This window comes from Paenibacillus sp. EB106-05-06-XG162, assembly GCF_058791655.1.
Genome location: NZ_JBYTDT010000013.1, coordinates 57,672 through 115,342, shown reverse-complemented (window position 1 = coordinate 115,342; position 57,671 = coordinate 57,672). Strand labels below are relative to the sequence as shown.

The window sequence follows — 57,671 nt, the reverse complement described above, 5'->3', positions numbered from 1 at the left end:
GAACTATTTTACCGTTAAATACAACATCCCCTGAGATTAGAAACAATCTCAATATTTCGAAATCGGTTTTTGTTCCTTTTACAAGACCACTTCTCGCCCTAACTTTATAAACAGTATTAAATTTATACACTTTGACATTATTAACTCCAAGCTCTCGTATCAAGGTATTAATTGACTTCATAAAGAACAAAAAATTTTCATCTAATGAACAACATTTAAACAAAATTACTCCAGGATCTTTGTTATATTTAACTTCTTTAGGACGTTTCACATTCTCTTTTATGACCAATTTTTCAGGGATATGATGTTCTCCATTAATCCAGAGTTCAACTGGCTCGACTTGAATCACAAACGCATTTCCATAATCCGTACAGATCTCATCAAATAGAATTAACCCATTTGCATAAACTTCAACTGATTTTCCTTGTTCTTTTTTCCGCTTTATCCTTTGAGCATTCTTCTTATAGTGGTTTAATTCATCAATACGAAACATGCGTCGCTTCTGTTTCCCATAGTCTACTAATTCACTATTTATATTCCCTGTCCTGGCTTCATTGTTTAAATGGGATATTGAAACATTTAGCATATGTGCAGCTTCTCTTAAAGGAACCTTATCTCTGTACCATTCTTTAAATCGAGTTACTTCATTGAGTTGAAAAACTATGTCATCATTTTCCGACTTAGAAGGATTTATATACAAATTTTTAATCCATGAGTCAACATCCGACTCGAATACTTGCATTGCTTCCGCAAGTTCTCTCTTCGTATAAGTCCTCTTCATCCTCTGTTTTCAAGCCTCCTTTCCCAAAAAATCTAACAATATTATTCGAAAAGTTAAATGTAAATCCTACTTTATAACTATTTTCCTTAAATTGTAACAAAGAAAACTATTTACCTTCAAGCAATTAAATTTATATCTTCAATATAGTATTGTTTTGAAACAGAATGCTCATCATATCCCTCAACAATAGTGAACTTATATTTTTTATTTGAACCTTCTATTAAATATATATTAATAGTACAATCAAAACGATTTCTCATTTGTTGAGGTAACTTTAGGTCAAAAGACTTTAACTTTGTTGGCTCAAATAATCGAACAAAATTTTGTATGGATTCCTCTGGTGAACCACCCCCACTATCAATAATATCTAACATGTAATTTGGTTCGATAAAATAACTTGCAAATTCTAAATCATTATTATTTATAGCCTCTATAAAATTTGTAATTACTTCTCTAATAGTTTCTGGCCGAGATAATTCCCCTACGAGAGGACCTTCTTCATCAGTTTGAATTGATGAAGAGATTTTTACGTCTTTTGTATCATACATCCTCGGAATTAATATGATTCCCATTATAATTAATATCCATGCAACACTAATGTAAAATAATATTTTTTTCATATTTTATCTTGCCCCCTTCAGATACAGCAGAGGGTCAAATACTTTTGATCCACTTCTTACTTCAAAATGCAAATGTATTCCGGTAGAGTTCCCAGTTGTCCCCATAGTCCCTATAACTTGGCCTTGTTTAACTAAATCACCTTTCTTAAATTTTAAACTTCCTGTACTCATATGTGCATATTGAGAAATCAAACCATTTGAATGTATTATTTGTACTTCGTTCCCATAACCATTATTTGTATTGGAAGATTTCAAGACTTTACCATCGCCTACCGCAAAAATAGAACAACCACTCGTTTTACATTTTGCATCCGAAATATCAATTCCTTTATGCAACTTTGTTCTATTTTTAGTTATAGGATCAATTCTGTAACCATAACGAGATGTAATACGAGTTACACTAGTTGGCCAAATAAATTCTCCATCTGTTGAAGGTGCCCATGGTGATTCTTCTATTGTGTCATCACCTAGTGGTCCGCTATCAATATATCCCTGGATTTCTATCAAACCTTTCTCGTCTGAGGCAATAATATTCGCTACCAGATCTCGATCCCCCTCTGAAAAGTCAAAAAACTCCATACAATCATCAAATTTTGTAAAATCAAGTGTTATTTTAGGTGGATCAGAAACCCATTCTCTTTTTTCTATTGTAATCGAAGTAGAAGATCCATCCCCTCCACCTGCACTGTATGATTCTGTTGAAGTCACAAGATGATAATTATACTCATAAATTTTGTTCCAGGTATGGGCCCAAGTAACTACTTCTTTTCGATTTGTTTCAGTACGGGTATCAGAACTTGTCTCCGACTGTGCACCACCATTCTTAGAAACTATTTTTGTAGTTGTTGTAGTAGTTATAGTAGTATCTTCAAAAACTTTATAAGTAATATCTGGCACTAACATTTTAGCTATTTTTTTAGGTTCTACCTCATCAAATTCTAGTTCATTAATTGTAATTCTTACATTATCAATTGCTTGAATTACAATATTTAAAGGACGATACAATTCTTCTTTTGCAGTTTCAACTACGGCTGCTGTATAGCGTTCCTGTAATTCTTGAGCTGTGACTGGGCTATCGTCTGATAGGAAACCAAACGTAGCACTTAACATAATAAGAGCGCCTCCAACTAAAATAATAGCAAAAAAACTAATTATACCAGTTGTACCTATAAACGAACCAATTACTAGTAACAACTTAATCATGAGCTTTTTAAATATTAATAACAATATCTTTCCTACTTTTAATAGTGCTCTCTTGACCAACTTTTTGGATTGCTTCTTTACTGCTTTTCCTAGTTTTGCCCCTGCACCTTTTAATACGCTGCTTAAATCTCCTTGTGAAAACCCACTCATTGCATACCCTCCACCAAACAATCATAAAAGAGAGCCGCAAAGGACTCTCCTACCACTACTTTTGTATTCTTGTATTAATAGGAGTAGATGGCATATTCTTAACACTCGGGTTATACATGCTTCTACGTCGAATATCTACATGATTGGCTTGACGACCTTTGTCAATAAACTGATAAGGATCTATAGTTTTTCCATGATACTCCACTGCTTTTCCTTCAGATGTATAACTCATTGCCGGCATAGGAACTGAGTATCCTCCCCCTGCTTGCATAACCGGTGATGACATTGGAGCAGAGATAACAGATTGACTCGAACCATGCTCTTGCATTATTGGAGTCGAACTTGAATTAGGAGGAGTAGACTGAGGTCCCATTCCTTGCATTACTGGTCGAAAAGCAAATGGTTGACCATTTTCTTTGCCCACATTAAAAGCTCTAACAACAGTTTGACCAGTTTCTAGTGTTGGGTTACCACGACCTATGTTACCCATGCGTTGATAGCCACCATCAGGTCCTTTCTTTGCAAGAAAACTGCCATTTTTATCTTCAACCGTATATACTTGTTCGCCATGATTAAAATCAGATGTACTGAGTGGTCTTCCTTTGTTTAGATAATTGGCAAATTTTTCACCCATCTCAAAACCTCTGGTACCTCCAATAACTGCACCAATTGCACCGTACGTACTTTCTGTATTAGCTTTTCTGATAGCAGGGTCAAAAGAAGAAGCGACTCCACCTTTCAATCCACGTACTGCAGCTTTTGGAAATGAAACTCCTTGTTGTGCGTTTACTGATTGTCCACTATTTGTAAGGTCAATATCTGCTCCTTCCTTCGCTTGAGAAGGATTCATATGTTCTCTTGTATTTTGTACCCAATTTTTCGCTCCTACTCCGGCACCTGCTGCAAGTGCTCCCGCACGTGAACCCGCCGCTTGTCCGACTCTAGCAGCAGCTTCTCCTCCAAGAACAGATCCAGCTGCTCCTCCAAACCCCATACCGACCAATGAACCACCAAAACGCATCGCATTACTTCCAACATTTCCTCCAATACGTTGGCCTGCTTTGATAACTCCTGCAAGCTTGCTAGTCGCTGATGTAGACCCACTAGCAGTAGAAACACCGCCTCCATATTGCTTTGAATGATTATTTTGTTGTTGATAGTTACTCATATCTGGAGCACCGTTACGTGCAGTTTGAATCATGCGCCCCATATTCAACATTGCGCCTGCTCCAGCTAGCGTGCCAGCCATTGCGAGCTTTCCCCCAGAGTTACTTGTAGCACCGAAAATAAAACGTATGGATTCAGATATCGGAATAAATAGTGACATTAGAACAAGCACTTGGAACCAGGTCATTTGGTTTTGATCAAATAACGAGAAAAATATCCAAAACAGCACCGCATGGATAGCTTGAGCAATGATTTGTGACCATAGTTCAACCATGGCAGTGGTCGTTATCCCTTGCAGTGTGGGATAGAACAACATAGATATCCATAATGGTGCTAAAATCAGTAATATCGTGATCATTACAAATCGTTGTAAATAAAATACTTCCCACCAAATAGATATACCTTTCGTAGCTAAACCAACGATAACTTGGCCAAATCCGCTTTGATCATCTGCAAACTTCTCAAGCTCAATACGCCCGTCTACACCAGGTCTTGAAGTACCAACATTAGGGCTATAATCACTTAGATTAACCGGCGACTTTAAATCTAAATATGTTAAATTTACAAAATAGTCGTTAACTTTAAAGACGCTTCCGACGACAGTAAAAAAGTTCAAAAGCAAAATGGATGCGATAAAGCATTTTACTGTCAAGTCTACTAGATCAACCTTCATCGTTGAAGAAATCCGACTAAATGAAAAGAAAACACCTGATTTCACTACTGCTGTAACAATAAGGGCCATTACTATTAATGAAAAAAGGACATAGCCTCGTTTAATAACTGAACTGAATTGAGTTTGTGAATAAAGTCCGTAGACAGATTTATCGCATTTTTCATCTGAGGAACATGAATTGTAAAAAACATGATCCCCTGGTTCATGAATACCACCGAGTGTATTAATTAATATTTCAAATGGCCAAACAAGGACCTTTTCGTACCATGGCGATGAATTTTTCGGTTTATCTTCTTGTTTATCCGGTTGCTTTTCATTACTCGGTTGGTTAGTCTGAGCCATTTGGACACTATTTGTCTTAGAATTAATGTCAGCAGCTAAGACTTGTTCATAAGGGGACATCACTAGGAACATAAGTATAAAAGCCATTATTCCTAACAATCTGCGCATAATTTTATACTACCTCCTCTACAAAAGCAGGATGAGCTTCTTCAATTTCAGGCATAAGACCATTTTGAATCAAATATTCAGGGTCTGTATCAATGAATTTTCTCATTTCATCAGAAACAGTAACCTTTACATAAGCGGAGCTGCCACCAACCCTAAGTACCCCCTCACCTTTTGATTGGTCTTTTTCACTCTCCGGAGCTCTTCGACAAATGATATCTAACTCACCCTCGGATAAATTAAATATAGATTTTAGCTGCATTTTCTCATCGTATGAAATTTGACCAATCCTTAAAAATAAGGCGGTTGTTGCATTTTTTATCAGCGCAATACCATTAGGGTCATCTAAGAAGGGAGATAAATCTTGAGTAATGATATCGGCTCCACCGTTATATTTCCTGGATCGTCTTGCTAAATCTTCGACAAATTCCATTGCACCTGGTACACGTTTCATCCTCCAGGCTTCCTCTATTTTCAATCTTTTACGGAATTTTCGAAGAGATGGACGCTTAATAAAATATTCCCATCCTAGAGTAGTCAAAACATGCATCACGGTATCGTAAATATCTGAGCCTTCAATTGGTTTAATATTAAAGTTAATCCATCGAACATTATCTAGCATATTATCAACAGGTTTTCCATCGCCGAAATTAGTTTGGCCGTCGATTAATTTCCCATCAGGGTAATCGCGCAAAAATCCACGTAATACCTGTAACACCCTTCCTGCGTATGGATCCGTAAGTGTCTCATATTCATAGGTTTCATGATTATATCCAGTAGTGCTGTTTTTCAAAATTTGAATATAGACATCCGACAAAGTAATCTCGCGCTTCCTTACACGCTTGTACTCAATACTTCCATTTTCTCCGCGAACTGCATATTTTTCATTTTCATATAGAGATTCAGGATCCTTTGTAATATTAAAGAGCATAAACGTATCGTTTAAGGCCTTTTTGATAACTTGTTTTTCCTCGGATGTCATATTCCCAATTAATTTTCCATAGAACTTTAAAAGCTGACCGATTTTCGAACCAAGTGGAACGATAACTCTCGTGACTTTTCTACCATTTGGTTGAGTAATTTCGATTTCTTCTTCTGAAATTGCCAAAGGATTAATACAAATTTCTCCACCCTCTCTTACTTCAATTTCGCGTCCGCCCATTAACCGACAAATAGGTCCGTTCTCTCCATCCGGGTCGATTGAAAATACACGATAACCAAGCAATACTTGTGAGCTTGTAATAAACTTATTAGAAAACGATTTTCCGCTTCCCGATGCCCCTACTATTAGTGAAGAGTAGTTATCTAAATACGGTGCAAATACATTCAAGAACTCCATAGTGTACGTATGTTTATTCACCCCAACTGGAACTCCACCTGTGAATGGAATTCGGGATGAATAAAAAGGACATGCTGCTACTAATGCAGTTCGATCAAAAAAACGTCTATCTCCCCGCTCAGTCAAACGATTATTCCCAATCGGTAAAGTAGACAACCAACCCGCACGCTGTCGATTGTATAATACTCGTAAGTTATGATCATTTCCGATCAGATCATCTTGAAGAATCATTCCAATATGGTCCAATGTTCGTTCATCAGGTGCATATATTGTCGCCACACAAGTTCCTAAGAATCCATCGTTAAATCCATCTGAAATCTCATCTAAAAGTCGATTTGCTGCATTAATGGATTTAGCTGCTTCATTAGCCTCAATATCATTTCCGGATTTAGCCATACTCTGAAGCCTTGCTCCCTCATCGGTTGCTGCATTTTTATATGCCTTAACCGATTGGCTTTTAGTAAGCTTTGTAATATAAAATGTTACATTCACAGCTCCAGCTCGATAAAGAGTATCTAACTGCCCAGTCGTAAGAGTAGTGTTTCCAAATTCTAAAATGAACGTTCTAAAAGGGTACTCGCTAATGGCACCTTCTGATTGGTATCCAATGTCCCTACGATTTAAAGGGATTTCATGTCCATTCAATGCAATTAAATCAAAGTAACTTCGTGAATCAACGCTGTGAACATCGGCTGAATGTTCTACCTTTTTTTTATTGTTTTTATTTGTTTTCTCGACTTTTTTCTTCCTTTTATTCTTAATCCAACTTATCATCTGTCTCTCCTTCTTCCTCCATATGACGGTATGAATTCTTGCTATAATCACTCATAACAAACGGTGAAAGTGCATGTTCAGCTTCGAGAATATTCCTAATTTCTTTCAAATTTCCGTTTTTCTTATGAGTGGCAAAATATAGTGCTTCAATTATCTGTGGTTTCAAACAAACTTCAGCTAATCCACCCATAAAAGAATAATTAGACATAACGTTGGATGACAAACGAGTAAATTCGTTTTTAACTTTTACAATAAGCGTCTCTTCATCAAAGTCAGCAACCATTCGCGGAGAATAATCTATCATTATGAGAATGTAGCGATCATAATCGAATTCCTCGACCGACTTCTGCCAATCTTCCATAAATGGAAAAAATAATGTCTGAGCATAGTGTTGAGCAATATGATCCAATTCAGGAAATGTGTCTTGATAAGGTCTTATCTGATCAATCAATTCAATGGGTCTTGATGTAATATTAGTTGCTATTCGAACCTCACGTCCTGGCCCAAGAGATATGCTAGCGAGCATGCGTTCATAAGCCTTGTCTGTTTCTTCTTGTTCTTGCAACGCACGAAGAGCATAATTGATGGGCTCACATTTTATTGCACCAACAAAGGTTCTGACACCTTGATCATCAGTTTCTAATTCAATAAGATTGGTATGCATTTGTTTAATTCCAAGTTGTCCCTGATATGGACCTGTAATTTCAGCAGTCTTATTTACTCGTTCTCTTTCATTTGTCTTAATTTTCTTCTTATTACCAATTCCAGGGATGATAGGTTTATTTGATATTGCCCGATACATAATAAAACCAATAACCCCCAAGGAAACGTACATAATTATGTCCCACATTCTATTTCCTCCAAACCCCGGATTGTTTTTTATGCTTTAGGTAATACCTTAAATGTCGATCCATATAATGTCCGGTATGACTGTTTTTAATAAATGAAAAAGCAATTCCAGGAATGAGTAGTGGTGTGCACAAAAACCAAAGAACAACATTCACAGCAAAAGAAAAATCGTCTGAATATATCCATTGACAAACCTGTAAAAACACCAATATCGAAACGCAACAATATGCTGCTTGACGCCAAGATATTGTCCAATCCCAGACCTTTACGGGTCTCCTTTCTTTTTCAGTATCAAAAGGCATTAATGTTCTCATTGATATTCCCCCTTAGCAAACACCCCCTACTATGTTTTGTAGGGGGTGTTTGTTATTATTGACCTACAAAATAATTAGCCAGCATAGGTGCTTTCGCAATAGCTACAATAGCAATACATGCACATGCCATTGAAGCTATTCCCATTGCACGACGGGAAGGATTTCCAAGAGATACACCCAGAAGGATTGCACCAAGTACAATACCAAAAACTGCAATCAAAGCACCAATAACTCGAATGTTTGTAATCCAGTCTTTAACAAGATCAGTGACATCACTGATGCTACCAGATCCATTGCCATCTAGTTTAACGCTATCTTTGAAGCTGTCTCCTGTCCCTGTTTTAGCATAAGCTACCATAGTACCCGTTTCAGAGGTGTCAAAGAACATGGTCCCCCCTAAAAGAAGGGTAAAGACAAAAAATACCGAGATTAACCTTTTGATTTGAACTACCATTAATTTCTTTCCTCCCTAACTCAAACAAAAAAAAGACGCAAGAAAACCATATTGGTTTTCTGCGTCTTTCGCTTGAGTTTAATTTAATTTTCGTATTAAGTATATCGAACATTCCATTATATTTCAATATAAGACTAAAAGAATAGGTTACCAAAAAGATAATAGAAAAATATTGAATATTAGTAAATAATTAACTATAATGAATATATATCCTTCAGTGAGGTGACTTCATATGCTAGATTCAATATTCAACTTATTTACCATAAAAAATGGATCAGAGTGGTATTTACTCTACATTGCCATATTCGTCTTTTTACTTTATGAATTAATATGGCATACCCCTCGATTATTCCTGCTATTTGGAATTCAAATATGTTTCATGGGAGTTATGTTCTTACCTCTGTTTTTCTTTGCTCCATATTTCCACGATTGGTTAATGTCTTTAGGCATCATTAGCTACCGTTGGGAATATCATGATTCAAGGTTAATTACATATGGAGTATTTTATATTTCTTTTTTCATTATTCTTATTCTAGGTTTTGCCTATACAGCTATTAAAAGATTATCAAAAGTTGATGATAGCTTCTTTCAATTGCAACAAAGAAAGAATCCTAATCCAATTCACTATAATAAATTGGATAGACAATTAATTGTTCGTTATCGTGAACATACATTTGAAGAGTTTAAAGGTTTGATGAATGTAAATGATTTCAAAAAAGTAATTGATACCATATCTGATGAACGCGCGAGAAGAATGGCAATGGCGTGGATTGTGTCTGGCCTACCTTACGATCGGGCTGTTCATATAGCTAATATGGATAAAGACACACAGTTTGCGCTTTACCGCTTCAATACATATAAAGAAATCGAAGAACGTATGAAAATAACAATACCAAGTTATAACGGTCCTTTAAGTGTATGGAGTGACTCAGAACTTCAATGAATGATCTAAACAGATAGTTTCCGCCACGCCCTCTTGCACCTTCCTTAAGATCTACAGTAGTAGTAAATAATGCTCTTTCGCTTCCAAAATACAGGAAGTCGGAGGAGCTTATTTAGCAAAAACTTTCCCAAACAGCGTGTCAATCGCGCCAAACACGGCGTCTCCGGAAGGACAACCAGGAGCGCGGGAGCTGTTTCCCCGCACAACCGGCCACCGCAGACGCTAGCGTGCCGATCGCACCGAACCGGCGCTTCCGAAAGAATAACCAGAAGCGTGAGAGCTACTGCTTCACCGCGCAGCTGACCACTGCAGATGCTAGCGTGCCGATCGCGCCGAACCGGCACTTCCGAAAGAACAACCAGAAGCGTGAGAGCTGCTGCTTCGCCGCGCAGCTGGCGCCGTCGACGCTAGCGTGCCGATCGCGCCGAACCAGCGCTTCCGAAAAGACAACCAGAAGCGCGGGAGCCGCAGCTTCCACGCTCAGCTGGCCACCGCCGACGCTAGCATGCCGATCGCGCCGAACCGACACTTCCGAAAGAACAACCAGAAGCGTGGGAGCTGCTGCTTCGCCGCGCAGCTGTCGCCGCCGACGCAAGCGTGCCGATCGCGCCGAACCGGCGCTTCCGAAAAGACAACCAGTAGCGCGGGAGCCGCAGTTTCCACGCGCATCTGGCCACCGCCGACGCTAACGTGCCGATCGCACCTAACACGCTGATCCCGGAAGAACAGTCAGGAGCGCGGGAGCTGCGGCTTCCCTGCGCAGCTGATCTATAAGAACGTTTCGGTGACTGTGGCCCAGTTGCAATGCTCTCACAGGATACTTGCTGCGGGATGTTTGGTATAGCGCTCTCAGCATGTTTTGGCGACGATCCCCCTCTGACTGGCCCACTTTACCCTTGCTGGTTAACCTAGGGCCTCCTGCGCCACGATCCCCAGACTTCGGAGACCTTGCACCGTTGCCCAGTTGGCGATTGTCACGAGACGACTAACGAGCATGATTAGCGCGCTTTTGTGGATGCGCTCAGCTGCCCTCTTATAAGTGGAATTAGTTAATACTTATAATATCGTAAATAAAAAAAGACAAGCGCTGTTGTTCAGCACTTGTCTTTTTTTATTTACGTTACTATTATCAAAAATACCTTTCATTTAGCAGGTGCCTTTCGATAATTTAGCAAACCTGGCTCGACCTTTATTCAACAATTCATGCGCTAAGTCTAAAGGAAATCCCTCCGGTAGACCATCCCAACGAGAGCTGCGAATTACTTCGTTTTCTTCAAACTCAATAATAAAATAAACTCCGTCTTCTTTATATTGGCGCATCACTATATCTCGATTACCGAAAAAATGTTCGACCATCGACATCTCTCATCATCCTTTGATAATGAGATTTATTATGGGAATTTTATTGTACCATAAATTCTCAGACAAACGAACTTTTTTTAAAATAACTCACCCTACAAGTCTTATGTTCCTAAGAAGAGTTGCTCCCTTAGCTTCTCTAGATTCTAGTGAAAGTGACACTTTGGCACCGATTTTAAGATTCAGTTGATCGATTGCATCAAGCATCTCACCTACTGCCATAACTTCTGTTTTAACACCATTGTACGAGAATATCATACGATAGTATGGTTGATCATGTTTACCACTTAGTGCTTCGACATCTTCTAAGACAAAAATCGGGGCTTCAGAATTATTACTGACTCGTTGTCTTTCTTTAGATTCTGAATTTTGAGAATCATTCAAATTAGCATTATTTCTACTCAAATAATTCATATCTAACAATTGAAGTACATCACTTTCGAATATTCCTTTCCAACCGCGTTCTTCATAAAAATTGTGGTAACTATCTGGTAAGATACATACACCATGGTTATGAAGGTTCGGATCTAAGTTAGATTTATGAATGATCTTTTTGTATAACTCATTTTGATTCCTCACAGAGATTACCCTTATGAAGTTGTTATAGACATCGCTCGCTACTCCTAATAATGAAGCACATTTTTTTAATGCATCAGATGTAGCCTTCTTATTTGCATCTAATACAGCTTGAGTGCTTGGTTCTGTTTTTCCCTTCTCTATTACCATTGCTGCATCACCAAATTGGTTTCTAGCGATCCATTCACTCTGCTCATCACGGATTGCAATTTCTCCTAATATTGCAACTGCAAATAACTTCATATCTACGTTTTTGTCAATTACTTGGAATTTCCAACCCTCACACCCAAGAACTTCATTTAGTCGGTCAATTGTATACTGCGGACTTACACTAGCATACCCTTGGTAATTAGCTCTGTAAGCCTCATAAGGAAAGGGGTTATTTAATCGTTGAGCAATAGTCATATTATAATCCTCCTAATTTTTTTGCTTATAAATAAAGACACACCCATCCAAGGTAGAATTCTCCTTGATAAGATGTGTCTACAAGCCTGGATTCCTCAAATATCTTCCATCAAAACAAAAAAAGCCCTAGTGGAAGAGTCAGTACAATCTATAAAATAGATTGAATTAACTACTACCCAATAGGGCTAATACTTGACATAAAGTTCATATAAATGAACACAATTAATGATTTGGTTTAATCTTATCATATTTCTAAAATGATGTGAATATAATGAGTAGTAATAATAGCTTAAAGATCATATGATTAAATAACAAAAGATTATAGCATCAAAATATCGATTGAAGTGCTTGATATTAAAGGTATTTTAAAGAATATGTTTATATTTATTCAAGTATAATCTCGCAAATTTGAGATTTTCCTCAGTACTTTTTTGTAGCAATTATACTTAATCAAGTATAATCTAAAAGATTAATCTCCGTATTAATTATACTTGATTTATTCTACAATCACGTAATGAAAAACCATCTACTTTTTATGCGATGGTTTTTTTACTTCTCTTTTAAGTATGTTAGGAGAAAAAAGAACAACACAAATAGCCCATCCATATTGGAACGAATAGGCCTTATGCGAATAAGAAATCGAATAGATCCATCTGATTACTTATTGACGGAATTTTGTTGAGCTTTGGTAGCAGATGTAATTCATCTTGAGCTAACCTTATTATGTTATGTAATCGATCCGGATTATTCGTATAGCTATTAATTATATCTTCTACTAGTAGTTCGAATTCAATGGGATCGGCACCTATAGAATATGCCCTGTCTGCCAATGGTTTTATGTATGGATATAAGTCCTGCAGACTATCCTTAAATCTCGGATCGAGCTGAATACTGGTATAATGTTTTTGATTTATGGGTAATAGGTAGTTACTAAGTAGCGTTGGAAGTAAAGTTAGTTTTTCCTTTAACTTGCTACGTGAAACTCCATTTGTTTCAATCTTTATCCCGAAAGAACGTAGACGTTCAAGTTGATCATAATTTGAATTTATTAATGGATTCGAAATAAAGTATAGCGACCCTGTTTGATTTGCAATTTTTTTGATACCTTCAGCTATTTTATTCTCAATAACACCAACGATATATTGGGTAGAGTTTGTAATGCTAATTCCCTTGTTCAACACTTTTTTTAATTGTTCTAGAGCATATTTAACCAATGCAAGAGGATATTTACGCGAATGCTGGATTAAGGAATTAATAAACAATGAATTGACCTCGATATCAGCATCTAATTCATATTGAAGAATCCATTTTTGGATACGATCCGCTCGACGCTTATAAAATAATGAAAACGGCAAAACCTGTTTGCTATTAACTTGGTCAGTTTTATAGGTGTGGATCCAATCCGGGTGAATCTGAATAACAGCTTTAGATCCGTTTCGCCCCTGGTCTATTTTCACTGATCGGAACAATGAAATACCTTCAAATGTTAATTCTTGTAGGTTAGCGAGAATCTTGCTAATATGGCTCGTTTGAGTGCGGTGTAACAGCGCGTCTAACGAGGAATAGATGTTCTCCCTAATTTTACGACCTGATCCATGATAATTTCTTTCAAAAACCCCACTGGTGTTAGAACCGATTTGAAAATAAACTGTTAGAATCAATTTTTTCATTGGTAAAGGTAAAAAATTAAATTTTTTGGTGAACACAAAAGGCGGAATCATGATGATACGGTCAATCGTATTTTTGTTTTGATAAAAACCATTAATTTGAAGTTCATAGACTCCATTATTGATTTTTTCAGACAATATTCCGTTTTGAATAAATTTATGTAGAGACGTATAGAATTGGCTGTCAGAAATCGGCTTTTCCTGGTCATCGAGAATGACTTCGTATAAATTACGTTTTGATTTCATATCAATAATCCCATTTTCATCACATACACGGAAGATAGAGAATAATAATTGAAAATCAGATGAAGTAATGTGATAAGGATTGAATACCCGGCCATTTTCTCTGATAGAGGTGAAGTTAGATTGTCGGAATGCTGAGTCCATGTCAAAAAAATGGATAAGCGTTCCAGCTGTTATTTTTAATGCAGTTGTCTTTTCTGAACGTAACGCTTTTCTATTTTTTAGTAACAAAGATAACATTTTCGACACTCCCTCCTCCCATTTATCCGACTATCGACAAGATATACCAACTTAAGAGTATTGGCAAGGCTTCCTAATTTCGAAGGAATATCTCAAAAATAGAGGACACGGTTTAGAAAGGACGAAACGGCGGTTTACAGAGGACAATATTACAGTTTACAGAGGACAATGATACTAAAAAATGTAAGTTTGTTAAAAAAGTTATTAAGTACAGTTTACAGAGGACATTAATACGGTTTGCAGAGGACAGATATGCGGTTTACAGAGGACAATTTTACATTTATTGTAATTAACATTATTTTCAAGAATATAATATTTATTTTTGCGGTTTAGAGAGGACAAATACACGGTTCACAGAAGACGTAAATAGGGTTCACAGAGGACAGGAAAACGGTTCATAGAAGACAAAATACCAGTTATATGTTATTAAATGTAAATTAAGTAAATTTGACAGATATTGTTTATATTATGATTTACTCTTCGAAGCGACAATCGATGTGTATTAATGGTCACATGTGGCAGTTCCTTCTTTCTAGATGAATATGTCCGGCCCTCCGGAATGAGGGAATAAGTAGAAATCTGCGCAGCGCTTCCCCCCATCGCGGATGGCTATCGACACACGTACAGAATAGTGTGGGGGCGGCTGAGAGACAGCCGTTTTACCAGCAGCGAAGCGATCATGAGTAATAATTTTTCTTCCGGGTGTGTGCCTGCGTGAACTGATCGTTGACAAGGTGGAACGCCGTTTATGTGGCGATCTTCTATACGAGTTCTTAGATGTTCTGCAGGTATTGTCGTGGGACAACCGTGAGGGGTCGCAGCTGCGGATGGCGCAAGCAGAGCTGCAATCATAAGTGAGATCTTCAGTATGTTCTCTCCTGGAGTTGAATACGGTCCGGTGCCCAGTAACTCAACTATCTCTATAGAACCGGTATTTGTTCATTAAAATGATTGCTATCACTCAGATCGGGGTGATATAAGTGGATTTCATGAGATCCTGCAGCTGCTGGTAGTCCAACACCAGCTGCGCTACCATCTCAATGTACACTCTACTTCAGGTTGCAGCATCGAATGCTATCTGCATGTAGGCGGTGGCCAAACACGCTGATATTTACGGAACGAGTTCTTGGGTCCTCGTCCGAATGCGAGTGTGAAGGCGGCGCTGCAATCATAAGTAATCGTTCTAGACTTTCAATAGAGTGCGGCACCCGCAGTGCGGTAGTCTAAAAAACGAATTTCCGGATCTGGACGTATCCAGAAGAACATCTAACTACCGCTTCCTGTAGAACGGCACAGGTAACGGTAGTTGCTCCCTGCGGGACTGCACTCGCAAAGGTACCTCTCCATACTACAAAATCCAATAAATAACCCAAAAAAAGAAGGGATCGTTTTCTTAATGAAAACGGATCCCTTCTTAAATTGCGATTTCGGGTTGCTTATTAGCTGCCCATTCTTCCAATTCAAATGTAAATGTCGAACTTTTATCTTCTATAATTGAATCAAACTCATAGTATTTTAAGACACCGTACGCTTTGAGCTCTTCTAATGCATCTTTAACCGAATTGAAGTTCTTGATTGCCCTATTACCAGATAAACCTATGTGTTCATATAGTTCATTAAGCACAATAACGCGCTTTCCTTTTTTATCAAGGTTAACCAAGTGCATATATAATAGCTTTGAGGTTTGACCTCCAAGGTCGTTAAATAATGAGAGACTCATTTTTATTACATTACCTTGAGTGAGTGCACGGTGCATGATATCAGAAAATCTAATAGATACAGTTAAATCTTTACGTGAAATTTTTGCATCTGAAATAGGGTTATGATATGCAGTATCGGGAAGCTGATCATCATCATCTAAATATTCGTTAACCACGATGGTTGTCTGAAAAAGGTTGTCTAGACTGGTTGCAAGATTATTATAAGCTCCGCCATCTTTTCTCCCTTGAAGTACATCTTGGAGTTCACTAAACGTGCAATCAAATCCGATTTTTTCCCCTTTAAGCTCCCACATTTTACATAGGCCGACTAAAACCTTCGCATCGAATGGAGTTAAGAAGTAATTATTTTTATTTCTATATTCTATCTCTCGGAATCCATTACGTTTTACAGTTAAACTACCCGTCTTTGAGTTTTCAACGTATTCACTTATTTTTTTATTATTAGGTGTAGAGGCTGATAAGATTGGTCGATCTAATATATACTCAACCATTGAATAGTCCTTTTTCTTTTGCTGCTCTCGTTTTTCGGTTATTGCCGATTCTATTAATAATCCTTTAAAAAATAATAGTCTTTCTTGGACACGTAACTGCGAATCAACATCCTGAGATTGAACTTGAAGATCGAAAATTTCCTTGGATACTTTCAAATGCTCATTACCTATTTGAACTGCAACAAGTCCTAATTCATTCATTTTATTTGTAATTAAATTTTCAGCATATTTTTTTGCTTTGTGATTAATCATTTCAGTAATGATTGATTCTTGATTTCCGGACATCTTTAATTTATTGTAATCGTCAAGCATATAGTAGCTATATTTGTCGATTAGTTTTATTAATGATTGTTGGGAACGCATTAATATGGCCCCTTTCATGCTTTCATTTTATCTTATTATTATAGTACAAATCGGTTATTTAATGGAGAGAATTTTTTTATCTATGGCCTCGCCTGATAGTAATTCTTCTGATGAATTTGTTGGTGCATTTGCCTGAAGAGTCACCTTCAGGCTTTTAAGAATATCATAGTCAAATAAATCCCTTTGATTATTGAAATACTGCAAAGCTGAGCTCATAGTGAAGCTTGTTTTCCTATAGGGGCGAACTTCGAGTAAAGCACAATAAACATCAGCAATAGCTACCAAGCGTGCAATATATGGTATGTTTGATGCATTATTGGGATACCCGCTTCCGTCCATACGTTCATGGTGAGATAGTGCAGCATGTTGTATGTCTTTGTTGAAGTTGTATGCTTTTAATATGATAAAACCAGTATAGGGGAATTGCATTTGTTTTTTTTCATTTTGAGTAAGCAAGCTAGTTCCTTGAAGAATATGATTGTCGATTGTAATCTTTCCTATATCATGTAGTAATGCTGCCAGAAAGATGCGATCGCTATTAGAGTTCTTACGCGTTATTGCTAACTGTTCAGATAAGAACGCGACATTCATTGAGTGCCAAAAAGTACCTGGATCTTTATCATATAGAATATTCATTAAATGCTGTGCTTGCTTCCATTCATGAACCTCTTGAAATTGAAGATATAGGCGAAAAAAACGATGTAATCCTTGGGATTCAAATAGATTTAACAATAAAAGCAACTCCTTATGAAATAAGAAAAAGACGCATGAAATTCTTGTGAGAATTTCATGCGTCTTTCGCTACGTTATTATTATTATTTTGGTTGGTATACATTTGAAAGTTCATAATCTAATATACGATTTTACGTACCTTCATTATACCGATTAGGAAGAATCTCGTCTAGTCATACATCATATCCTTTTAGTCAAGTGTCGCTTCGAAATCTGTTAATACCTTTTCAGGCAGTTCTCTCTTCCAATGATTAGGTAGATGTTCAAAACAATAAATCAGACTGAGTTTTGGAAGCTGCTTAAGTAAATTAATTTCTGAATCGGATAGATATTTCTTACATTTCATGCATTGTCGAGGAGATTTTGAACTGGAGCTCAATGCTTCAGTTCCGATCATTGGCGGTGGTTCACCCTCAAGCAGATGTTGAAGTGCTGGATTTCCTCCCCAGTCTTTTAATTTATATGGTGCAAGATCCTTCCAACCCATTTGATAACTATCTATAGCAGTTATAAATGCTTCATTAACAGCATGGTCTACGGCGCTTGTTATCTTGTTTGGCACTAAAGATGGATCTCCATCGATAGTTGAAAATCCGTAACCATCGCGAAAATGAGCATCGATATGAACCCTTACAATAGCTTTGACATATCTGAAAGGAGCATTGACATCGAGTTCTTTGATTTCTAAACTCCACCGGCTATTCGTTACTCTTTCTAATCGATCGGTATAGACCTGGTTAGGTATATAAGGCCGATTAGTATCTAAACTGAATTTAACCGTTCCCTGTGGGAAATGCTCCTTTAGATCGGCCACTACCTTTAAATAATCTAAATCCATATGATAATATCCTCCTTTACTATTTTTTGTAATTTCTCATGGTTTTCTGAAATAACTTGTATACATGGAGGGCAAGGTCCACACGTTCCGGAAGATCCCGTAGTAGTTGATTAAAGTATTCAATTCCGGAATCTGTGATTTCATAATACCGGTTGTAACGGTTATCATCATCCCACTGGCTTGTTGCATGTCCCTTTTCGGCCAACTTTTTAAGCCTTTGAGCGAGATACGAGTCATTGACGCCTACACCATCGAGGGTCTTTGTGATAACTTGATCGAGTTGCTTTCCATAACGACGCCCGGATTGGAGTTCGGCGAGTACAAGGAAATCAATGACCTGCTGCACCTTAACTACATGGCCAAGGGATGTTTCTTTTTCGATTTTATTTATTTGATCACGCATGGAAGTTACCTCTTTCTTTAATCTAAATTGATGTAATATATGGCGGCCATCTAAGATTATTCATTAACATTATTATACCAAAAATTTACGTGTTATCAACATACGTGTTCACACACTTGATGCCCCCGCTTCCCGCTCCATGCCCCTCGGTTTTCGTACCTTCTCCTTTTATACCATTGTGTTTGGTATTCTGTATCTAGATTCGTATTTAGTTGCAGATTTTAAATTTTCGACTGGATGCGTGTTTATTCTTTGGTTGTTTTCGGACTTAGTTGAAGAATTATACTTAGTATCTATAATCGTATCAAGTTGCAGGTTTTGTTTGGGGGGCGGGGGGGTTGTGTCGTCGTAAATATGTTTTAAAGGGTTTGTGTTGTAGGAATTGAGTGTGAAAATAAGAAGAATTATCAAGAGTATGTAGATTCGTAATTTGGAGAAGTTTCGATATATAAATCTAAGTAATGTTCGATCGGACGAATTTATGGATCTCTAGAAGGAGGAAAGAAGTAGGTAGTAAGGATATGCACGGAGTAGCGCGCGAGCTTGGGAATTAAACGTGTAAACACGTATCATTATAACACGTAATTGTGCTCTCATTGCACCAGTTTCAGCGCGCTCCGTTTAGGTTGAAGCCATTCCCGATATTTGACAATGAGGTTAATTAAACTTAATGAAGCGGGATAATGGTTTGTTGTTCTTTACCATGTTGCTTGCCTGCAGAATGTGGGCCGGCACGGAACGACCAGCAACTGGCCATTGCTTGTGATCTTGCAATACGCGCCCGCAACGGTGCTGGCCAAAAAGCGGCGGCTAACTGCGCGGGGCGATCTCATTGCACTTCCTATTGTTCTGCTGAGTGCAGCACGGTGTGTGAGTGACTGTTCGCTAGCTGTGGAATAATCACTGAGTATGTGTTTATAGATGTTCATCTGGATGTGTTCCGGCATGGACCGTGGCTTCTCGATTATGAATTCGGACTCGTCGCCCATCGCCGGAACGCAAAGCTATTTATTTTTCATTCACTCTCTAATGTCATTCCCGTGTACAAAGTAATCAAGGTAGAGCCTTCTTAAATTTGTTCCATTGGGTTTCTGCCCAGGAGGTAATCACGTCTTCGGGTAAAGAATCTGGGAAGTTTGCTGGATCAGGCTTTTCCTTCTGTAGAATTTCCATAAACTTTTCTTTCAAACGCTCATCGACCATTTTGCTAGATCGAATCAAATAATACACTAATGTAATTGCAGTAGCAGCCAACACGAGCGTTACACCACTCAGAATTAATATCATTATTGAATACACTCCTTAAATCGATAATTGAAAATCTTACTCTGCCCGAACCACGATATTATAAATTAAAATTCGAATTTTCATGCAATCGGATCAAAGAAATTAATTCATGATCTGCCGATGTTTACAAAAAGAATTCGGCCTTTTACAATTACCATCCGTTGCAAGGAACATTCTTCCACGTGTCTCCTTTCGCTTTCGATGGTCCGTGCTCAAATACCCGCTTCCCAATTTTGCACCACTATTCAGACCGGTATGAATCTCCCCAGCTAATGCAAACGAACTCGTAAAGATATGGTCTGCCATCGAATTCGAGTCACCCATTAAACTAGTGAGCTTCAGCAGTTGCCGGATCTGATTCAACGTCTCTTCTTTACTACCAGTAAAAATGCTGCACAATAGACATTCCTCCTAAATTCCATAAAAAAAAGCACGTTTAGTAGCCCCATATGGGCATCTAATACGTGCTTCGTATTTTATGGTATGAAATTAAAAATAGTATACCATTTCTTTTGATTTGTAGCAATCAATTTCAACCTATTCTATATTGTATAGGTTGATAACTTTATGATATATTATCATCAATGGAATATCTACCATCCCCAAGGGAGGTTATAATAATTAACCCGAAAATTCGAACAGCAAAGAAAACTTCGTTGGGTTCAATATTAAAAGTTCAGGAAGTAATAGATTATTTAGTTCTAAGTGAGCTGAGCAATAAAGATACATTTGCAAAACAAATTGAACAGAACGTTCAAATTACTCTTGGTGGCGCTGGAGTAACGCTTAGTCATTTATCTTTACGGATCCAGCAAATGATTAATCAATCACTAATCGAATATGCCGGTCTAGATCCTGGTCATAAAAGTATTCGACTATTGCGAATTACTGCAGCAGGAAGTGATCACCTTCGCAAGATCACCCCACTACTTGAAGAACAAATCGAAAATTCGATAAAGACCTATACTAAGCTACTCCGTCATATTAAACAAAACGAGGTGTAATGTATGCTCCCAAGTAAAATCGTAACAGATGCAGACTTATATAACTGTATCCTCTTCTCAACACCTGTAAACGTATATTTCGAAGAACGATTGTTAGATTCATTTATCCAAATCAATTCATTCGATGAATCAATCATTATTCTTGATGGCCGTTTTGTTATGCGCTCAGATGTTGAAATTTTTGCAGCATTATAATGAAGAGTATTATGCATGATCCGGCCGGCAAACGCTGCGTTGCACGTTCATAAGTAACTCTCCAGATCAACGCAACTTGGCCAAAATGAAAAGGAGAATAAACTATGCAATTTGACATTCGATTACTAGATGAAGTTATTAAATCACAGGTGAATACGATCAAGGAGCAATTAGAAGGAAAAATCATGCCCGATATTGACGAGTTTGAGGCAATTCGAATGTTAGGAACGATCTAAGCTATTGTTATTGGATTATACGAATAGTTGAGGAGCCAATAGAGAAAGAAAAGTCACTAATTCATTTCGATAAAACTGAAAAGACGAGAATAGTAACATGTAATATTCCAATGCATACTATTCTCGGCTTCGATAGGCACCTATTAATTCAGATTGACCCTGAAAATGTTTTTTTTGAATGAATATTAGATCTATATTTGGTATAGAAGTGAACCAGAATCATCATAATTACCGGTACTACGTATAGCGATGGAATTGTAATTAATGAATATAAATTAGTGATCAATGGGATAAGCATCATACATAAAGTCCATTTGTAATTACCTATGCCGAGATACATTTGAAAAAACAAAACAGCAGATTTAATATAAATGTTCACTAATGTGAAAATTAAACCAAAACTAAGTAGAAGAATATCAACCCGCCCCGTTATTTCATTCCATTCATAATCTCTTATGTAATATTCATGCTTGGCCAATAATGCAAGAATTACCGCACAAATTGAGAACAAATAGCTCAATCTATTTAATCCCTTTCTATCAATCAAATAAGCTTTCGTCCATTTTTGCCTTGTCCTTTTTGTTATTTTCATCATATCCCCCCTATTTTTATTACAAGCTCGAATTCCGCGGCGCTCCTAGATACGCGATCCTGGTTGTATTGCAGATTGTCCAATACCGGTCAAGCTATTGCTTTAGAGTGGCAGCCCGCTGCGTGACGATCTTAAAAAGCACTCCGGATATAATGAGTGTTACAACAAGCGCCAACGCCAATCGTATTGCCGGCTGACGGTGCCCATCTCCCCTAAATGCGCTCATGGAGTAGTGAACGTAGTAGTAACGCATCTCACCAGCGTGCTGATACTAATACACGCTTGTGGATGAGAATGCAGACCGGAGCGGGTTCAATGGCAACCATCGGGTGTCGCCATCAGCCCGATGAACGAAACTGCCCCGCCCCCCCCATAACCACTGCCTGATCTACGCGAATTCGCATCCGCGGCCATCCCCTCTAACCAGTCTATACGGTGGCAACTGTCACATAATACCGAAAGAACAATATCTCTAGAATACTATCCAACTGACCTCGCGTAGTAGCACAAGCTAAACAGTTTCTTCGAGAGAACATCCATGTATACTTATTGAAGAATCATCATGCAGCTTGGCCGCTCGCTCTTCGCAGCGTCGACGGTAACAGTATCATGGTGCCAAACTTCAGATTACGAAAGATATCGCTCAATCATCGGTTCGAGTACACGATATATTTCTTCTTCGATTTCGGTACGAATGTCCAAATCTAGCTGCGTTCGATTCGTCGTAGAAAAGCTTTGGAACAAGTCCCTGCAAGCGCAGCTGGCCTCTGTCACTAGTGCGTCGAATCTAATTCTCTTCACATCTGATAGCTTATTGTACGTGTCATAGGCTTCCTGAAGATTCTCCTGCTCTTCCCAGTCCAACCCACAATGCTTAGCCAAGACGATATTAAAAACTGTTACATCATCCACCATGTTGATCACCCTAACCTTCTAAGTTTTGTCACCGAATTAATTGGAGAAAACACCAAACCCCTGACCATCATTTGAAAGCCATCTTACCGGCTGCTAAACCGCTTGTGGCCATCAAAAAAATTTCTAAGCCCTACTTTTGAAAAAAGTGTTAAATCCTCACTGCTTATGAATGGCATGAAAGATATCAAATTCAGCAACTTTTTATTTACGTCGATAGAATACACTAAATAGTATGTATCCCCAGGTGAAAAGTTCACCTTCAGATTCACCCTCAGACATCGGAGCTCATCAGCCCGGACCGACGGACGTCGCAGAACCGTATTAATTTTTTGAGCAAGTATACTCGCAATAGCTTCAGTCTCCCCTACATGAAGTAAGAACAATTGCATAGTTTGAAAATCGCAGGAAAGTCCAGTTTCATTATTCACTATGAAATTGAATTTTCTCACTGCATGGACGATCGGCTTGGAGTCATTCACGATTAGCTGTGATAGTAAGAATTCATTCCAAACGCGCATCGTGATGGGGTCTGTAATTTGCATCGTTTTTTCGATCATTCGGTTACATACAATACCTATATCCTGCAGCAGCAAATACTCATCTAACAGTCTAAGATTGGCGTATATTCTCCGCTCTATTTTTATCGTCCAGACGAGCCGAAAAGCCTCTTCGACTTCTAATTGTTTCGTCATATTCTTTAAAACCGAGGTCAATGTACGCTCTTTCCCATCAGCCTTGTAATAATAGTTCTTAAACGCGTACTCGTCATCCCCTGCTTTCAAAGAATCGCTAAGAGCGATTTCCTGAAGGCAGCTGATCAGAAAGAGCGGAGTTAGCTGTGAATCAAAACCGAACTTTTGCTTACCACACTCGTCCAAAAGGTATTGAACAGCCGGTGCGTGTTTCTCCAAAAACTCCCTATGCTTTTTGGTTATCTCCTCCCCGAAATAAACGAATGAAGCTATGTCATCCATATGGTCTCGAATGAAAGTTTCAGCGTCTGCAATCACTTCTGAAGGGAAAGTAAACGGTCGTATTTCCTGCTTCAATAGATCGCTCGTCTGCTTTGAACCAGCAATAAACTTCGTCACACGATCGATATCATGTAGTCTGGCGATTTGTTGCAACTGCAGCACGCGTAAGTAAAATGACTCCAACAATCGACCATCCGTTACAGGTTGTGGCTCGCCTAGCCTATCCAGCAATTTCATTGCGTAATCCAATATCCGTCTCAGTTCCGCAATACGGATATTCTTAGGCTCTTGCATTATTGCCACAGCATATATTTGATTTAACTTATAATTCCAAAACTCTGCAAAATTAGGGGTCTCGAACTTAGCGATGACAGGGAAATACGGATCACTCGCCAAATGTACTTCCGTCAATAGATCCGTAACTACTTGTCCATGAACACTATTCTCACCGATGATGCTTCGGTCGACGTATTCGATCGACAAGTCACCCAGCATCTTCGTGACGTTCACCTTCACCTCGTCGTTGTGATGCTTTTCGAAGTGATACAATATTTTGAGAAGCTTGAATTCCTCAAACATTTGTTGCTTCCCATATAAGGCAGTATCGAATCCAACTCGCCTCTTCAGATTCCCGCGCAACCCGCTTGTTCCAAACAACTTGTTTTTAATATTATCTTCTTCGCATTTCTGCAATTTTTTATCTATCTTTTCCTGTAACGTTTCCGAAAGCAAATCCCATATCTCATCCAGTTGCTTTTTCGAAATCTCTTGTCCAATCCCCTCCAGCTGCGTTTCAGAAAGCTCTTTTCTTATCTCATCCAGCATCTCGTTCATAATTTCTTGTTGTGTCTCGTCTCTAATTTCCTGTATCAGATCATTAGCCCTGACCGGATTGCCATCCCAAAGCGCTTGTGGATCGAAGCGTCCGTACTCTTTCTCTGGAGTCTCGCCAGAGAACCACTCCTTGCGGATATAGTAATCATATGTGACGAAACCATATTCACATCCCACTTTTTCATTCTTAAATTCCTTTATATAACGTAAGTCCTTAAGAAACGATGGGTTATCAGGATTGAGACCATGCTCACGCAGTTTCGTTTTCAGATAGTTGTCAAAGAAATCTTTCATCTCTCCGCTTCCTCCTTACTGAATATGTTTGTCCCTATTGTATTGAAAGTTCCGATGAATGTCAGTTATAAAAAAACTGCAAAAAACACATCAAACAATCCATTAGATTAAACAATAAAAAAATGGAAATTCTAAATTAGGGTGATGAAAATGTATGTTGAACCTATGTTACTTGATGAAGTAAAGGAACCTTTTGAGTCGGACGGCAGCCATATTGGAGAAATTAAAATTGATGGAATTCGAGGGATCATCAGTAATGATACCAATACCCATTTATTTACCCGGCATCATAATGAAATAACCTCCCGCTTCCAAGAGGTTATACAAGCAACTCGTGAAGCAACCCGTATTGGTACAGTTTTGGATGGGGAACTTGTAGTATGTGATATCGAAACGGGGAAACCTGACTTTTCTGCTACAATGAAGCGCTTCTCTTCGAATCAGCCCAGAATTGCAACCCCCGGACTATGTTATATTGCATTCGACATCCTTGTTTATAAATCAAAACCAACCTTTTCAATGCCCCTAATGGAGCGTAAGCAACTACTAGAAGATGCGCTACATGAGAACGATATTATTAAACGTATGCGCTACTTTGAGAATAACTTTGTACAACTATTTAATAAATGCCGTGAAGAAGAACTCGAAGGTCTAGTTTTCAAAAAGAAAAACAGCAAATACCACCCAGCTTCTCGACCAAAAGGAGTTTGGTCCCGGTGTGTTGTGTATCAAAGACAGGCTTGTATCATAATTGGTTTCAGTAAAACCACTATTGCATGGTTATTAGGGATCGAAAAAAACGGCGGAATAGAGCCCGTTGGATGGTTAAAGTATGGTCTAAATATTGTTTCGAGAGAGGTTTTCCCGATATTGCTTAAAACAAAAATTCGGGAGAATGAGCACGTTGCATTTGTAGATCCTATGGTACGTGTGGAAGTACGTTTTCGCCATTGGACTAAAGAGGGGAAGATGAGATTACCTGTTTTGGAGCGGGTTCTAGATTGGGGGTAATTTATAATGCGAAGGTCACTACCAAATCATTAACGCGTTCGTGGTCATGACCACCCATTACTTACCCCCGCCCTGCTCCCCAAAGGCAATCTAAACGTTCTGTTACGCCAGTTCAAGTACAAACCGATCACGCCGAATCTCTAACGCTTGAACGAACAGCTTATATACCTCATCCCCCGCATTGCCAAGCCATCCCATCAAGTTAAAGTAATGCTGACGGCCAATGTATAGTTCTGCAGAAGCCCGTACCAGCCCACGATACCCACTGGATAATTGACCAACCATCTCAGATTCTAAGTAATAGCCATTCTCGTCGTCATCGTCAATCCCGGTCCATTCGCCCCAGTACCATCCGATCGGATCGTCACAATTATTCCAGTTAATGCGTCCGTATATTTCCGGGTGAGCAGAAATATAGCAGGCAACCGCATATTCCGGATTTTTATAAGCCTTAAAGCGCTCCAAAAGAACAATGAAGTTATCCCCGTGTGTTTCTGACGAAAACCAAATGTTTCCCAATGTCATGCCGTGATATGTCGGTTTTCCCGACTGTTCTTTAGCGGATTTTTCGTTTCTTTTCATGTCCATATCTTTGTCCCCCTTATATATGCGATTTGACTCCTAAAAATACTTAATCAAATTCAAAGTCGATAAGATCATTGTGATCAAAAGTAAATAATTTAAAGTATTTTGGAACCTCTTTACTTTGATCGGTTTGAACATTAAATATCTCATGGAAAGGATCAGAATTATAAAATAGAGAATAGCCATTGGTACCTCCATACTCAAACTTACGCTCTCCAGCTATTTTCTTCAACCGCGTGTACCGATCTCGGCCAACCCTACCTCCGCAGCTGCGCGGTTTAGAATACGATAAGCTTGTACACGATCAATGTTCCTCCCAGTCTTCCTGGATGGAAATAATGGCTGGTCATCCTGATCTCTCGTAGTTCAGCATTGATGGGGAACCGTTTTTTCTTACCTGTCTTTTTCTCTCGAATTACGATATGGGATTTGTTTCGGACGTCCCGGACTAATACGGCAGCAAATCACTGATACGAAGCCCGACATTGATACCCATTACCATAAGAAACCAATCGCGCTCTGAACGGCTTCGGAGAACTACCTTCATCTCCTCTAGCTTCTTTACGCTACGGATCGGTTGTACAAATTCCATCTGAAATCGCCTCCGTTAATTTTTATATATACGGATTAGCGAACGAATGTACTCATGTATTCACTGACGATCATAAGGACGAAAATCCCTTGATAAAAACTTTACTATTTTACCGTCAAAATCACGCTTTACATGATACGTAATAGGTAAATACGTCTCTTTTCGTTCTACTTCCACTACTACACCTGTCCATGGAAGTGGAGGGATAGGGATTGGATATCTTGTTTCCCATTCAACGAACCTAACTTTAGTCCCTACTTTTGGTCTTAAGCCCATCTCACCACTCCTAACCAAAAATATTCATTAAGTATCCTTATTTATCCTCACTTTTAATAAGATCCTGCCAATATGAACTTCCTTGTTGTCTAATGACACAAATGCGCCTACATTAGTGACACAAATTTACCAACATAAATGCAAACATCTTCACTTCGTTTCCCTATCGGCTCATATTTTTCTCTCGACCATAAACCATACAAAATCCTAAAACTGAACAAGAAGATCTATCAAAGCACGGGCATCTTCCACAGTGGCGACCAACTTAGACCGCTTTGTACCAAAATCAACGCGGTAACAATTCTCTGTACCGTATCTCAAAATCCAAAAACCTTTATACTCCTCAATATCATTTCTTACAGGCAAATCACATTTGTCAAAGTCGCCATTGTTCACCTTAACCAAAATTGACCGCAACCATTTGAGTTCGATTCTCATTCCTCTTTTCTGATATCAGAATTCGTGGTAGATTGTTCGTTTTTAACCATTGTAATCTTCTCTTTTAAAAAATTAATAAATAACTCTTTGTCCATATGAACACTTCCTAATTATTCGTTGTCGGCTGGCGTCGGATCAATTTTCAGCAATCACGCAACGTCGATTCTAGAGAGAACATATCGATAGCTAGTGCTGCATTTATCAAAGCATTTATCTTGTAATCATTCATATCCCTTTCACAAATATCTTTATTAGGATTTTCCATCCAACTTGCCGCATCAGGATCATCTGCTTGTTTCGCCCACTGATTTGAGAATTTCGATTTCTTCCATTAATGTGCTGTACTGGTGTTGAAGGTCCTGGAAAATTTCTTTATTCACACCAGATCTTAAATCAAAGGATTTAAAATATATGACTAAATAGAACGTTCCAGCTGATGTATTAAATTGCTGGTCTGTTATTTCTAAGACCTGACCAACCTTACAAAACTTATTCTTGTCATGAACAACTGAGCTATTAATAAATAACTTATATTGTTCTTCTAAATCGGACTTATCAGTGGATTCTAAGATTTTCACAAGATTCACTGGACATTGCATTCTGTTAATTTTTGCATCAATTTCATCTAGATTTCTCTTCTTCTCTCGGATTTCTGTATTGGTCTGAATCATATTAAACACTCCTTATTTTTATCGATATTATCACTGTTACCTAAGCTGCAGCTCGGAACCATTCACGCATATCACAATTATATGAATTACTCGTTCTCTGATCGATCTTCCCAATTATGATCTCTTTCTTCTCTTCATTAATAATATAAAAAACCCGCTCCCGTTTAAACTTTATTCGCTTAATCTCGCTAAACTTGTTCAAGCTTTCATAACCATATTGAACTGGTTTCGGATTATTTTCTAAAACAGTCAGGATTATCTCTATATTTTTTTTAACAGATTTTTCAGATTTCACATACTCTTTTTCTACCCGCTTGGAAGCAAATTTCACTGTATACATATTTGTCCCATCCTCATTAATATAGATTTAATTTCAATGTCCACTACTTCAACTGCTTGATCCTTAATTACACTTTGGACATTTCGCGCTATTACTATTGTAAGTTCCTCCGCAGGTCGAGCACATTATCCATTGATCAGAACATGATGACCGCTTAAGTAAACCGCTTTCGAGAAGCCGGTTAATTAATAAATAGTCCGCAATTGATTGGCTTGTTGCTGTGATTTCTATAGTATTATCCGAGATTTGATAAATGTACTTCTGGCGTTTATTAATATTTGTCAAATATGTCGTGAGTTTACCTTCTTTAATACCAACCTCCCGAATTTCAGCAGCTTCAGGACTTCTTCGAATTAGATCACCAGGAGTAAGACTCGATTTTAAAGGATCGAATACGGCTGGATCTGCCCATATGAATTTCCATGTGGCTCCTCCATCTTTACTAACTTGTACTCGAACGTTCCCCATTTTTCTTTTCCCCCTCCATCGCGTATTTAATTACTAAAATGATTTTTAAGTAACGTGTTTAACCAATCCATTACATTTGACCCATCATCACCTGCAGCCTCAAGAATTTGGCCTTTGATAGAATTCGGAACATAAAGTATAATTGGGCTATAGCAGGAATCAATAAGTACACCATCAAATTTGGGTACGAGTTCACCAGCCACAATAAATTGCTTCATTTTTTCGATAATATCGAAATGATCGTTACTATTAATACCTTTTAGATCAGTTTTCTTGACTTGCATAGTTATTTTCCCATTTAATTCAAGCGTTAGATTATATGGCCCTGCGAATCTGAAGATCAGTTCAATAACCTGGTACACTATTGAATCAACTGTTGTTGGCTTCGGAAATTCGAACACTGCGTATCCATATGAAGAGCTAACCTTGTTTTGAACTTCGGTGTTCACCGGCTTATAGCCACATTTCAAAGCTTCTTCAGCATCAATCAGCCCTTCTTCTGTCATGATCGTCGTGAGGATCTTAGCTTTGCCCCCAATCCGTTTCATCTCTATTATTCTTCCTTGATGCCCCGCTTCATTACTCCAAAGTTGATATAGATAATAACCATGCTTTCTGTCGTAAATGACATTTTGATCCCCTAGCTCTGGATGGGCAACTTTGTAGGCCTTTATTACTTCTTCATCAAAAATATAAGCTTTTCGCTCACCTATCGTCTTCACTTCATATTCAATCTCGTTTTCTTTTACCAAGCCATATAAGGTGCTTGTAGAAACTCCTAAACGCTTCGCAGCCATTGGTAGCGTTATATCCGTTTTTTGCTTTTCGTAGAATATTTTTAATCGTTCAACATCCTCTGCAGAGTATCGATAACCACCATCTCCACGATATGTGGTTGGATTCACAGGGACAAGCCTACGGCTTTCATCTTTATGATTATGCAACTTATAAATCGATGCTTGATTTATTTGGAATATATCAGCGACATCTAATGTGCTTAAATACCTTTTTCCCAAACTAATTGCCTCCTAACCAACATTCCATTATATGTTAATTATAATATATCAAACTATAGTGTTTAATTCAATATAACATTTAAATATATTTTTCTAGAAAATAATAATTCATTGTTAAATGAAATAAATTTGTATCGTAAATGAAATTAAATAGAAACTAATATTCTGTTATTTTCGATCTATCGTATTTGTTATATAATATATAAGAAATTAATAATTGATTAATAAGTGCACATAATAAACATTCAATTATTTACTAAAAGGAGATATGAATGAATTCTAAAATCGCTGGACCAACCTCTGATCTTACTAGTGAAATGAATGAAAGTGATAAAATATATAAGACCGATCTCCAAGTTGCTTTAAATAATCATCATGTTAATATAATCGAAACAAGTTTAATAGAAAAACCTAATGGTGAATTTGACTATTCATCTTTGAATCAGAACGGGATGCTCTACCTATACATCCATGAAGAAAGCAAGCATAGATCGGTCAAAACAAAAAGAGAATATTTTCGAGAAATATCATTATTCTTTCAATGGGTGTATGAAACATGTCACACCACAGATATAAGAACAATAAATCGTACTGACACAAGAGCATTCCAGCTACATCTCCAAAATGAATACAACAAAGAAACAACATTATCTAAAAAGATAACTATCGTTAAATCATTTCTCATTTGGTGCATGCAGAAAGAATATTTAACAAAAAATCTAGCTCTCGGGCTTATAAATGTGAAAATTAGCAAGAATAAGATTGTGGAGCGGGATATTAGCAAACAAGACGTTCAAGCTGCTCTCTCTTTTTTAGAAGATTCACCTAAAAAGAAGAGTTTACTACAACTGCTGGCCACTACAGGTATGCGATTGAATGAAGTGATCGCACCTTCATGGGGAGATATATATTTTGATGATTATCTTCAGAAATACTATCTAAAAACACTTACAAAAAACGGAAAGATCAGACACGTTCACATTAAGGATTACGTTCTGAATACACTGATGGAATACAGAGAAAGAGTTATGCTTCCGAATAAACTCGACGCTTCAGACACCTCTCCCTTTTATCCGAATAATCGGGGTAAATTTTATCGGTTGTCTAGCATCTCTACGGCATTTAGCCAATGGATGAAAGAAGCGGGTTTGACAACCAGATCTGGTTATGAAATCACTCCTCATTTCCTACGCCATTTTTTTGCCCAACAAGCCCTGCGTGCTGGTGCACCTCTCAAGCATATTTCCATGACTTTACAACATTCTTCGAGTAAAATCACTGAGGACAATTATCTGAAACAGATTCTGGACAAAGATCAAGATGTTGGTGATTATGTAGATGTTTAAAAGGTTAATAGAAAAAGCTGATACGTTGGTATCAGCTTTTAAATATTCTTTAATATCTTTTTTTAAAATCAAAAGCGTTGATAAAAAATAATAATTAAGTGCCCGTTAATCTTCTGAATTGTTGAAATTCTTCGATAAATTCTAGATAATGATCAAATACCTTACCCATTAAGACTATAGCTGCCGCAGGATTCAATAATATATCATGAATGTTCAATAATATTACCATCAAGCATTTCAATTTTTCTGCCACAATAGGAAGCGATATTAGGATCATGAGTTATTATTATAACCGTCTTTCCTATATTATTCAGATCATTTAGTAGTTTCATAATCTCTTTACCAATTTTTTGATCTAGAGCACCAGTAGGTTCATCAGCCAAAATTACATCAGGATCATTCACTAGTGCACGTGCAATTGCAACCCTTTGTTGTTGCCCACCAGATAACTGATATGGATATTTATTTATATATTGTATCATTTCCAAACTCTCTAATATTCCCCTTATCTTTTCAGTTCTTTTTTTTCTGGATATAAGCTGATTACGATATAATATGGGTAATTCAATATTTTCATAAACAGTATATTTTTCTAACAAAGCATATTGTTGGAAAATGTAACCAAATAGTGAATTTCTGAATTTAGCCATTTTCCTAGGGGAGATATTACTATACCTCTCACCATTAATCCAGTATTGACCACTTGAAGGTTTATCTAAGCAACCAAGGATATTCATCAAAGTGGACTTCCCCGAACCAGATGGTCCCATTATAGCTACCATCTCACCTTGTTTTATTGAGAGGTTAATATTTTGAATTACTGATGACGACTGCATTGAATACTTTTTCTGTACATTTTCTAATTTAATTATTTCAGTCAATTAATTTTCACCGCTCTCGAATTAAATTTATCGGTTGCTGTCTTGAAAATTTAAATATAGGAATTAGACTCCCGACAAATGCGATCAATAGTGATATTAGTATTGTATATAGTATACTACTATAACCAATCAAATATGGAATATTTTTATAGCTTTGATTTAGAATTAAACTTGCTATACAAGTACCTATTACAGCTGATATGAGCACAAGTATTACCACTTCAATAAATAACATCATTATTAGAGAAGTCGGCGTAGCCCCAATCATATATCTAATACCAAATTCATATCTTCTTCTCACAATCGAAGCAAGCATTATACCCATCATTCCTAATACTGAGAGAGTAAATAAAAGAGCTGATAAACTAAGAGTAAAAATAATAATTGTTCTACTTAATTTCTGCAATTCAATAATTTGTTCTTCCAATGTCCATACAGAACCTTTAAGATTATTTTTTGATAATAATCCACTGACATACATTTTAAAATCCAAATAACTACTCGTATCTTTAAGGTTCACAAATAGATTCATTGATAGCCTAGTTAGTAGTGGCTGCCCACTTTCAAATTCATTAATCATTGGAGAAATTATCACAAATTCATTTCTTAATATCGAGTTATTGATTGTAGTAGAATTACCTTTCCATAGTTTTATGTCCTTAGATATTACTCCTTTTACAACAAAAATTTTATTTTTCATTCTCATATTTTTATAATCAGGAACTTGCGTTTCAATATAAGTTCCAATAGGATACTTGCCCTCTAAGTTCTCCGTAATAAGAATAGGAACCTCGTTACTAGTATTTATAGTTTGAAAGTTGATCATTTCCCCTTTTATTAGGTTACTATCAATATTCTCAAAGATATTTGAATCTAAAAATAATGCAGTAATATCCTCCTTATGTGTCATGTTATCATCTTTGGTTATTTGTAATTTTTGTTGATAAAATGTACCTATTCCTGAAACTAACGAGTTTGTTTTCAAACCGTTATAGTACTTATTAAGAAATTCAGTAGTGAAATCATTAGTGAAATTATCAAAAAAAATACGAATTGTATTTTTGTTATTTATTGTTAATGCTTCTTTAGAATATGAATTAGTTCCACTTAACAAACTAATCCCGATTAGAAAGCAAGAAAATCCAATCACAAATTGCGTAATAATTAAAATTGTCTGTATTCTACCCGCTCTAATAATACTTCTAAAGAGTAAAGTATATATTTAGTTCACCCCCCAGGTTTATTTTCTTATTGCATCTACTGGTTCAATTTTTAATGAAGCATTTACAGGTATAATTGAAGATATTAAAGAAGAAAATATGATAGTTATACTAGAAAGAAAGATATTGGTGTATGAAATATACAGATCTAAGTGAAAATAATTATTAATTATAGGTCGAATGATACAGAACTGAATAATGAGTGCCAAAATAACAGCAGTTATGGCAATAAATAATAATTCACTAATTATTTGAAGTGCAACCCTCTCATTAGTAGCTCCTACTGCTTTTCTAATCCCAAATTCCTTTCTTCGATCAAGCACCCAAAAAAGAGACAAGTTAACAACATTAATACATGAAATAATAAGTATTATTGCCGAAACAACTCCTGTTGTTATTAAAGAATTATTTTTCTCACCAGAAGATATATTCTCGATTTTTTTAGATTCTACAATGCTATCTGCAATTTTATTTTCTAAATCGCTCTGAAGCAGCTTAACTGACTCATCCAAATTAGCATCTTCATTCTTTAAATTAATATTAAAATACTCTTGTTTTGTGTTTTTCAAATCATTTGGGATTGACCTTAGTGGTACGTATACAAAATCATCCCATTGTGTACTCTTTGTCCCATCACCAATAATACCAATGACAGTGAATTTTTCATTATTCATCAGAAGATTATAGTTATTATTTATCTTCTCGAGATATTGTTTGATGTTTTTCCCTACAATAGCGATTTTAGCGCTTGATCTAGTTTCACTTATTTCAAAATGTTTACCCCAAATTAATGGAGGTTGCCATTTAGGTTTTTTTGAGTAAAGAACTCCGACTATTGTCGACTCATTTTTATTATTAATTCTCCCACCTTCAAATCCAATTTGCATTTCCGTATAGTCTTTAAAATTCAATAAAATGGAATCAAGTGTTGAATATTTGAAAGAGTTGGAATTGACTTTGTTAGGAGTAATTCGGAATATTGAAATATCACCAGGATCACCTGATGTTGTTCTCATTTGAGACTCTTCGGATTCTTGTACAATTGAAATACCAGTCGATAAAATTATGATTGAGACTATGAAACCAATATATAGGATTGTTATGTTGAACTTATTAGCTCTATGTATCGCTCTTATAATCGTCAATATACTCACTCCACGTGTAATGTAAACCTGTAGGAATTATCTATTCCAATAGGTTTCGGAAATCCATCATCAAGAGATTTCCACGGATTTGAAACTAAATAACCAATGACTTCATAATTCCCGCTTTTACTAGGTGCCGTAATATATATTTTTTTATAAATTAATTGTGATTTTGGCGCAGAAAAATTAATAAACTTCTCATTATTATTGATTTTTATTTGTTTCATACCTAACGTTAACCAAGCAAGATAATCGTTGACTTCACTATTGCCACCTGCCCTAATTATTAAAGGGATCTTCTGTTCTTTTTTCACTCGAATTTCTAGTGGCGGTAGAGCTGTATGTAACATTTCACTTTCATCCTGATTTATCAATATTCCATTGAAATCAGCTTTAAAATACTGTAGATCATTATCTATTCTTGCACTTTTTGAATCTTTTTTATTTTCTTTTGTAGCTCTTATATTATACCTTGATGATATCCCATAGAAACTAGATGAGTTTTCGAGATCTTTAGCATATGTATTTTCTCCCGCGATTATCGAAAAGGTTAACTGGCTATTCTTCATTTGAAAATATTTATTCTCTATTTCTATTGGTATATTTTTGTTTTTATATTTTTCTAGTTCGAAAGTGTAGTTCTTTAACATCTCTCCGTCAACCAAAAATGGAATTTGTTCATAATCCAAATATATAGCTAGTGAAAATTTACTGTCCTTTGCATTATTTATAAATTTCAAGTATTTTTTTATATTACTATCTTCAACCTCTATAACATAGTTGTTATGAACATCATTTAAATCATCATACAAATATAAACCATATCCAAAATCGTCATCCAAAGACCTAGTACTAACTGTATTACTTTTAATAATATATGTAACACAATAGTAGGTTACAACAGCAATGACTAACAATATAAATACACACGTTATGTTCATTAGTAGTTTTCTCATATTTTCACCATTAAATTGAAGCAACTCATATCACCTTGATATGAGTTGCTTCAAGAATATTAATAAGTATAGTCAGTAGTCCTGTTAAATGTGCCTCCAACGTTGGAATCTGAGACATAATGATAGCCCTTAAACTTCACACCAGAGCTAGAATAAGTGTTAGCTGAAATATTCCCTGAAAATGCACGATCGGAATTTGATTCTTCGCCTGATGATGATTGTGTCGTACCATCACTGTTAATAACCTGTACTGTAGACTTTACATAGAAAAGTGGTGCACTAAGCATCGTCTGTGCTTCCGCATACGGATTTGTCCATGGAGGATTAACAGGAAATAATGCGCCTTGCACTTCATATGACCCATATTTAGCAACGAATGATTTGGTTCCAGACGCAGCATATGCTGTTGCTGATGCCGCTAGCATCATGATAGCCATTGAAAAAACAAAAAATTTCTTTTTCATTTAATACTTCACCCTTTCATTATTTGTAAATATCTGGATGGACGTCCAACAATAAAATATCACATTTAACAAATAAATACAATAAAATTCTTTTATTTACAAAAAACACAAATATTGAGTTCTACTCCAAACGCTATTTTATTACTCTTAAAATTTCTCAATAAAAGCGTTAATTTTTTTAAAAATTTTGATCTGTGAAGGAAGTATCAATTTCTCTATAAATTCGTTGTTTGATTTCATCGAGTCTGTCTTTCTACATCTCCCCTTGTTTCTTAGATCGTATCCTCAGTCACCAAACTATTACTATGTTCATCCGGAAATATTTAATCCATAATTCTTAAAGCTCGAGAATTCGCTTTAACTCAAGTTCTTGGTTTTGATGCTGCTGTTTTTCAAACCGCAACAATCTCTTGTTCATTACGAATCTACATGTCTAGCTGTAGTCTTTACTAATAATTCGATATATCTCACATTTACCTGCCTGATCATGAATATCGGCTGCCGATTTATGCCGGTAGTTGTGACTGTCTGCTCCAGTAGACAATCAATACGAAGATCGCATTGGCGCCCGTCGCCTGCTAGGCGACTTATACGGTCCTAAGCAACCCTTCCGTACCACAGCCATACGGCCTCATTTGTAGTGCTTACCGTATGTGTGCAATTGAGCTCATACAAAAAGACCCGAAACTGACGACTTCTCGGATATTAAAACTAATTTCTGAGCAGCAATGTCCTAAACCCAAAAAAAGCCACGCAGAATGATCCGCATGACTTAGTTGCTAATATGATAATTGGAACAATATTGGTTCACAATTATTTAACTAGCCACTATTTGTCCCCATAGTTCCACAGGCAATAGTGTTCCGGAAATTTTAGATGTTTTTGCTATAATATCTTCCGCCGACCCGACCCATAGTTCCCCCCGGTACTCGAGAACGTATTTATCGTCCAAAAAATTGATTACTATTTCATCTGCAACTTTCAAACGCTCTAATTCAATAGCAATGACCTGGCTTGCAATTTCTACTGCATCATTCTTCATTTCTAAAAGGATAATAACATTAATACTCCAAGTTTCAAAATATTCTTTCATTGCCCGTCACTGCCTTCCCCTATCCCTTTACTCTAATACGATTAGATAGTCATCACTCTTGATTAAAATATCTGTTCGTTTACGATCTTGATATTCATTTTTTCGCAACATTCCATAAAGAATTACCTTCTTATCAATAAGCTCTGAATCAGAGTATGTAAAATACTTAAAGTACCTTTGAAATAACACAGCACTAACATCTCCTGAATCACTATGGAGCTTTATATACTTTACTTTTTCATTCTTCCAGATTTTATCTACTGTTCCGATAATAAAGTATCCAATCTCGGGATTAAGCTCCCCTTCCCATAGTAAATCGTGAACTTGATAACTTTCGTGTATCAAAGCGGACAGAGGCAACACAATTCCTCCCCCGACCCTAGCATATATAGTAGTTAAAATATCTGGGGAATTCTGCGAAAGTAAACTAACCACTCCTGCAAGAGACTGAATAGGTTTAGTCGTTGACTTACTTTCCTTGATTTTGGGCTCTATCGGGCTTTTCGGGTTTGAATTTCTTTCGACGTTCTTTTTCTCGCGCTCCGGATCCATTGAATTTAGGTTAAATCGTAATTCTTGTTTAAAGCTGTCTTTATCCTTCTCTTGAATTACGCGAATTTTCTCTACCAACTCAGAAACGCCCATACTTTTGAAGAACATACAACTCTGGCCATGCTTTGATGTCTCCCCACCTGTAGTCTTAAAATGAGCTATTATGTTTTCGTTACCTGCCAAGTAAATTACCAATGCCCCACAATCGGGATCCATACAATACAGCTCAGTGCCATGAATATTCTCATCATATTCTAGAGAGTAAATTAAACTTTGATCCGCCAATCGCGCTTGCAGCACCTTTTAAAACCCTCCTTAAAAGAAAAGCGACAACCATATCGGTGCCGCAAATATAAATTATATATTGTGATTAATCCATTCAGCTGGACGTGGGTATGGGACAAACACTTCACCATTAGGACGGACCAATCCATATTGGCCGAAACCCTCGGTATCGACAACCCATGTCACATACTGACGAGATTCTGAATTTCCCAAGTAATATGGCTCATGTATTGGGGCCGTTGACTTCCGAATAAATGGACTCCAACCCCATTCCAAGTCTGTATTCTCTTCAATAGCAAGATCACTATAATTCAACACCCAAACACCATAATTTTCTTTATCGTTTACGTACCAAACCATTTCTTTCAAAGGAGGTGAACATGGCTCCATATTGGGATATCCGTAATATATGGAATCACTTTTATATGTATCTACCCAATGGTTCGAACTAAGTAAGTATCCATGATATTGTTTCACTTCTTCATTTGGAAAAATATCACTCAGGTAAGCCTTCTTTTTTCTCGTTTCTTTACGCTTAAAAGGAAGTACAATTGCCATGGTCTTAACCACCTTCATAAAACCAGATAATAATGTATGGAAGAACTACGAATATTACTGTGAGAAATAACATCCCCCAAGCAAAAAAAGCCCATACTCGCATCATCTGTGGATTTTTTCTTGCTTTTGATATCCGATTAAATATTAAACACATTAAGCAGATAATGACGCAAAAGAAAACACCGTACTGTTGGAGATAACCTAAGACTGAAAACATCCAATCTTCCGTTTCAGAACCGCTTGGCAATTTGGGAAGTAGATCATCTCCAAAATCAATCTTCTTCATATCATCAGCTAGTTTCATCTATAGTCGTCCCTTTGGCAAATATCTACAAACAAGATACGTCCATGTTCGGTAATATTCTTAATCGTCCCGCCAGACAAGTGAAACTCAATTTTTCCGCCAACAATATTTGTGCTGTGCAGCTTGTATTCAACCATTTCAAGGATGTTTTCTAAGTTATTCTGATCGATCTGAGACTTCTTTTTAACTTGCACTTCTTCGTCGTACTGTTCATTTACAATGTATTCAAAATGCGGGTGTCTCGATTTTGGATTGAAATGAAGAATAAATTGTCCATTTTTCTTTACACTTGTGATTTGAGGACAGCATCGTTGTATACCTTCACGCACTAAATTCCTCACATCTTGAATTAAACTTGTTTCCATTAATTCATCATCCCCTGTCATGATTAAAGATTTATGTATATCAAAAAAATCATATTTATTCATAGGTTGATAAATATGATATATTTTCTATGTATAATATAGTGAATAAAATAATGGATGTCAAGGAACATTGTCCCATTTTTTTGTTTGGAGATAGGAACTATATCCTATCCCCTTTCCAGAAATATCGATTCAAAGAGCTTGTGGTACTACCGCTTCCCAAACTCGTAATAACTTAATTGTCGAATCAGATGAAATATTAATTTGGCACAAAACCCTTTGCCCTTCTTGCATTTCAACGAATTTTTCATGCCCTACAGTCCGCGTTAACCCTTCGCCAGACAGTGATACTAAAGAATCATCATACTTTTTGATGATCTCTGCATCCCAGAAATGAAAACCAGGGACTTTTTGCTTAGATATAGTTGGTGTCTCAATATCCATATCTACGTCCATTTGTGTTGCATTCTGTTCCTCGTTTATAAATCTCATATTTTTCGCGCGTAGCTTGGACAAGAAAGAAATGGTTCGAGAATCAATAGGGACATCTTTCAAAGGTTCACTGGTAATAGAAATAGCATTACTTCTTTGCTTCAGATCTTTCATTTCTGTCATAAGATCTCTGTTAACCTGTTTCAAAGCAATCATTGATTCTTCCATGCACCTTATCTCATCTTCGAGATTGTTCACGCGGATCGTGTGACCAATCAACAACCCATCCGAATGTGACCTGTTACTTCTTTCTCTGCAATATAAGAGTCCTAAAACAATTGATAAACATCCTAACAATACTGAAATCATTTTTATTCTCCTCCTTGGATGATTTGGACACGCAAAAAAACCCTATCAGGAAGAGAATATCTGTATAGAAACAGAGATTTCTCAACCCAATAGGGTTTAAGTCTTGACCAATAAGCTCACATTCGATTAATTTCGACAGAGCAAGATAATAATTTACATAGTGTATTATAACAAATTATTTCGGTTCCATCAATTAAAATAATGTGAATTCTGCTACTTGTTTTCGACTCCCTAAGAAAGAAGCGAATGAAACACCTGATTTTAATAAACCGCGAACTGCTTGGAAATAGCGTGGATCGGACGACGGATTTTTCAATGATAATGTTTCTTGGAGCTGTGCAATAAGTTGCTCGTCATGGGGCAACATTATTTCACTTCGAGGTACAGTCATCAGCTTTCCGTTTATCCTTATAATAGCTGTTTGCCCAAAACGGTTTTTTTCAAGCCTTACAACCTCTACCTTCATACCTGTTTTTAGCCATGTAGCCATATCATTCATGTGAACCATCCTCTCCGAGTGCATAATTGAATCGAGCTAGCTGCTCTTTTGAAATAAATTCAGGCTTACTCCCGCAAACCCTAGCATCAAAGTTAACTACATGAAATGGAATTGACCCATTGTACAGAATATTATTGATAGCATTATTAGCAATTTGAGCAGCAAACTTATTTGTTGCCACTCGTTGAGGGTTCGATTGAATAACGACTCCACAACCAGGCATAGGAATTCCATCCTCTTCGAACACATTTGGAAACACAGTTCCTACCGGATCAAGAACAGTAAAATTGTTCACTTTCAAACCAATTACACATTGTCCGCCAAAACCAGACGATTCGGCATTCCCATCAGCACTTACACCTTCAACACCAAGATCCATGTAAATAAGATCTTTAAACGTATCCTCAACAAATAATTCATGTAGGATCCTTCTCGTTTTATTATTGTCTAACATTCCAATGATAATTGGCACAAACAAGACGGACTCTTTATTATAGTCGTTTGGAATAATAATTAAGTCTTTAAGCTGAACTGCATCTTTAATATAATCTGGGTACGAATACGTTGTTACACCGTAATGCTCCCCATAACGTTCAGCTAAAGAATGAACTTTCTTCGTTCGAACATAAACATCCTCTTCATCATATAGTTGATTCGATAAATTTTTCTTCTCAACCGTGTCTCCATCAATTAACATAATATGTTGAAAAAAGAACCTCGAATCATGTGTTCCATTCCTATAAGTTGCGAGATCTTGGCATAGGCTGCGATAAAAATGACTTCCATTCGCTCCAGCTCCGATTATGCAGAACTGCAAGTACAGCTTTTTACCTGTTTCTGATAACTTAATCATTGAATACCTCTCCTTTGTTAAAAAAGGAAGTTGCCGTATTGACAACTTCCTTTCCTCTTATTTGTAATCTATGCGTCTAAGCCACTCAAAATCGAAGCTTACCTTCTCATATCCAGCTAATGCTGAAGGACTATCCGAAAACAAGTCACTGAACTTCACCGGATATCGTTTACCATTAAATCCAGCCCGCAGACGAATCTCAGGAACTGGATAATGAAAACAACCGGCTACTCCATAGAATCGCAGTGCTTGATCATTCTCATCGTCCACTGGAGAAAAGTATGCATCCATTTGATGATGCGAATGGATGACAAATACAATTTCTTTCCCATCTAACTCTCCAGGCTCAACAATCGATATTACCTCATCCCATTTCACTTGTTGCCTAGGGATAAAACATTCATAGTTATCCGTACTCTTGTCCCATACAATATAAGCTAATACTTCCAGCTTTCCTCTAGAATAAATTCTAAAGAAATTCAGTATCTGTTTTAAAAGCTCAATCGGTATTGGTTTCAATAGAAACTGTATTCCTTCTTGTAAAGGTTTAAGTTCTTTCAGCTCCTCGACCGGTGTTGTTACTTGTAAGAAACTATTCTTCCGAATCTCCATCAATTGGCCTGTCCTAGAAGCAACAACTTGAAAAGGTTTAACAGACTGGTCAATTTCATCAATATCCCAATGAAAAGAACGGAAAGGTGATTGTACCCCCATCCCCATTTTCTCCATTACACTATTGACGTATAGACGTTTCAGGTCCATATCTGCTTCCCATCGTGTACGTGATTCTGTAAACTCATAGTATTCACGGGCCAACACTTCACGTAGCTGCTCTAATGTAACCTTCCCACTTTCAGGAACCTCATCTATCAGATCCGAGACCAAAAATAACCTTGTCGAATAGCTAATTGTAAAATCTAAATCAACTTCGGTTGTCTTAGGGTCTAACTTTGTTTTTGATGGAATTGAAACCGGCTTATTTACTTTGACTTTCTCTTCAGCTTTCGAAGTTGAGATGGTCTTTTTATCATTTTTGCCTGACCTTATAACAACCTCTGCATCACTAAATAATCCCATTTGCTCAAAAAGTTCCATACTCATATCATCATTCCTCCAATAGTATATTTGATATTACTTCAGCGTAATTTTCCCAATGACCGTCCGCTCTTTAAGAGCTTTCATCGCTTCGTATTGGCGTTTAACCTTCATTATCTGTACTTTAGTCATAATCATTTGCCCATATCAGATAAAGGGAAAGCCCTTTAGATCTGATAAGAGGGCTCCCTCCCTTTAGCTAATTTAGTTTATGATGTAAGCCATTCTTCCAAAGTTAATCCAGTATCTTCTAACATATCATCATCAAATTCTTTTCCAGAGAACATCGTAAGGACACCGCGAAGATCAATCCCGGTATAATCCGAGTCATACAAATGAAAATTTTTCGGCGCCCCTAAGAACTGATAAGGCATCGATTCCATTTGCCGGATGTTATCGTACTTTTCGTGTCCCAATGCCGGCCAACATATTTTCCCGTCTTTATATACATTTGAGAAAGGAAAGTGGTACGTCTTCGAAGTTCCCTTGACAAAAGTATCCTTGATTGCCCATACCTTTGCCGATACTCGCCCTTTATCATTTAAATCAAAAACAAATATGAGCTTCGGGTGACCTACTTGCTCAAACACAAGCGGCTTCACGTCTTCAAAAGGTATATCATACATACCCTTTTCGACTTCGATCGCTACACGTTTTGATTTGCCTTTCTCTTGGTAATAAATACAATTCCTTGGCAGTATTGGCGACGTTATCGGGTAGTCTTCCAAGACAGGCGCAGCCACTTGAACTAATGTGCTTCTCCTTATCCCCATACTTAGAATTCGAAATGTCTCATCGATTTCATCTTGTTGATTTTTGTGAAGAGCATTCTCCAACAATGCAGTTAACAGCTTCGGATAATGTCCTTTATCTTCTGCATATATATTGATTTTTTCAATCAATACAATAAGCATCTCTTCAAGCTCCATTTTATGTTCCGTTTTCGTCCAGGAATTCACACTTGATTGTACGCCTCTCACAATTTCTAACGATTCAGCGTAGGACAATGATGTAAGATCAAATGAACTGGCGACTGATCGGAACAACTTTAATCCAAGGTTTTGTTGTCCATATTCTTCAGCTATTTTTTTCAACATACAGTCAAAGAAATCTTCAGTATCGAAATCTACATAATTCGCATGAGTCATTAATCTCTCCAGCAGTTCTTCTGGCTCCAGATCAATTAGTAGTCTATCAATAAGAAGATGATCATCTAGAATTTTCACCAATGACAAAGCTAAATCTGTCATACTGATATAACTCTGCTTAATGACAACATCCCCCTGTATGGTCTGTAAGGATGCTAATTCCTTTTCATTCATGATTTCAATTCGTAGCTTCATCGTTTTGTTTCTCCTTCCAATCATCTAGCTGTAATTTCAACTCAATTAGATCTTCGATAATTTCAGATATAGCAAAACCACATCCCACATCATCTATGCAAAATGTGATTTTTTGCTCCTCATACGATATTTCAAGTGTATTTTCGAAGAATGGAGAACATCCAATCTCTGAAAAATCAAACTCATCAGTACCCAGGTCAAATGGGACTACCAATTGATTATCAACATGCTCTACCTTTACCTCGAATATCAATTCAAAAATATCCGTTGGCCCGGAGTGTTGAATGATGAGGTCTTTGGGTACTTCGTACCCTAACTCATGTAACTTCGCCAATGCAGCAAAAATATCGGATAGTTCGACATATTGCATTAAAGTATCGACCGTCAAGAATACATGACGCATTAAATGAACCTCCTTTTTTTAGAGGACTTTACCTCTCTCATTGTGACTAACAGTGCATATGCTCTGTTATATTCAACGATGACATTACCTTCATTGATGTCATCATTTTCCTCATATTCATCAGATTGATAATGATAGACTTCCTCACGAAATTGCTCTGCAAGATCTGCGGAGAACTTAGTAAAATCTAGATCGCCAAACCTAACCAAACCTGAATAAAAAAGTTGATTGGTTAAATAGAGAAAACCATTCTTCTTTCTTGCCTGAGCAATATCAACCGCTCTTCTGGATAACTCTGAACAAATCTGATGAAACTCCATCGAATTCCCTCCTACATGCAAAAAGACCCCTGATTCAACATCCTGAGATGTGAATTGGAGTCTTCCTTAAGTTTCATTTAACTGCAAACTCATGCGCGTGCAGCTGCTTCTTCATCAAAAAAATGTGCTTCAAGACTTGCTAATTGAAGGACTTGAAATACCCGGTTCAATACATCCTGGCGGATATTCCCTGTAGCACTTTCGATCTGTGATATACGTGCTTGGGTCGTATGCGCTCGATCAGCTAACTCTGCTTGAGTTAAGTTCATTTGCATTCGACGTGCAACCACAATATTCCCAATGACTACTGAAAAGCTATCGAGGTATTCTCTGACTTCAGGAATACCTCGTGCCTCTTCCATTAATTCATTAAAATCTTGTCCTAATTTTTTAGTCATGTTCTTCAACTCCCGATAAATTAATGTACTTCTCAGGGGAAGCTAAAAAATCTAAGTAGATTGCTTCTGTCTCTTTAACAATGTCTTCAAAACCCAAGTCATAAGTACTCTCCTTAACGATCGCCCGAGTAAAGCATAGGATTTGAAAACCATTGTGCTCAAATTCGAAAAAGACGGCTCTAAAAGCACCAGAACCTTCCCAATTAACACGAAATTCAAGCAAGGGAACGTGATTCTTGAGCTCCTTAACGAGCTTAATCGTATAAGGGCGACCATCTTCTCGATTCGTTTGAAAATACTGCTTAAAGGCATGCTGTAAGCCGTATCTTTTTAAAAAATCCATACCTCTGATAATGAACTTGTACATCTGTAGCTTATCAGTTTGTTGTCTTCCTGCTTCCGCGATTTGACGAACTAAATCAAGGACCTGCTGTCTGCCTGTTTCCGGATCTTTGATAAACTCAATTTCCGTCTTCATTATACCGTATACGATATAAAAATGCAATTCATATCGTTTCCTCCCGCTTCTCAAATTTTTACTTCATACATTTCTAAATCTCCTAAAACGCAAAAAAGCCCTATTGGGAGAATGTCCTTCTGCTAAAATAGAGATTCTTAGCATAGTTCGATTCAACCCAATAGGGCTTATACTTGACGACTGGCTCAAAAGTTGAGCATAAGGAAATAATTCATTTCATTATAGCAATTTTCAACTTCGAAGTCGAGCGTTTTAGTTTGGTCATTCAATTGAATCAGCTTATTTACCACGAACAAGTCTTCGTTTTTGATCAATCCATTTTCCTCGCGTTTGTAAATAGGCTAAATATATCACGGATAGGGTTCCAAAGAATGAAAACGTACGCAATGTCTTCCGCAAATATAGTTTTTCATTGTACCATGGGAACTTAGTATCAATTTGGGCTGGTCCAATAATATCCCCTCTAATCACCACTGCTCCATCAATAGGCCGGATTTGAATCATGTCCTGACTAAATCGATTTATTGGAATAATCACCTTGTATAATCGAGGTGTCGACTCAGTAGCATGAGAATACCAAAATGAATCAAACCCTGGCTCCTTACTTCCCGGACTGTCTGAGATATGGAACCATACAAATCCAGCCTCTCGATCTTCTAATTTCATGGAATAATTTGATCGAGCACTCCCATTTGAAATTAAATGCACCTCACCTGTTTTCTCATACTTCTCTATATCTTCCTCGGACAATTGGTCGGTATAGTGAATAAGATTTCTACCCATATAAAGTTGATACTCTGACTCTCTCAAAGAACGTACAAGATATTTTTTTCGTTCTAACATACTAACAACGAACCCTACTAATATTAATAGAGGTAACCAACCTAAAGATCGAATCCATATTTCAACTTTGATATTCAAAAATTTATCATAAAGTGTAAGCAAAGTAGCTAGTCCATTTGTAGTTAGAAAACTTAAAATAATTAGAATACAATAATAGACAATGCAGACTAACCCAGATATTATAGTTCTTGAATACCCGTACCCTCCACGTATCCTCTTTTTTTTACTCCAGTTGATTGACTTCCCTTCTTTTTTCAAAATTCTTACCATCCTCTCATGAATTATTTTTTTCAGTTCTCTTCAATCTTCTCTAAGCGATTAAATTCTCTGATTACTCTGTGTGAGATAAGTGGCACAGTGATGGAGTAATATTTATTCTTGTCATTGCTTCGAATCGCTTCAATAAGTTCTATAATTTCTGATTGATCCAGGTCAGCTATAATATCAAGAAAATGTGATCGGAGCCTTTCGAATTGTTCCGATTCAGTTCTATTGATACTCCTAACTTCAGCTGCCTTCACAAAGTCAATGATATCTGCCATAAAAACTCCTCCGGTCCTAGTAATGAAAGACAGAAAGCCAGCCGATATGTCTATCAGCTGGCTTTCACGTTTTAGTGAGTACTATTTGACCTCAATGATCTCATCCAAAAATTCTGTAATTGGTAGCGCGATCGTCTCTGCCTCTTCAATCCAATAAACAAATACCCTATCAAGGGATGATCTGTATCGCATACACGCTTCATCCACTTCCACTTCCCCATAATTCTTTGTTAAGATCTTCTTATTGAGGTAGACAGTATAATCGAAGGATAGCTGTTTTTCCTTTTCCAAAATCCTCATCCCCATTTCTAATTTATGTAATTTAATCATCATCCAAAATTCCAACAAAGCTGATCTTCATGAATACGTTTTGATCGTTTTTTCTTAGTATTTTTGATTTCACTGATCGATACAATTTCAAACAGCTCATCCATACTAAGTTGTTCAGAATTCCGATCCTTCTCCTCACGTTGTCTTTTGATGGTGATATTCGGAAATATTTGTTCCATCTTTTCTTCCGTAAATAAGGAGTTAAACACTTCATCCTCGCTCATTTCATTCACAATAATCGCATCTTCAACAATAACTTCAGTCTCTTGCTGTTTTTGATAATCCGCAGGATCCACTCCACACAATCTAAAAGTCTCCTGCACAAGAGCCTGCATTCTTTGTTTTAATACGGCTTTGAATTCGGACTCTTCAACCATTTCAACACCTTCAAGTTCCTTATCCGCTAAAACCTTCCAAGTATCAGCGACGTCGCTGGTTGCAAAGCAGCTGGCCAAATCACTCGCCAGCGCGGATTGTGAATCCCGTGAGAATTGCGCTAATTCACTCTTATCCAAACGCCCTTCTACCATCAACGAATGGCCACGGGCATGCATGATATGAAGGAATTGTTTCATTTGCTGAGTACCGTTGTATACAGGATAGTAAACACGACATTCCCGCTCCTGCCCAATTCTCCACGCACGTCTGGAGCTTTGACGTATAGTAGCGATCTCATAGCTTAATTGATAGAAAATGATTGTCGGCCAGTACATCATGTCTAGACCGACTTCTACCAGCTTCATATTCGTTATGATGACAGGAATCTTTTGTTCTTCCAGCTCATTCAATCTCACTTGGCGTAATTCGGTATTAGGCTCATCTAGAATCTCGCACCTTATCCCTACTTTCGCCAATACATTCTGAATATGTTCATTCATTTCGTAGGTCCCAGTGAAATTATTGAATATCGTCACACGTCTTCCCTCGGATAGTTCTTGTTGAACGGTCTCAATTAACCATCTTTCTTTGGCATGGTTCCCTATACTAAGAGCCGGCGCGTGTATCAGCTCTTCCCCGATGTGGATATTCGCATCTAGTTCTGGGCGATCTGCGTACATCAGGGTTGCTGGATTAAACCGTGACCAGACCCCTGAAGCACCGGCATGCGATGCAATAGAACATGCATCATATAACCGGGTATGGAAAGAACTATACTGCTGAAAATGCTCCGGATCCATGTCTATGAAAGTAGGGTATTCTTTTAACGGAATGATCGGCAAGCCTAAGTCCGGCAGTTCCATAAAGACGCTTTTGTGAAGCAAGAATTGAGATGTGAGTTGTGGTGCAATCCCCGATGATTCTCTAATCTGCTCACCTTTACGCTTTCGACTCGTTACTACACCTTCTTCTCCGCTGCCTCCAACTTTCACAGTCTTCTCTAGCTTCCCGTACCTCATCGCCCATTCAGTTGTTCCGGTATCATTACTAATACCCGCTTCAAGCAATGATCGAGCATCAGTACGCCATAGAATCTCCTTGATTGACGTTGATTTGCCGTTGGTTAATGTACCCGTAAGCATTAATACGCGCTTTGCTGAAGCAACAAGTTTAGCAAAGGCATCTCCGCGACCGGATCCATCTGATTTTGTCTGGTGCACCTCATCCTGAACTAACAAATCGAAATACTTATTCAATTTCTTGAAAAGGTTCGCTATATAGATCCTCGGCTTCTGTCTACACTCACCACGATTTTTCACCGCTGGACGCCATAAAACACTTTCACAACGTCTTACCGGTGAATCTATCTCCTCCTCGTTTCCTTCCCGTATTAAATGGGCATTGCACTTCAAAATTCGGTTAATTCTTTTATATTTAACCCCATTCGGTACGCCATTTTTACGCAATTCATTGTTCATACGTGCAAGGAATAACACATCCTCAGTTGGAGCAAAGCCCTCTGCAGCTGCTTCCCAGTCAGCAGATACCAGATCGCCTGCTTCATTTTTCATAAGGAGTGGCTCTCCGCAATCCGGACAGTGCCAAGCATTGGCCACCTTACCCTTTTCTCTTTTCCAAATGCCTGAGAATATTTTTTCATTTTCCAGCTTCGCTCGATCTAAACCAATGAGTGTAAACTCCACTTCACCCGCTTTTGGACGATGACCATTCTTTATCTTTTGATAAAATTGCAGTGCATCTGTCGTGTTGCGAATGATTTCAACCTTTGCATAAGGTAAAGTCTGTTTGATCTCCTTCTCTTTCCATTTAGCTAGCGTAATTCCTGGCGCAGACAATAAGACACTTAAACCGTGCTTCTTAGCGACACGCTTACGTTGTTCGTTCATGACATGTGCCACTCCACAAGAAATAATCGATTTCCCACATCCCATATCTGCTGCACAAAACACCTTTTCTTCATCAAGCGTATTCACAATCGCTTGAATCGTATGTGCTTGCATCGGAAAAGGAATACGTCCCATACTCGCAATCGAAGGGTCAACACCGCGATCAAATGCATGACGAGGATCCATTTCTTCAAGTTTTTTCGCTAAGAATTCCGCGTTTTTTACCATGTACTCTTTCAAGTCCATATTCGGATCGAAAACACCCTGTATATCGCTTTCTGGTATTGTAAGCTGCTTCGTAATCAATGCTTCTTGAATGAGTTGTAACGCTTGTTCTTCGCTGCATTCTAGCGCTTTGAAATCAATGCTTTCCCACATAGTAAAGCTAGGGTTCCGGATGATCTCCAAGCTCCGTAAATGTTTCTCAAAGATCCGCGGATACTCGCTTTTCCATTCCCTAGGGAAACCAAAACGTTTAATCAAGTGCTCTGAAAGTACTTCCTCTATATTTCCATCAGGGGCACACAAATACGCGAGGTTTTCGTCTTTATCAACCAGGCCCTCCAATGATAATTTGCTGTTGTATACCATCCCATGAGCTACATCCCCCATCCCGATCGGGCGTTGAATCCGTTTAAAGCCATCGTATTGTCGCTCATAGCTATCCCGGCCAATATAGACTGTTCTTCCCTCTATAATGCCGGCACTCATCGCGTTGACAGCTTCAGGTATACCAACATAGGATGCATAAACTATGCTGCGATTTCGCTTTTCCTGTCCATCGTAAACCAAACAGTGTAGCGGCAGCGTGAAATGGCGATCAGAATCAGTCATCTTAATATAATTCATGTTGTCCTCAATAGTTTGCATTATCAATTCCTCCTAATAATTAAAAAAGAAGCGGGATACCCGCTTCTTCCTACGTTCTATTGCAAATCAAAAACGCCGTTTTCATTAAAGACACGAACGATTGACTTATAATAGTATGATGTCGTGATTCCTGTTTGCAGGCCCTCTTCATTGAATACAGGTGTTTCTTCTACGAGCTTCTTCGTTATCCCACTAACTATATGACCAAGGTTTCCACCTACGGCTCCTGCAGCTATTGCAACCCCCATATGTGTTGGCTTTAGAGGTAACATAGGACGTTTCATTACCAATTCATTACCGGCGTTACCTATTCGCTTCTCAAATTCAATGAATGCACTACTTGTCTGAAGATCTGCTTGCAACTCATTCATATTTAACTTTCCAGCACGATAATATGGCTCTTCGGACTCAACGACAGGAACCAGAACATCTTCCTCAATCTCTTCTAGAGTCGGAAGCATATCCTTATCCCCATCTCCAACAGCACGCAACATCGCATAATCTTCTTTACTTTTTCCGCCCTTACCAAATTTACAAATGACAAGAACTTGTTTGAATACGTCGTAGTTCCGATCTGTAAATCGGTAAATTCGAAAATCCCTGAACCGTCCACTCAAGACACCGGCACATGCTTTGACTACATACTGCGGGATACAAAACAAAAGCAGGCCGTCTTTTTGTAAGACGCCTGCCTTGACCGAAGATAATCTCCGTAAGAAGGTTAGCTCCGTGCGTTCTGAAAATCCATCTGCATAGGGTGGATTCAGCCAGTGTAATGCAAACACCGGCTGCGTCCGCAATTGCTCCATCCCATCTTGTATCACATAATCTAAGCTCTTTGCTGCCTCGATGTAACGTGTTTCTTCTAATTCTACCCCGTAAGTCTTCACCATAGCACCTTGACCCATGATCGCATTAGCAATCTGTTGCAGTGCTTCTCCTTTACCGCAGCACGGATCGATTATCCTTATGAGCGTGGAGGTATCGTTTGGATCTATACGGAGTTTTTGGCATAGAAGTGATAATTCTTCCGGCGGAGTCGCATAGTACCCAGCTTTAGATTCCGATGCTATTCTTGCCATCTTACCATCACTCCTCCTTCTTGAATCCATTCATTTCCCAAGTCATCCAGGTAAACGACGAATTTCTCTGTTTTAGGGAACCAGTTCCATTTAATAAACAAGAAAACCATTGTTAAAAATGATGAGATCCCTACAAAATGAATCATTCCATCCAATACTGTCATCATGATAAATTCCTCCATTAATTAGATTGTAGTTCTTCAGAAAATAAAAAAGGACCGAAAGAGCTGCTTGCTAGCAAGACTCTTTTCGGTCCAATTTGATCGATAACGACACCTCATAAATGTAGCTTACAACTTTCTTGATAACAAAAAAGACCAAGCCAAAAGACATAGAGTCCTTCAACTTGGTCGTTATCGCAAAATTTGCTCTTCCTACATACATACGTATGACGTGGTTATCTAAATGTTCAATAGAACAAAATACTTGACCACGGGCTCAAGAAGTTGAGCATAAAAAATAATAACACCAATAGTATATCAGAAATAATAATATTGTGCTATCCCCATGATCAGTTTCCATCCAATTTCAATTCATCATTTGAGACACGAGTCTGCTATAAATCATTAATAGCATCTTGAATTCTTGCCATTCGTACTCTGTCCCCTTCAGCTTTAGCCTTTTCATAAGCTGTGTTTAATCTTATCAAATCTTCCTCATATTCTTTCTGTAGTAGCTCTTCTCTTATTTGAGACCAATCAATTTCTTTCAAGATATACATGCATAACCCTCCTAAGTTTCGATAACTAGATCTCCTTTTTTTCCAGAGCGGCTGAACTTTCACGCACATATTGTGCTGCCACTCCTTTAGCCGTAGCGAAAGGTGATATCAGTGAATCAATTGTCTTCCCAGCTGCATCGACCCGGTACCGTGCAGGTAAACTTAACGCTAGTAACCCGTACTCCCTGTACGAACAACCTCAGCTGTTACATGAGTCTTCGTATCCCAAACCAACCATACACCCTCATGCATTTTCTTTGTCTTAATCATTTACAACAACCTCCACCAATTTAGTCTTCATACATGTGTAGAAACAAAAAAAGACCAAGCCAAAAGACATAAAGTCCTTCAACTTGGTCATTATTGCAAAACTATCTTCCTTTATACGCGTGACGTGGTTAACTACTTGTTCAAATAGAACAAAATAACTTGACCACGGGCTCAAATAATTGAGCATAAAAAAGAATAACAATCTAAATATATCAGATTTTTTTGAAAAGTACTATCCCTTATAAATTTTGAATATCTTATAAAAAAATTAGAAATGATAGTTCTATATGTGAAGATAAAGGAAGGTTACATTAATGGGGAAATATATTGTTGTATCTTGCTGCGATGAGCATGGTTGTACAAATGCGGAAATGACAAAAGTATTAGATGCTTTGTCAAAAGATTCAGCTGATGCAGCTGCAGACACTCTAAACTTGACTGCTACTAAAATATGTCCAAAGTGTGGATCGACGATGGGTTACTTCGCAGTAGACATGGATAAATAAGAAAACCTCCTATTCAGAAGAATAGGAGGTTTCTTTATTCGGCCCACTCACGGGCATAACTGCAAAAATCAACGGCCCACTCACGGGCAATGTTTCATATTACATATTCAATATAGCACAGGTGTTGTTTATAGTCAAACAAAAGATCTTTTGTTTTCTTACTTTTCTCCTGAAATTGTTTCCGCAGGAATATCAGCAAGTATCGCCGCTTGAATAGCAGAATATGCATCTTTGCGAACAGCATCCCTAGTTTTTTTCACATCTCCTGTTTTGGGATCAATCACCGCTTTCGCCTCAGACCACCGTTTTAACAGATTCACTCTATTTATTCCTTGCTGATATGGCTTCCGGAAAATCTTATACTCCTGTTCATCGCCGTAAATTTTGTAGGTCAGTAACTCCTTATCACTATTTATCAGAATGTAAGGCAAATTTAAGTGTCCATATTGTATATCAGGAAATTCCAACTCAGGCAACGTATCAGGATAGTTGTTTAGAATATGAATTTCAAAAAGTGTTTGTTCAAGTAACCCAAATATTCTGAAGCCATCCTTAATTCTCTCCTGCTGCGGTGTAGATAACTTAAGGAAATCAAGCTTCTTTTTCTTCGAATTATAATGTCTATACTTTATTATTCTCTTGCGGCTTATCGTTGTCATTTGATTCATTAGAGCAACAGTTTCTTCTTTCTGGAAACCAACTCGGCCAATATTAAATTGTGTCCCTGATTCCACTGTAGATTCCGCCTTAAAACTCGTAGTAGGAATGATAGTAACATGATCCCTTTTACGTTGAGTATCCCAAACAATTGCGTAATGAAGGTCATCCCACTCGGAACCTAATCCTGCAAAGTTCACTAGAATCAATTGAAATGTATCCAGCGGCGGTGAATAGACACCTTTGTCAACTCTCGAGTGTGTTTTTGCTGAGTCTACATAACGGTCGATTCGCTTCAATGTGTCCTCTTTCGTGTAGGCGGGAGTATTTGGATCATCCGTTATTGAATCTATTTTAGCGGTCATTCTATGTAATTCGGGATCCTTCATAACACTTGTAAATATATTTAAATATTTTTCTCGTTCATTAACCGGTTTCTTAAGTAACTCTAGTAAGAAATCATCTAGCAAAACTGTATCCCCTTTCAGCTCTCACAATATTTCCTAATTATAGCATAGAACTCGAGAGTTTCTGTGACGATCCACATCCAGAATATTATTTATAAACATGCGTGCTGCAGCGGCAATCAAACGGTCCGCACCGGGCTGTATTCTGCAGATCATCAACGGGCACGCAACAAAGATCGGCGCGTTGCTGGGCCCTACCTACCACCGGACTCCGCTCAGTCGGCGCCAGGACGCACCCTGCAGAACATCCATAAGGGCAATCGGAGTCCTGCTTACCGCCGTTCACTACGGCCACCGGTTGGTCAGCACCGGACGTATCCTGTAGAACCACAACGGAGTTGCAACAGAATTTTTTCCACTCTTGCTTTTCCAAATAAATCTCGCGCATGCATCCTGCAGAACAGAACTTCTCCGAACGCGTGTTGAAGATCGGTTTTCGCACTGCATCCGAACAAGATCGCAACTGATCAACTCTGCAGCACTATCCGGCGAGTTCCAGGCTGTAGGAGCTTTCTGCTGCACTGAGGGAAAAAAGGCAGAAAAAGTCAAAAAACGAGCCAATAAAGGCCCGTTTTTCGTTTAAAACAGTTTTCATTATTTAATCATTTGATAAATCATAACAGCAGCCTCTGCACGAGTTCCAGCTTTCTTAGGCTGGAACTTGCCAGATGCATCGCCTTTAATAATTCCCATATCAAGCACAAGCTTAGTTTCTGCTTTTGCCCATTCAGCTACATCTTTACCGTCTACGAGATTAGAAAGGTCCACGCTACCTAATTTCTTACTTTTGAACTCTACTGCAATTCGCGCTAAGATTGTCGCCATCTCTTGTTTAGTCACTATAGAGTTAGGATCAAACTTCCCTTGTCCAATCCCTTTTACCAGCTTATATTCTGTACCAACGCGCACAATATCTTTGTACCAAGCATTGTCCGCGATATCCGAATAATTTGCTTGGCCACCCTCTACTTTAAGATCCAACATTCTTACTACCATAGCTGTAAACTCAGCACGAGAAATTTTTCTGTTGGGCTCAAATTTACCATTGTAACCGGTAACGATCCCCTTACCTAACAAGTAGTCGATTGCTTCTTTTGCCCAATGACCCTCTGTATCATCAACAGCATTTTCGGCACCGTTGTTACTGCCGTTGTTACCGCCGTTGTCGCCATCGGTGCTGCCGCCGTTGTTACCACCGTTGCTGCCGCCGTTGTTGCCACCGTTGCTGCCGCCGTTGTTACCACCGTTGCTACCACCGTTGTTACCACCGGTGTTACCGCCGTTGTCGCCACCGTTGCTGCCGCCGTTGTTGCCGCCGTTGTTGCCGCCGTTGTTGCCGCCGTTGTTGCCGCCGTTGTTGCCGCCGTTGTTACCACCGTTACCTGGGTTCGTAGGATCTACTGGTTTCGGAACAGTTACACCAGAACCGTCTGAAGGAGTAGTTACATCTACTTTACCCCCACCGACTACTTCTTCTGTTCCGTCAGCTTTAAGTTTAACAGCTGTTACATTATAGTGATAATCCTTAGAAGGATCTACCCCTTCTTCCATAAACGTCAATTTACCGTTCTTCGGTGTAACGTTACCTAGGTCTTTGAACTCACCAGTAGCTGTATTGAAATAAGTCCAATGGAAAGTACCATCACCATTATCAGTTAGGGCTTGGCGAGGATTACGTTCAGCATAATACGCTGTTGCTCCCTCAATAAGGGTAATATCAAAAGTTACAGTCCCCATCTTAACGTCTGGAGAAGGTGTAATGACAATGCTTGGGGTCTCTTTCAGAGTGCTGAAAGTCACTGGATCTGAAGTGGTTTCTCCCCACTTATTCGATACTTTAACCTCATAAGTGTAAGTTGTTTGAGACTTAAGTGTGTTGTCACGATAAGCAGTTGCTGGTCCTTCATATACAACATACTTTCCATCACGAATCAACGTGTATACTGTTTGTTTTCCTTGAGCCATCCACTGTGCAGAAGCACCATCATGGTAAACCCGTACTACCTCTAATCCCTCAACCTTAGCTGGAGCATCACCTTCTGTTTCAACAGAAATGATTGCTGCACTGCTGTCACCGAAAGAGTTAGACGCAATAAGACTAATTGTATGCATTTTACCATGCACCAAAGATGTAAGAGTAGTAGTTAAATCAGAAGCAGTACCACTCCAAACTTGAGAGTTGCCAATTTTGATCTTGTAAGTTTCAGCAGAAGAAACTGCATTCCATGCTAATTCTATAGTATCTTTGCCTACAGATACAGCGCGGAAGTCTAATTCAGCTGGTGACGGAAGTACAGGTTTCAAGTCCTCTACAGATGTTGTAGTAGCCTTAATCTCCGCATAACTCGCCAACCAACCGCTCGTACATGCTTCTACCTTAATTGTGTACTCTGTACCAGATTCAAGTCCACTAAAGCTATAAGCAGTTGCTTTAGTTCCATCAACTAGAGAACCATTAAGATAAACGTTATACCCCTCTGCATCAGCGGGAGCATTCCAAGACACATCAATTGCTTTATACGTTACATTAGTTACAGTCAAGCCAGTAACCGGAGATACAACAGGAATATCCGATCTCGCTTGAGTAATAGCAGGAGCACTCAGTACCCCACTCTTCTTAGCATATAGTTTGTAATCGTACAACGTGTCATATGCCAAGCCTGTATCATTGAAATAGTTTGTTGCTACTTCTCCGACTTTTTTCCCGTTACGCTCGATAATGTAAGTGTCGGCGTCTACTGCATCCCACAGTAATTTAATACTTGTTGGTGTTTTTGTAGCAGTAGGAGCATAGAAGTTAGGAGGTGTTTCTACAACTAAGTTCAGTGTAGTTACTTCAGTAGAAGCTGGAGAACTAGGAGTTGACCCGTTCATAGCCAAAACTTCAACAGTGTACTTAGTATTAGGTCCAAGACCTGTCAACTGATAAGTAGGTAATGTTGGAGTTCCAACAATACTACCATTTACTTTAACTTGATAACCAGTTGAGCCAACTACTGCATCCCATGTTAATGTAGCACCTGTTGTTGTTACATTTGTAGCTACCAAATTTGTAGGTGCTGCAAGTTGTGGTGCACCTAATCCTGTGATTTCATATGGGTCTGCTTCTGTCCCTAGACCAGATACTAATACATTAGGTAAGATATAAACAACAGGACGAACTTTTCTAGACACTCTAGTGTCAAAAGTAGAAACATCTTTTTCGTTTCCATTGTATACAAATGCTTCTCCACTTGACATGTTGGCATCTAACAACCAA

59 protein-coding genes (2 of these 59 cut by a window edge) are annotated in these 57,671 nt (G+C 37.9%); 6 read left to right on the top strand and 53 right to left on the bottom strand.

The window, feature by feature from the left end:
- The 8 genes from AC3WU2_RS23065 to AC3WU2_RS23030 form a co-directional block, all read right to left on the bottom strand.
- Positions 1-781, bottom strand: partial view of a hypothetical protein gene (locus AC3WU2_RS23065; protein WP_492457343.1) — the 5' portion only. 137 nt of this gene lie to the left of the window's left edge; only the first 781 of its 918 coding nucleotides appear in the window; the start codon lies at positions 779-781; its stop codon lies off the left edge, out of view.
- 116 nt (positions 782-897) lie between these two features.
- A complete protein-coding gene (locus tag AC3WU2_RS23060; protein ID WP_492457342.1) occupies positions 898-1,401 on the bottom strand; it encodes a hypothetical protein in 504 nt (167 codons plus the stop codon).
- Positions 1,402-1,404: 3 nt separating this feature from the next.
- Positions 1,405-2,754 (bottom strand): M23 family metallopeptidase, encoded by a 1,350-nt coding sequence (locus AC3WU2_RS23055; protein WP_492457341.1) that lies wholly within the window; start codon positions 2,752-2,754, stop codon positions 1,405-1,407.
- Positions 2,755-2,809: 55 nt separating this feature from the next.
- Positions 2,810-5,044, bottom strand: a complete 2,235-nt coding sequence (locus AC3WU2_RS23050; RefSeq protein WP_492457340.1) for a hypothetical protein — start codon at positions 5,042-5,044, stop codon at positions 2,810-2,812.
- Positions 5,045-5,048: 4 nt separating this feature from the next.
- Entirely contained in the window at positions 5,049-7,154 is a 2,106-nt protein-coding gene (locus tag AC3WU2_RS23045) for a VirB4 family type IV secretion system protein (protein WP_492457339.1), read from the bottom strand.
- Positions 7,138-8,004 carry a hypothetical protein gene (locus AC3WU2_RS23040; RefSeq protein WP_492457338.1) on the bottom strand — a complete coding sequence of 289 codons (867 nt, stop codon included), beginning with the start codon at positions 8,002-8,004 and terminating at the stop codon, positions 7,138-7,140. Before AC3WU2_RS23040 ends, AC3WU2_RS23045 begins: the two co-directional genes overlap by 17 nt.
- Position 8,005: 1 nt before the next feature.
- Positions 8,006-8,317, bottom strand: a complete 312-nt coding sequence (locus AC3WU2_RS23035; RefSeq protein ID WP_492457337.1) for a hypothetical protein — start codon at positions 8,315-8,317, stop codon at positions 8,006-8,008.
- 55 nt (positions 8,318-8,372) lie between these two features.
- Positions 8,373-8,771, bottom strand: a complete 399-nt coding sequence (locus AC3WU2_RS23030) for a hypothetical protein (RefSeq protein WP_492457336.1) — start codon at positions 8,769-8,771, stop codon at positions 8,373-8,375.
- A gap of 232 nt (positions 8,772-9,003) precedes the next feature.
- On the opposite strand from AC3WU2_RS23030, the gene AC3WU2_RS23025 reads away from it, so the two are divergent.
- Complete coding sequence (locus AC3WU2_RS23025) at positions 9,004-9,714, top strand: hypothetical protein (RefSeq protein WP_492457335.1); 711 nt, start codon at positions 9,004-9,006, stop codon at positions 9,712-9,714.
- A 1,146-nt stretch (positions 9,715-10,860) separates the two neighbouring features.
- Here the strand turns inward: AC3WU2_RS23025 and AC3WU2_RS23020 are convergent.
- From AC3WU2_RS23020 to AC3WU2_RS22980, 9 genes are all read right to left on the bottom strand, one after another.
- Positions 10,861-11,076 (bottom strand): hypothetical protein, encoded by a 216-nt coding sequence (locus tag AC3WU2_RS23020; protein ID WP_492457334.1) that lies wholly within the window; start codon positions 11,074-11,076, stop codon positions 10,861-10,863.
- A gap of 87 nt (positions 11,077-11,163) precedes the next feature.
- Positions 11,164-12,054 (bottom strand): Rad52/Rad22 family DNA repair protein, encoded by an 891-nt coding sequence (locus AC3WU2_RS23015; protein ID WP_492457333.1) that lies wholly within the window; start codon positions 12,052-12,054, stop codon positions 11,164-11,166.
- 623 nt (positions 12,055-12,677) lie between these two features.
- A complete protein-coding gene (locus AC3WU2_RS23010) occupies positions 12,678-14,204 on the bottom strand; it encodes a hypothetical protein (RefSeq protein ID WP_492457332.1) in 1,527 nt (508 codons plus the stop codon).
- A gap of 1,414 nt (positions 14,205-15,618) precedes the next feature.
- Positions 15,619-16,779, bottom strand: coding sequence for a hypothetical protein (locus AC3WU2_RS23005; protein ID WP_492457331.1), 1,161 nt, complete (start codon positions 16,777-16,779; stop codon positions 15,619-15,621).
- A gap of 54 nt (positions 16,780-16,833) precedes the next feature.
- Positions 16,834-17,511 carry an HD-GYP domain-containing protein gene (locus tag AC3WU2_RS23000; RefSeq protein ID WP_492457330.1) on the bottom strand — a complete coding sequence of 226 codons (678 nt, stop codon included), beginning with the start codon at positions 17,509-17,511 and terminating at the stop codon, positions 16,834-16,836.
- A gap of 190 nt (positions 17,512-17,701) precedes the next feature.
- Positions 17,702-18,349, bottom strand: a complete 648-nt coding sequence (locus AC3WU2_RS22995) for a hypothetical protein (protein WP_492457329.1) — start codon at positions 18,347-18,349, stop codon at positions 17,702-17,704.
- 19 nt (positions 18,350-18,368) lie between these two features.
- Positions 18,369-18,752 carry a PadR family transcriptional regulator gene (locus AC3WU2_RS22990; protein WP_492457328.1) on the bottom strand — a complete coding sequence of 128 codons (384 nt, stop codon included), beginning with the start codon at positions 18,750-18,752 and terminating at the stop codon, positions 18,369-18,371.
- A gap of 1,053 nt (positions 18,753-19,805) precedes the next feature.
- The gene (locus tag AC3WU2_RS22985; protein WP_492457327.1) at positions 19,806-20,039 is read right to left on the bottom strand and encodes a hypothetical protein; all 234 of its coding nucleotides are present in this window, start codon (positions 20,037-20,039) and stop codon (positions 19,806-19,808) included.
- A gap of 102 nt (positions 20,040-20,141) precedes the next feature.
- Positions 20,142-20,438, bottom strand: a complete 297-nt coding sequence (locus AC3WU2_RS22980) for a hypothetical protein (protein WP_492457326.1) — start codon at positions 20,436-20,438, stop codon at positions 20,142-20,144.
- A 257-nt stretch (positions 20,439-20,695) separates the two neighbouring features.
- On the opposite strand from AC3WU2_RS22980, the gene AC3WU2_RS22975 reads away from it, so the two are divergent.
- Both AC3WU2_RS22975 and AC3WU2_RS22970 read left to right on the top strand, forming a co-directional pair.
- A complete protein-coding gene (locus AC3WU2_RS22975) occupies positions 20,696-21,043 on the top strand; it encodes a hypothetical protein (RefSeq protein WP_492457325.1) in 348 nt (115 codons plus the stop codon).
- 299 nt (positions 21,044-21,342) lie between these two features.
- A complete protein-coding gene (locus tag AC3WU2_RS22970; RefSeq protein WP_492457324.1) occupies positions 21,343-21,474 on the top strand; it encodes a hypothetical protein in 132 nt (43 codons plus the stop codon).
- 1,219 nt (positions 21,475-22,693) lie between these two features.
- On the opposite strand, the gene AC3WU2_RS22965 is transcribed toward AC3WU2_RS22970, so the two are convergent.
- Positions 22,694-22,981: a hypothetical protein gene (locus AC3WU2_RS22965; protein ID WP_492457323.1), complete on the bottom strand. Its 288-nt coding sequence runs from the start codon at positions 22,979-22,981 to the stop codon at positions 22,694-22,696.
- Positions 22,982-23,064: 83 nt separating this feature from the next.
- Positions 23,065-25,083, bottom strand: a complete 2,019-nt coding sequence (locus AC3WU2_RS22960; protein WP_492457322.1) for a hypothetical protein — start codon at positions 25,081-25,083, stop codon at positions 23,065-23,067.
- A 150-nt stretch (positions 25,084-25,233) separates the two neighbouring features.
- Here AC3WU2_RS22960 and AC3WU2_RS22955 point away from each other — a divergent pair, with 150 nt between their 5' ends.
- A complete protein-coding gene (locus AC3WU2_RS22955) occupies positions 25,234-26,094 on the top strand; it encodes an ATP-dependent DNA ligase (RefSeq protein WP_492457321.1) in 861 nt (286 codons plus the stop codon).
- Between the two features lie 102 nt (positions 26,095-26,196).
- On the opposite strand, the gene AC3WU2_RS22950 is transcribed toward AC3WU2_RS22955, so the two are convergent.
- The 6 genes from AC3WU2_RS22950 to AC3WU2_RS22925 form a co-directional block, all read right to left on the bottom strand.
- On the bottom strand, positions 26,197-26,682 hold the full coding sequence (locus AC3WU2_RS22950) for a DUF2538 family protein (protein WP_492457320.1): 486 nt from the start codon (positions 26,680-26,682) through the stop codon (positions 26,197-26,199).
- A gap of 445 nt (positions 26,683-27,127) precedes the next feature.
- Positions 27,128-27,271, bottom strand: a complete 144-nt coding sequence (locus AC3WU2_RS22945; RefSeq protein ID WP_492457319.1) for a hypothetical protein — start codon at positions 27,269-27,271, stop codon at positions 27,128-27,130.
- A 998-nt stretch (positions 27,272-28,269) separates the two neighbouring features.
- Positions 28,270-28,656 carry a hypothetical protein gene (locus tag AC3WU2_RS22940; RefSeq protein WP_492457318.1) on the bottom strand — a complete coding sequence of 129 codons (387 nt, stop codon included), beginning with the start codon at positions 28,654-28,656 and terminating at the stop codon, positions 28,270-28,272.
- Between the two features lie 40 nt (positions 28,657-28,696).
- Positions 28,697-28,996: a hypothetical protein gene (locus tag AC3WU2_RS22935; RefSeq protein WP_492457317.1), complete on the bottom strand. Its 300-nt coding sequence runs from the start codon at positions 28,994-28,996 to the stop codon at positions 28,697-28,699.
- A 63-nt stretch (positions 28,997-29,059) separates the two neighbouring features.
- Positions 29,060-29,464, bottom strand: a complete 405-nt coding sequence (locus AC3WU2_RS22930) for a hypothetical protein (protein ID WP_492457316.1) — start codon at positions 29,462-29,464, stop codon at positions 29,060-29,062.
- A gap of 26 nt (positions 29,465-29,490) precedes the next feature.
- Entirely contained in the window at positions 29,491-30,480 is a 990-nt protein-coding gene (locus AC3WU2_RS22925; RefSeq protein WP_492457315.1) for a helix-turn-helix transcriptional regulator, read from the bottom strand.
- Positions 30,481-30,752: 272 nt separating this feature from the next.
- Between AC3WU2_RS22925 and AC3WU2_RS22920 the strand changes: the two genes are divergently transcribed.
- Positions 30,753-31,826, top strand: a complete 1,074-nt coding sequence (locus AC3WU2_RS22920) for a tyrosine-type recombinase/integrase (RefSeq protein ID WP_492457314.1) — start codon at positions 30,753-30,755, stop codon at positions 31,824-31,826.
- A 203-nt stretch (positions 31,827-32,029) separates the two neighbouring features.
- On the opposite strand, the gene AC3WU2_RS22915 is transcribed toward AC3WU2_RS22920, so the two are convergent.
- From AC3WU2_RS22915 to AC3WU2_RS22790, 26 genes are all read right to left on the bottom strand, one after another.
- A complete protein-coding gene (locus AC3WU2_RS22915) occupies positions 32,030-32,698 on the bottom strand; it encodes an ABC transporter ATP-binding protein (protein WP_492457387.1) in 669 nt (222 codons plus the stop codon).
- Between the two features lie 16 nt (positions 32,699-32,714).
- Positions 32,715-33,821 carry an ABC transporter permease gene (locus tag AC3WU2_RS22910; RefSeq protein WP_492457313.1) on the bottom strand — a complete coding sequence of 369 codons (1,107 nt, stop codon included), beginning with the start codon at positions 33,819-33,821 and terminating at the stop codon, positions 32,715-32,717.
- 126 nt (positions 33,822-33,947) lie between these two features.
- Entirely contained in the window at positions 33,948-35,081 is a 1,134-nt protein-coding gene (locus AC3WU2_RS22905) for an ABC transporter permease (protein ID WP_492457312.1), read from the bottom strand.
- Complete coding sequence (locus AC3WU2_RS22900) at positions 35,078-36,052, bottom strand: hypothetical protein (RefSeq protein WP_492457311.1); 975 nt, start codon at positions 36,050-36,052, stop codon at positions 35,078-35,080. Before AC3WU2_RS22900 ends, AC3WU2_RS22905 begins: the two co-directional genes overlap by 4 nt.
- A 35-nt stretch (positions 36,053-36,087) precedes the next feature.
- A complete protein-coding gene (locus AC3WU2_RS22895; protein ID WP_492457310.1) occupies positions 36,088-36,492 on the bottom strand; it encodes a hypothetical protein in 405 nt (134 codons plus the stop codon).
- Between the two features lie 817 nt (positions 36,493-37,309).
- Positions 37,310-37,585: a hypothetical protein gene (locus AC3WU2_RS22890; protein WP_492457309.1), complete on the bottom strand. Its 276-nt coding sequence runs from the start codon at positions 37,583-37,585 to the stop codon at positions 37,310-37,312.
- A 27-nt stretch (positions 37,586-37,612) separates the two neighbouring features.
- Positions 37,613-38,437, bottom strand: a complete 825-nt coding sequence (locus AC3WU2_RS22885; protein ID WP_492457308.1) for a hypothetical protein — start codon at positions 38,435-38,437, stop codon at positions 37,613-37,615.
- Between the two features lie 57 nt (positions 38,438-38,494).
- Positions 38,495-38,980 carry a hypothetical protein gene (locus AC3WU2_RS22880; protein WP_492457307.1) on the bottom strand — a complete coding sequence of 162 codons (486 nt, stop codon included), beginning with the start codon at positions 38,978-38,980 and terminating at the stop codon, positions 38,495-38,497.
- A gap of 4 nt (positions 38,981-38,984) precedes the next feature.
- The gene (locus AC3WU2_RS22875) at positions 38,985-39,284 is read right to left on the bottom strand and encodes a hypothetical protein (protein ID WP_492457306.1); all 300 of its coding nucleotides are present in this window, start codon (positions 39,282-39,284) and stop codon (positions 38,985-38,987) included.
- On the bottom strand, positions 39,281-39,649 hold the full coding sequence (locus tag AC3WU2_RS22870; protein ID WP_492457305.1) for a hypothetical protein: 369 nt from the start codon (positions 39,647-39,649) through the stop codon (positions 39,281-39,283). Before AC3WU2_RS22870 ends, AC3WU2_RS22875 begins: the two co-directional genes overlap by 4 nt.
- A 192-nt stretch (positions 39,650-39,841) precedes the next feature.
- Positions 39,842-40,450 carry a hypothetical protein gene (locus tag AC3WU2_RS22865; RefSeq protein WP_492457304.1) on the bottom strand — a complete coding sequence of 203 codons (609 nt, stop codon included), beginning with the start codon at positions 40,448-40,450 and terminating at the stop codon, positions 39,842-39,844.
- Positions 40,451-40,643: 193 nt separating this feature from the next.
- On the bottom strand, positions 40,644-40,949 hold the full coding sequence (locus AC3WU2_RS22860) for a hypothetical protein (protein ID WP_492457303.1): 306 nt from the start codon (positions 40,947-40,949) through the stop codon (positions 40,644-40,646).
- A complete protein-coding gene (locus AC3WU2_RS22855) occupies positions 40,942-41,802 on the bottom strand; it encodes a ThiF family adenylyltransferase (protein WP_492457302.1) in 861 nt (286 codons plus the stop codon). The genes AC3WU2_RS22860 and AC3WU2_RS22855 overlap by 8 nt, the downstream gene beginning before the upstream one ends.
- Positions 41,803-41,859: 57 nt before the next feature.
- Positions 41,860-42,903 carry a hypothetical protein gene (locus AC3WU2_RS22850; RefSeq protein WP_492457301.1) on the bottom strand — a complete coding sequence of 348 codons (1,044 nt, stop codon included), beginning with the start codon at positions 42,901-42,903 and terminating at the stop codon, positions 41,860-41,862.
- A gap of 203 nt (positions 42,904-43,106) precedes the next feature.
- On the bottom strand, positions 43,107-44,240 hold the full coding sequence (locus AC3WU2_RS22845; RefSeq protein ID WP_492457300.1) for a hypothetical protein: 1,134 nt from the start codon (positions 44,238-44,240) through the stop codon (positions 43,107-43,109).
- Positions 44,224-44,643, bottom strand: a complete 420-nt coding sequence (locus AC3WU2_RS22840) for a hypothetical protein (RefSeq protein ID WP_492457299.1) — start codon at positions 44,641-44,643, stop codon at positions 44,224-44,226. Before AC3WU2_RS22840 ends, AC3WU2_RS22845 begins: the two co-directional genes overlap by 17 nt.
- The gene (locus tag AC3WU2_RS22835) at positions 44,643-44,963 is read right to left on the bottom strand and encodes a hypothetical protein (protein WP_492457298.1); all 321 of its coding nucleotides are present in this window, start codon (positions 44,961-44,963) and stop codon (positions 44,643-44,645) included. The genes AC3WU2_RS22840 and AC3WU2_RS22835 overlap by 1 nt, the downstream gene beginning before the upstream one ends.
- A gap of 89 nt (positions 44,964-45,052) precedes the next feature.
- On the bottom strand, positions 45,053-45,361 hold the full coding sequence (locus tag AC3WU2_RS22830; protein ID WP_492457297.1) for a helix-turn-helix domain-containing protein: 309 nt from the start codon (positions 45,359-45,361) through the stop codon (positions 45,053-45,055).
- Positions 45,354-45,866 (bottom strand): hypothetical protein, encoded by a 513-nt coding sequence (locus tag AC3WU2_RS22825; protein WP_492457296.1) that lies wholly within the window; start codon positions 45,864-45,866, stop codon positions 45,354-45,356. Before AC3WU2_RS22825 ends, AC3WU2_RS22830 begins: the two co-directional genes overlap by 8 nt.
- Before the next feature lie 252 nt (positions 45,867-46,118).
- Positions 46,119-46,940, bottom strand: coding sequence for a hypothetical protein (locus AC3WU2_RS22820; protein WP_492457295.1), 822 nt, complete (start codon positions 46,938-46,940; stop codon positions 46,119-46,121).
- A 32-nt stretch (positions 46,941-46,972) separates the two neighbouring features.
- On the bottom strand, positions 46,973-47,224 hold the full coding sequence (locus AC3WU2_RS22815) for a hypothetical protein (RefSeq protein WP_492457294.1): 252 nt from the start codon (positions 47,222-47,224) through the stop codon (positions 46,973-46,975).
- Positions 47,225-47,305: 81 nt separating this feature from the next.
- Positions 47,306-47,515, bottom strand: a complete 210-nt coding sequence (locus tag AC3WU2_RS22810; RefSeq protein WP_492457293.1) for a hypothetical protein — start codon at positions 47,513-47,515, stop codon at positions 47,306-47,308.
- Between the two features lie 38 nt (positions 47,516-47,553).
- Positions 47,554-50,709: a helicase-related protein gene (locus AC3WU2_RS22805; protein ID WP_492457292.1), complete on the bottom strand. Its 3,156-nt coding sequence runs from the start codon at positions 50,707-50,709 to the stop codon at positions 47,554-47,556.
- 56 nt (positions 50,710-50,765) lie between these two features.
- Entirely contained in the window at positions 50,766-51,791 is a 1,026-nt protein-coding gene (locus tag AC3WU2_RS22800) for a DUF6094 domain-containing protein (protein WP_492457291.1), read from the bottom strand.
- On the bottom strand, positions 51,779-51,958 hold the full coding sequence (locus AC3WU2_RS22795; protein WP_492457290.1) for a hypothetical protein: 180 nt from the start codon (positions 51,956-51,958) through the stop codon (positions 51,779-51,781). Before AC3WU2_RS22795 ends, AC3WU2_RS22800 begins: the two co-directional genes overlap by 13 nt.
- A gap of 389 nt (positions 51,959-52,347) precedes the next feature.
- On the bottom strand, positions 52,348-52,512 hold the full coding sequence (locus AC3WU2_RS22790) for a hypothetical protein (RefSeq protein WP_492457289.1): 165 nt from the start codon (positions 52,510-52,512) through the stop codon (positions 52,348-52,350).
- Between the two features lie 584 nt (positions 52,513-53,096).
- Between AC3WU2_RS22790 and AC3WU2_RS22785 the strand changes: the two genes are divergently transcribed.
- Positions 53,097-53,288: a hypothetical protein gene (locus AC3WU2_RS22785; RefSeq protein WP_492457288.1), complete on the top strand. Its 192-nt coding sequence runs from the start codon at positions 53,097-53,099 to the stop codon at positions 53,286-53,288.
- A gap of 158 nt (positions 53,289-53,446) precedes the next feature.
- On the opposite strand, the gene AC3WU2_RS22780 is transcribed toward AC3WU2_RS22785, so the two are convergent.
- Together AC3WU2_RS22780 and AC3WU2_RS22775 are read right to left on the bottom strand one after the other, a co-directional pair.
- Positions 53,447-54,415: a hypothetical protein gene (locus AC3WU2_RS22780; protein ID WP_492457287.1), complete on the bottom strand. Its 969-nt coding sequence runs from the start codon at positions 54,413-54,415 to the stop codon at positions 53,447-53,449.
- A gap of 591 nt (positions 54,416-55,006) precedes the next feature.
- Positions 55,007-57,671: the 3' portion of a fibronectin type III domain-containing protein gene (locus AC3WU2_RS22775; protein WP_492457286.1), read on the bottom strand. The gene runs 1,784 nt beyond the window's last position; 2,665 of the gene's 4,449 nt are visible here — the last part of the coding sequence; its start codon lies off the right edge, out of view — the gene reads right to left on this strand; it ends in the stop codon at positions 55,007-55,009.

What these genes read in the sequence shown, in the direction of transcription:
- AC3WU2_RS23060 (WP_492457342.1), bottom strand. Translation starts at nt 1,401, where the DNA reads ATGAAAAAAATATTATTTTACATTAGTGTTGCATGGATATTAATTATA.
- AC3WU2_RS23055 (WP_492457341.1), bottom strand. Translation starts at nt 2,754, where the DNA reads ATGAGTGGGTTTTCACAAGGAGATTTAAGCAGCGTATTAAAAGGTGCA.
- AC3WU2_RS23050 (WP_492457340.1), bottom strand. Translation starts at nt 5,044, where the DNA reads ATGCGCAGATTGTTAGGAATAATGGCTTTTATACTTATGTTCCTAGTG.
- AC3WU2_RS23045 (WP_492457339.1), bottom strand. Translation starts at nt 7,154, where the DNA reads ATGATAAGTTGGATTAAGAATAAAAGGAAGAAAAAAGTCGAGAAAACA.
- AC3WU2_RS23040 (WP_492457338.1), bottom strand. Translation starts at nt 8,004, where the DNA reads ATGTGGGACATAATTATGTACGTTTCCTTGGGGGTTATTGGTTTTATT.
- AC3WU2_RS23035 (WP_492457337.1), bottom strand. Translation starts at nt 8,317, where the DNA reads ATGAGAACATTAATGCCTTTTGATACTGAAAAAGAAAGGAGACCCGTA.
- AC3WU2_RS23030 (WP_492457336.1), bottom strand. Translation starts at nt 8,771, where the DNA reads ATGGTAGTTCAAATCAAAAGGTTAATCTCGGTATTTTTTGTCTTTACC.
- AC3WU2_RS23025 (WP_492457335.1), top strand. Translation starts at nt 9,004, where the DNA reads ATGCTAGATTCAATATTCAACTTATTTACCATAAAAAATGGATCAGAG.
- AC3WU2_RS23020 (WP_492457334.1), bottom strand. Translation starts at nt 11,076, where the DNA reads ATGTCGATGGTCGAACATTTTTTCGGTAATCGAGATATAGTGATGCGC.
- AC3WU2_RS23015 (WP_492457333.1), bottom strand. Translation starts at nt 12,054, where the DNA reads ATGACTATTGCTCAACGATTAAATAACCCCTTTCCTTATGAGGCTTAC.
- AC3WU2_RS23010 (WP_492457332.1), bottom strand. Translation starts at nt 14,204, where the DNA reads ATGTTATCTTTGTTACTAAAAAATAGAAAAGCGTTACGTTCAGAAAAG.
- AC3WU2_RS23005 (WP_492457331.1), bottom strand. Translation starts at nt 16,779, where the DNA reads ATGCGTTCCCAACAATCATTAATAAAACTAATCGACAAATATAGCTAC.
- AC3WU2_RS22995 (WP_492457329.1), bottom strand. Translation starts at nt 18,349, where the DNA reads ATGGATTTAGATTATTTAAAGGTAGTGGCCGATCTAAAGGAGCATTTC.
- AC3WU2_RS22990 (WP_492457328.1), bottom strand. Translation starts at nt 18,752, where the DNA reads ATGCGTGATCAAATAAATAAAATCGAAAAAGAAACATCCCTTGGCCAT.
- AC3WU2_RS22985 (WP_492457327.1), bottom strand. Translation starts at nt 20,039, where the DNA reads ATGATATTAATTCTGAGTGGTGTAACGCTCGTGTTGGCTGCTACTGCA.
- AC3WU2_RS22970 (WP_492457324.1), top strand. Translation starts at nt 21,343, where the DNA reads ATGCAATTTGACATTCGATTACTAGATGAAGTTATTAAATCACAGGTG.
- AC3WU2_RS22965 (WP_492457323.1), bottom strand. Translation starts at nt 22,981, where the DNA reads ATGGTGGATGATGTAACAGTTTTTAATATCGTCTTGGCTAAGCATTGT.
- AC3WU2_RS22960 (WP_492457322.1), bottom strand. Translation starts at nt 25,083, where the DNA reads ATGAAAGATTTCTTTGACAACTATCTGAAAACGAAACTGCGTGAGCAT.
- AC3WU2_RS22955 (WP_492457321.1), top strand. Translation starts at nt 25,234, where the DNA reads ATGTATGTTGAACCTATGTTACTTGATGAAGTAAAGGAACCTTTTGAG.
- AC3WU2_RS22950 (WP_492457320.1), bottom strand. Translation starts at nt 26,682, where the DNA reads ATGGACATGAAAAGAAACGAAAAATCCGCTAAAGAACAGTCGGGAAAA.
- AC3WU2_RS22945 (WP_492457319.1), bottom strand. Translation starts at nt 27,271, where the DNA reads ATGGAATTTGTACAACCGATCCGTAGCGTAAAGAAGCTAGAGGAGATG.
- AC3WU2_RS22940 (WP_492457318.1), bottom strand. Translation starts at nt 28,656, where the DNA reads ATGATTCAGACCAATACAGAAATCCGAGAGAAGAAGAGAAATCTAGAT.
- AC3WU2_RS22935 (WP_492457317.1), bottom strand. Translation starts at nt 28,996, where the DNA reads ATGTATACAGTGAAATTTGCTTCCAAGCGGGTAGAAAAAGAGTATGTG.
- AC3WU2_RS22930 (WP_492457316.1), bottom strand. Translation starts at nt 29,464, where the DNA reads ATGGGGAACGTTCGAGTACAAGTTAGTAAAGATGGAGGAGCCACATGG.
- AC3WU2_RS22920 (WP_492457314.1), top strand. Translation starts at nt 30,753, where the DNA reads ATGAATTCTAAAATCGCTGGACCAACCTCTGATCTTACTAGTGAAATG.
- AC3WU2_RS22895 (WP_492457310.1), bottom strand. Translation starts at nt 36,492, where the DNA reads ATGAAAAAGAAATTTTTTGTTTTTTCAATGGCTATCATGATGCTAGCG.
- AC3WU2_RS22890 (WP_492457309.1), bottom strand. Translation starts at nt 37,585, where the DNA reads ATGAAAGAATATTTTGAAACTTGGAGTATTAATGTTATTATCCTTTTA.
- AC3WU2_RS22880 (WP_492457307.1), bottom strand. Translation starts at nt 38,980, where the DNA reads ATGGCAATTGTACTTCCTTTTAAGCGTAAAGAAACGAGAAAAAAGAAG.
- AC3WU2_RS22875 (WP_492457306.1), bottom strand. Translation starts at nt 39,284, where the DNA reads ATGAAACTAGCTGATGATATGAAGAAGATTGATTTTGGAGATGATCTA.
- AC3WU2_RS22870 (WP_492457305.1), bottom strand. Translation starts at nt 39,649, where the DNA reads ATGGAAACAAGTTTAATTCAAGATGTGAGGAATTTAGTGCGTGAAGGT.
- AC3WU2_RS22865 (WP_492457304.1), bottom strand. Translation starts at nt 40,450, where the DNA reads ATGATTTCAGTATTGTTAGGATGTTTATCAATTGTTTTAGGACTCTTA.
- AC3WU2_RS22860 (WP_492457303.1), bottom strand. Translation starts at nt 40,949, where the DNA reads ATGAATGATATGGCTACATGGCTAAAAACAGGTATGAAGGTAGAGGTT.
- AC3WU2_RS22855 (WP_492457302.1), bottom strand. Translation starts at nt 41,802, where the DNA reads ATGATTAAGTTATCAGAAACAGGTAAAAAGCTGTACTTGCAGTTCTGC.
- AC3WU2_RS22850 (WP_492457301.1), bottom strand. Translation starts at nt 42,903, where the DNA reads ATGAGTATGGAACTTTTTGAGCAAATGGGATTATTTAGTGATGCAGAG.
- AC3WU2_RS22845 (WP_492457300.1), bottom strand. Translation starts at nt 44,240, where the DNA reads ATGAAGCTACGAATTGAAATCATGAATGAAAAGGAATTAGCATCCTTA.
- AC3WU2_RS22840 (WP_492457299.1), bottom strand. Translation starts at nt 44,643, where the DNA reads ATGCGTCATGTATTCTTGACGGTCGATACTTTAATGCAATATGTCGAA.
- AC3WU2_RS22835 (WP_492457298.1), bottom strand. Translation starts at nt 44,963, where the DNA reads ATGGAGTTTCATCAGATTTGTTCAGAGTTATCCAGAAGAGCGGTTGAT.
- AC3WU2_RS22830 (WP_492457297.1), bottom strand. Translation starts at nt 45,361, where the DNA reads ATGACTAAAAAATTAGGACAAGATTTTAATGAATTAATGGAAGAGGCA.
- AC3WU2_RS22815 (WP_492457294.1), bottom strand. Translation starts at nt 47,224, where the DNA reads ATGGCAGATATCATTGACTTTGTGAAGGCAGCTGAAGTTAGGAGTATC.
- AC3WU2_RS22805 (WP_492457292.1), bottom strand. Translation starts at nt 50,709, where the DNA reads ATGCAAACTATTGAGGACAACATGAATTATATTAAGATGACTGATTCT.
- AC3WU2_RS22800 (WP_492457291.1), bottom strand. Translation starts at nt 51,791, where the DNA reads ATGGCAAGAATAGCATCGGAATCTAAAGCTGGGTACTATGCGACTCCG.
- AC3WU2_RS22795 (WP_492457290.1), bottom strand. Translation starts at nt 51,958, where the DNA reads ATGATGACAGTATTGGATGGAATGATTCATTTTGTAGGGATCTCATCA.
- AC3WU2_RS22790 (WP_492457289.1), bottom strand. Translation starts at nt 52,512, where the DNA reads ATGTATATCTTGAAAGAAATTGATTGGTCTCAAATAAGAGAAGAGCTA.
- AC3WU2_RS22785 (WP_492457288.1), top strand. Translation starts at nt 53,097, where the DNA reads ATGGGGAAATATATTGTTGTATCTTGCTGCGATGAGCATGGTTGTACA.